Here is a 51,190-nt window from a genome sequence, read left to right as displayed (position 1 = left end):
CGGAGTGAGGGCACACCGAGCCTAGGCGAGGAGCCGAGTGGTGGGGCAAGAGCGTTTTGCTTACTTTTGCGCTGTTCAAAAGTGAGCCGCTGTAAGAGCGGAACCAATATCAGCCGTTACCAAAAAAATGGACAAACACACTCATTCGGCTCCACATGTCAGGCGTGCATGCGAACCCAAACGCTGACCAAAATCGTAGCCGCCATCAACCATGCCACCGCCGCCACCGCCAGCGAAGCCTCCAGACGCATCCGGTCAACCATCACATACAACGTCGCCAGGTACACAAAGTACGGAATGATCGACCACATCCCGAACACGATGGTGGTCTTCAAATCCTCCACCGACCGACCCTTGCCGACAATGTAATGCGCAATCAACGCGAACGTCGGAAACAGCGGCACCAACCCTGCAATGTAGTAGTTCTTGGTCTTGGCCAGCGCCGCCAGAATCAGCACCACCCCCGCACCCAATGCCGCCTTCAACAATAAATCCACAATGCGCTCCTAGTGGCTCAGCCCGTACTTCTTGACCTTATCGAACAACGTGGTCTTGGCCATCCCCAGTTCCTGGCTGGCCTGGGTCAGGTTGCCGCCGCTGCGTTGCAAGGCATCGTTGAGCAGGTTGCGCTCGAACGCCTCCACCGCTTCGGTAAAGGCCAGCCCATGGTTGCCGCTGCTGGCGCCGCTTTTCTTGAACGCCGGCAAACCGAGGGCAAACCGCTCGGCCACGTTGCGCAGTTCACGCACGTTGCCCGGCCAGTCATGGCTCATCAGGCTGGACAGGGTCTGGTTGTCGAGGTCCGGCGCGGTGCGGTCGAAACGCAGCGACGACTGCTGCAGGAAGTGTTCGAACAACTGCAGGATGTCTTCGCGGCGTTCACGCAGCGGCGGCAGTTCCAGGGTCACCACGTTGAGGCGGTAGTACAGGTCGCTGCGAAACTGGTTGGCGCGGCTCAGGTCGTCGAGGTCGGACTTGGTCGCGGCGATCACCCGGCAATCCACCGCCACGCTCTGGTTCGAGCCCAGGCGTTCCAGGGTGCGTTCCTGCAACACCCGCAGCAGCTTGATCTGCAGGTTCATCGGCATGCTTTCCACTTCGTCGAGGAACAGCGTGCCTTCGTGGGCGTGTTCGATCTTGCCGATGCGGCGCTTGCCGGCACCGGTGAACGCGTTGGCTTCGTGGCCGAATATTTCGCTTTCGAACAGGTTCTCGGGCAGGCCGCCGCAGTTCAAGGCGACGAACTGGTGGGAGTGGCGCCGGCTGAAATCGTGCAGGCAGCGCGCGACCAATTCCTTGCCGGTGCCGGTCTCGCCCTCGATCAACACGTTGGCCGAGGTGTCGGCGACGTTGGCGATCAATTCCCGCAGGTTCTGCATGGCCGGGGAGCGACCGATGATCCGGCCTTCCAGCGAATCGCGCTCGGCCAGTTGCCGGCGCAGCGACCAGACTTCCCGGGCCAAACCGCGTTGTTCCAGGGCGCGGCGGGCTACGTCCACCAGGCGCTCGGGAGAGAAGGGTTTCTCCATGAAGTCATAGGCGCCGTTGCGCATCGCGCCCACGGCCATGGAGATATCGCCGTGGCCGGTGATCAGCACCACCGGCAGGCTTTTATCCAGGGCCTTGAGCCGGGTCAGCAACTCCAGGCCGTCGATGCCCGGCAGGCGAATATCGCTGATGACGATGCCGGCGAAGTTTTCACCGACGAGGGTCAAGGCTTCTTCGGCACTGCCCACGCCCACGCTGGGAATGTCTTCCAGGGCCAGGGCTTGCTGGCAGCCGAGCAATACATGGGGGTCGTCTTCGACGATCAGGACGGTCAGGTCGGTGGTTTTTTCTGCGTTCATTTCGACTCGACTTGTTGAGGGCTCGCCAGCGGCAAACTCAGGACAAAGGCAGTACCACCGCTGGCCGGATGCTCGACGGCGAGGTTGCCGCCGGTCGCCGCCGCGAGGCTGGCCGACAGCGTGAGGCCGAGGCCCAGGCCTTGTTCGCCGGGTTTGGTGGTAAAGAACGGTTCGAACAAATGCTTGCGGGTCTCGGGATCAATCCCATGGCCGTTATCGCGTACCCGCAGGCGATATTTGCCGTCGGCGATGTCGCCTTCCAGCCACAGTTCGGGGGCCGGTTGCGCCTGCATCGCGTCCAGGGCGTTGCCCATCAGGTTGACCAGGATCTGCTCCAGGCGTGTCTGGTCGATCTGCAACTGCGCGCTGCTGAAGTGGCGGTGCACCGTCAGCGGCAGGGTCTCCAGGCGACTGCCGAGGATCTGGAACGTAGCGTCCACCGCCTTGCCCAGATTGGCTTCGCCCTGGTCATCGCCACGCCGGGCAAAGGAGCGCAGGCTGGCGGTGATGCGACCCATGCGGTCGATCAGTTCGTTGATGGTCTTGAGGTTGGCACTGGCGGTGTCCAGCGCCCCACGCTCAAGGAAGCGCACGGTGTTGCCCGACAGGGTACGCAGGGCGGCCAGTGGCTGGTTCAATTCATGGGCGATGCTGGTGGACATCTGGCCGATGGCCGCGAGTTTGCCGGCCTGCACCAGTTCGTCCTGGGCTCGGCGCAAGGTTTCCTCGGCCTGGCGCCGCTCGCGAATCTGGCTCTTGAGCCGCTCGTTGCTGGCCCGCAGGTCGGTGGTGCGTTCGGCAATCCGTCGCTCCAGCTGGTTATTGGCTTCCTGCAGGGCTTCCCGGGCGGCGAGGCGGGTGGCAATCACCTTGCGGCGCTCGTTCCAGGCAATCAGCAGGAATGCCACCAGCGCAAAGGCTACGGCCACCAGGATGCCCTGGTTGATGGCGGCCCGGCGCAGGTCGTTCAGCGGGGTGAGCAGGGTGAAATTCCAGGGGGTGTCGTTCAGTGGGCGGGTCTGGGCCAGGTAGCTGACCTCATGCTCGTCGGCCACCACTTCGCTGTTGGCCGGGAAGGTCAACTTCTCGGTGCCTTCGTTGAGGCGCTCGCGGGCCAGTGGTTCCAGCTCGTTGAGCGTCGCCCAGTAGTATTGCAGGCTGTGGGCAAGGCGGTCCTTGGTGTCATCGCTCAATGGCCGCACGGACTTGAGGCGACGGGCCGGGTCGCTGGAGAGAATGATGATGCCATTCTCGTCACTGACGAAGGCCTCCAGGCGCGCCCGCTGCCAGCGCTCTTCCAGCGCTTCCAGGCGTACCTTGACCACGGCGACGCCGATGATCTTGCCGTGCTCTTCCAGACCATGGGCCAGGTAATAGCCGGGTTCGCCGTTGGTGCTGCCGATGCCGTAGAACCGGCCGGGCTGGCCGCGCACCGCATTCTGGAAATAGGCACGGAAGGACAGGTCTTCACCCTGGTAACTGTCGGCATCGCGCCAGTTGCTGGTCGCCAGCACACGGCCGGTGGTGTCCATCACGTAGATCGCCCGGCTGCGACTGCGCCGGTTCAGGCCTTCGAGGTAGTCGTTGACGGTTTTGCGGGTTTCTTGATTCGGGTCGGCCAACAGCCTGGAGACGCTGGATTCCAGCTCCAGGAGACTGGGCAGGTAGGTGTATTTGCTGAGTTCGCTCTCGACGGTGCGGGCGTGCAATTCCAGTTGGCGTTCGCCGGTATCGCTGAGGGTGCGGATCCCATAGAACTCGCTGATCCAGAAGCCGACGTAACCCAGTCCGATCATCAGGGCGATGATCAGCGGCGGCAGGAACAATTGGCGAATCAGACGAGGCTTCACGGCAAGTGATGGCGGCGCGGCGCGAAAGAGGTTGGGGTCGCATTTCATCACAGATGCCTTGGGTCAACCAGTTGTGGTGAGTGGGGTTGCCCGACCCACCACAACAGGGCAGTGCTTAGTGCTGCAGGATTTTCTCGAGGAAGTGCTGCGCACGCTCGGAGCGGGCGCTGATGTCGCCGAAGAATTCCTCTTTCGGGCAGTCTTCGATGATCTTGCCGGCGTCCATGAAGATCACCCGGTCGGCTACCTTGCGGGCGAAACCCATTTCGTGGGTCACGCACATCATGGTCATGCCTTCCTGGGCCAACTGCACCATCACGTCGAGCACTTCGTTGACCATTTCCGGGTCGAGGGCCGAGGTCGGTTCGTCGAACAGCATGACGATCGGGTCCATCGCCAGCGCACGGGCAATCGCCACACGCTGTTGCTGGCCGCCGGAAAGCTGGCCCGGGTGCTTGTGGGCGTGAGCCGACAGACCGACGCGCTCCAGCAGTTGCAGGCCCTTCTTGGTGGCTTCTTCCTTGCTGCGGCCCAATACCTTGATCTGCGCGATGGTCAGGTTTTCGGTGATGGTCAGGTGCGGAAACAGCTCGAAGTGCTGGAACACCATGCCGACGCGCGAGCGCAGTTTCGGCAGGTTGGTCTTCGGGTCGGCAATGGAGGTGCCATCGACCACCACGTCGCCTTTCTGGAACGGTTCCAGGGCGTTGACGCACTTGATCAGGGTCGATTTGCCCGAGCCGGACGGCCCGCACACCACGATCACTTCGCCTTTTTTAACCTCGGTGCTGCAATCGGTCAGCACCTGGAAGTCGCCATACCACTTGTTGATATTCTTGATAGAGATCATACGGCAAACCTTTTTTGCAGACGCTTGACCAGCAGCGAGGCGGAAAAGCTGATGATGAAGTAGACGACACCGGCGAAGATCAGGAACTCATTGGAGCGGCCGATGATGTCGCCGTTGGAACGGGCGGAGTTGAGGAAGTCCACCAGGCCCACGGTGTAGACCAGCGAGGTGTCCTGGAACAGGATGATCGACTGTTGCAGCAGCAACGGGGTCATCTTGCGGAACGCCTGGGGCAGGATGATCAGGCGCATGGTCTGGCCGTAGGTCATGCCCATCGCTTGCGCCGCGGCCATCTGGCCCTTGGGGATCGACTGCACGCCGGCCCGCACGATTTCGCAGAAGTACGCCGCCTCGAACATCATGAAGGCCACGACGCAGGAGGTGAACGCACCGATCGGGGTGTCTTCGCCGGTGATCCAGCGCAGCACGAACGGCACCGCCAGGTAGAACCAGGTGATCACCAGCAGCAGCGGGATCGAGCGGAAGTAGTTCACGTAGGCGCCGGCCAGGCGCGACAGCAGTTTGCTGGACGACAGGCGCATCAGCGCGAGGATCGTACCCAGGATGATGCCGCCGACCACGCCCATGACCATCAACTGCAAGGTCATGACCATGCCGTTCCACAGGCCCGGGATGGCGGGGATGATGCCGCTGAAATCGAAGTCCATTATTTACCCCCCACGGAGATCAGGCCGGGCACGGCGACTTTCTTCTCGACCACGCGCATCAGCAGCATCAGGCTCATGTTCAGGGTGAAATAGATCAGCGTGGCCAGGGTGAAGGCCTCGAACAGGTTGGCCGAGAACTCGGCGGTCTGTTTGGTTTGCGCCAGCAGTTCCATCAAGCCGATCAGGGACGCCACGGAGGAGTTCTTGAAGACGTTGAGGAATTCTGAGGTAAGCGGCGGAATGATGATCCGGTAGGCCTGGGGCAGCAGCACGTTCCAGTAGATCTGCGGCAGCTTGAAGCCCATGGCGCGTGCGGCGGATTCCTGGCCCCGTGGCAGCGCCTGGATGCCGGTACGCACTTGTTCGCACACCCGGGCAGCGGTGAACAGGCCCAGGCACACGACAACGCTCAGGTAGGCCGAGGTGGTCGGGTTGAGGTCTTGTTTGTACCAGTCCTGCAGGTTCTGCGGCAGCAGGTCGGGTATCAGGAAATACCAGATGAACAGCTGAACCAGTAGCGGTACGTTGCGAAACAGTTCCACGTAGCAGGTCGCGATGCCCGATACGATGCGGTTTGGCACGGTGCGCATGACGCCCAGAATGGACCCCAGCAGCAAGGCGATGATCCATGCCACGACGGCGATGGCAATGGTCCAGCCCAAGCCGGCGATGTACCAGTCGAGATAAGTCTCGCTGCCCACGCCGGTGGACTTGAAGAACACGCCCCAGTCCCAGTTGTAATTCATTAGGGTCTCCCCTCGAGATCGATCGATGTACAAGCACCCGCTTGGGGAAGATCCTTTCCCGCCCGACGGTGAACGCCAGGCACACGCGATCGGCTCGAAAACCGCCAGGTCGAGTGTTCCAAAATTAAAGCCAGCAGGTAGCAACAGACGCCTGAGGGAGGGTTGGCTCCCTCAGGACATAAGCTTAGTCAGGTATCAGATTTTTACGTCAGGCGCTGGCTTGTCGCTTGGGTTGGCGATCAGATCCTTGACCTTGTCGCTCATCGGGAAGTTGAGGTTCAGGCCTTTTGGTGGAATCGGGCTCTCGAACCACTTGCTGTAGATCTTGTTGATCTCGCCGGACTTGTACAGGCCGACGATCGCATCATCCACGGCCTTCTTGAAGGCTGGGTCGTCTTTGCGAACCATGCAGGCGTAGGCTTCGAAGGACTGTGGAGTACCGGTGATGACCCAGTCGTCCGGCTTCTTGGCCTTGGCTTCTTCACCGGCCAGCAGCGCGTCGTCCATCATGAAGGCAACGGCGCGGCCGCTTTCCAGCATCTGGAAGGATTCGCCGTGGTCCTTGGCGGAGATGACGTTCATGCCCATCTGCTTGTCGGCGTTCATCGCCTTGATGATGCGCTCGGACGTGGTGCCGGCGGTGGTCACGACGTTCTTGCCTTTCAGGTCGGCGAAATCGCTGTAGGACGGCTTGCCTTCCTTGTCTTTCTTGACCAGCAGGCGGGTGCCGATTTCGAAGATATTGACGGTGAAGTCAACCTGCTGGGCGCGTTCGGCGTTGTTGGTGGTGGAGCCGCACTCGATATCCGCGGTGCCGTTCTGGATCAGCGGGATACGGGTTTGCGAGGTGACCAGGTTGTACTTGGTCTTCAGGTCGGGTTTGTTCAGGTCTTTTTTCAGGGCTTCAACGATAGCCAGCTGAATGTCGTGGGAGTAGCCCACGGGTTTGCCCGAACCATCCGCGATATAGGAAAACGGAATGGAGCTGTCGCGGTGAGCGAGAGTGATCGTGCCGGAGTCGTTGATTTTCTTCAGTGTGCCGGTGAGTTCGGCGGCGAAAACTGGAGTGCTGATCAGAGCAGCAGCGATAGCTGCGCCCAGGATATGGGGAACGATGCGCATCAATACTTCCTCGACATTTGTTTTTTTTATGAGACCGGTTGGGACGGCCACGTTTTTATATAAACAGTACTGCGAAAGCCTGTGACGGCTCCTGAGGCGCCTCAGGCAATCGCCTACGAGTGTAGAGCATGAGTCGTGCCAGACCAGAAATAAAAGGTTAACCATATGATTTATATAGAGATTAACTTTGTGTTACGGGTTTTTTCTCCTGTTTTGGTCCGGCAAACCGAATAGGTTGAGCTATGGCGTTCGGAAAACCGAATGGCGGCGTGGGCCTGTATCGCCCATGAAAAAGCCCCGAGAGTGTGGCTCCCGGGGCTTTTGGGTGTGGCTCTGTCAGAACGTGTAGTCGGCCGACACCACTGCCGCGCGGCCATCGCCGGGCACTGCCCAACCGTTGTTGCGGATACGGGTGAGGTACTCCTTGTCGAACAGGTTGTTGATGTTCAGCTGCAGGTTCAACTGTTTGTTGACCTTGTAACCGAGCATCGCACGCTGCACCGCATAGCCGGGGGAAGTCGGCGAGTTGGCGGCGCTGACCAGGTACTGCTTGGTTTGCGCCGTGATGCCGTAGCCCACCTGGAAGTCGTAGGGCAGGTCGTACACCGTCCAGATGCTGGCTGCATGTTTGGGGGTGAAGGTCAGCGGCTCGCCTTTCTGCACGTCGATGCCGGTGGTCGCCAGGGTGTAATCGCTGGCGCTGCGCAGCACACGAGTGTTCAGGTAGGTGTAGTTGGCGAAGACTTTCCAGTGGTCAGTAAGTTGGCCGCTCAGGCCCAGCGCCACACCGTCTGCACGTGCCTTGCCGTCGAGGGTCTGGGTGCCGCTCAGGTTGCTCGGGTCATTGTCGGCGACTTTATAGTTGGTGCGGTCATTGCGGAAGATCGCGCCCGTCAGCGACAGGGCATTGTCGAGCAGGTCCCATTTGGTGCCGATCTCATAGCTGACGGCGGTTTCCGGGGAAACATCGCAGTTGTTGGTGGCGATGCTTGAGCTTTTGGCCGGGGTGTAGCAACCCCCATTGACGCTGGCCTGGGACGGCGTCTTGCTGTTGCCGTAGGCGATATAGAAGCTGCCGTTTTCCACCGGTTTGTAGACCAGCGCCAGGCGGTAGGAGGTCAGGTCATCCGCCTGGCCGTAGCGAGTGCCGGGCGTTTCCACGCCAGTGCTGGAATAGGCATTGGTCACCGAGCTGCCGGCGTTGTGCTCGTAACGCAGGCCGCCGTTGATTTCCCACTGTGGGTTGAGCTTGAGCGTGTCGAAGGCATAGGCGGCGCGGTTGTTCAGCGCGCCGTCAATGTGGGCGGCCCGGGTGAAGTTGACGGGGCCGGACCATTCGGAGTTCGGGTCGCTGTAGCTGACCGGTGGTGGGACGATGGTGCTGCCGTTGGCGTTGGTCAGCCATTTACCGGTATCCGCCTCGTATTCCTCGCGGCTGATGGCGATGCCGGTCACCAGCGTGTGGTCGATGAACCCGGTGCTGAAGTGGCTGGTGACGTCGGTCTGGTTGGTGAACATCTTGTTCTGGGTGTTGCGCTCGTTACCCAGTGAGCCGCCGCTTGGCTGGAAGTAGCCTGGCTGCAGGCCTGCGGCGCAAGGGGCGCCGGTGATCTGGGTGCCGCTGGCCAGACAGCCGGTCAATGCACCTTCGGGGCCTGAGGCGCGCAGGTCCTGGCGCACCCGCTCGACGCGGGTGAAGTTGCGCACGGACACGGCGTCGTTGAAGTCGTGTTCGAGCTTCAGGCTGAACGAGTCCGAGGTGATTTGCTGGTCATTGATGTTGTGGTAGCCGTAGTAGTCACTCCAACCCACGCCCGGCATGGGCTTGCCGTTGTAGATGGGGATACCGTATTGCGGTGTGTTGTCGTCTTTCTGGTGCTCATAACTGACGGTGACACGTGTCGGCGTGCCCAGGCCAAACGCGATGGAGGGCGCGATGCCCCAGCGTTCGTAATCTTCATAATCGCGGCCAGGCACGTCGTTACCATGGGCCATCAGGTTCAGGCGGAACGCGGTGGTGTCGTTCAGCGTCTGGTTGGTGTCCAGGGTGGTGCGCTTGTAGTTATCGGTGCCGATGCCCGCACTGATGGTGGTTTTGTCGCGTAATTCCGGCTGTTTGCTCACCAGGTTGATGGTGCCACCGACCGCGCCGGAGCCGGAATACACCGAACTTGCGCCGCTGACGACTTCGACCTGCTCCAGGTTGAACGGGTCGGTTCGGCTGTACTGCGCGCTGTCACGCACGCCGTCTACGTAGATGTCGCCGCTGGCGGAGAAGCCGCGCAGGTTGATGCTGTCGCCATACCCGCTGCCACCTTCGCCGGCCCCGAAGGTGATCCCCGGCACGGTGCTGAGCACGTCGCGCAGGGTCAGCAGGTTCTGGTCATGAATGACTTCCTTGGGCACCACCGTGATGGTCTGCGGCGTGTCGCGCAGGGCCTCGGTGTACTTGGGGGAAGAAGGCGCCACAGGGTTGTAGACGCTCTGGCTCGGGGCCTGGCCTTCGATGCTGGTCGCGCCGAGTTGGATGACCCCTGTGTTGTCTTCTGGTGCGGGCTCCGCCGCGTAACTGAATCCTCCTTGCGCAGCCACTGCCAGGCCCACTGCCGACGCGAGCAAATGCCGCGATGAGAGGGGGGCAGAACTGATGCCGGTAGCCATGGAGTAATCTCTTGTTAGTGTTAGTGAGATGCGATCGTAATTGATAAGCGATCTCAAATGTAATACTTTGTAACCAAATAAATCATGAAACTTTTTGCGGTCCTTGATCGCTACTCGGGGCAGGAATGCAGAGCGCACAGCCAGGCAGCGAGCCCTCGGATATCGGTGATAACCCGCGTGCCTATGTGCGCTGGGTGATGCATGCGGCACAGCTGGGAGATGCCGACGCACAGGCGACCCTGGCCCAGCTGCTGCTCGACGGTCGTGGCGTGCAGAAGGATGAGGCGCTGGGGTTGAGCTGGTTTCGCATCGCTGCGCGGCAGCGTCACCCCATGGCGATCAACATGATCGGGCGCTGCCTGGAGAATGGCTGGGGCTGCGAGGTCGATTTGGAAGACAGTGCGCGGCATTACCGCAAGGCCGCCGATCTGGGGCTGGATTGGGGTTTGTATAACTACGGCCAGTTGCTGACGCGTGGCCGTGGTGTGGAGCGTGACCTTGTCGCGGCATATGAACTGTTCCGCCAGGCTGCGGCCAAGGGGCACGCCAAGTCGATGAACCTGTTGGGTCGGTTCCACCATGAAGGCGTGGTGGTGCCCAAGGATGTTCAACTGGCGCGCCAGTGGTATCAGCGCTCAGCCGAGGCCGGGGATTTCCGCGGGCAATACAACCATGCTGCGGAGCTGGCTCACGACGGCGACGAAGTGCAGGCCTGCCTATGGTTGGAGCGGGCTCTCGCGACGGCCACGCCAGGCTTTTTGCAGGCGGCTTATCCCGTGTTGCTGGGCTCTGCCTTCAGCGGGATTCGTGAAATGGGCCTGCGCTATCAGCGTCATCTGCAGGCATGAAAAAGCCCCTGGACCTTTCGGTGCAGGGGCTTTTTTACGTCGGGCTGATCAGGCCGCTTCGATCTTGCCGCGGTTGTGCTCAACCTTGGACAGGTAACGCTGCACGTTCTCCTGCTCCTGCGGCGTGGTGAACAGGCCCAGCTTGCTGCGGCGCCACAGGATGTCCTGGGGCTGAGTGGCCCATTCTTCAGCGCACAGGTAATCGACTTCGCGGGTGTACAGGCCGCCACCGAGGTGGTCACCCATGTCCGCCAGCGATTGCACGCCTTCCAGCAGGCGCCAGGTGCGGCTGCCGTAAGTGGTGGACCAGCGACGGGCAATCTCGCTCGGCACCCAGTCGTATTTGCTACGGATTGCATCGGCCAGGGCTTCTGGCGTGCTCATGTTTTCGCCGCCGGGCAGGGTGGCTGTAGCCGTCCAGCTTGGGCGCATCTGCGTGAAGTAAGGCGCCAGTTGTGCCATCGCCGATTCGGCCAGCTTGCGGTAGGTGGTCAGCTTGCCGCCGAACACCGACAGCAACGGCGCCTCGCCCGAGGTGCCGGACAGCGCCAGGGTGTAGTCGCGGGTCACGGCCGACGGGTTGTCGGACTCGTCGTTGCACAGCGGGCGCACGCCGGAATAGGTGTGCACGATGTCATCGCGGCTCAGTTGTTTCTTGAAGTGCGCGTTGACCACGTTGAGCATGTAGTCGGTTTCACCTTCGGTAATCGCCACTTTCGCCGGGTCGCCGGTGTATTCGCGGTCGGTGGTGCCGATGATGGTCAGGTGATTCAGGTACGGAATGGTGAAGACGATACGCTGGTCTTCGTTCTGCAGGATGTGCGCGTGGGCGCCTTCATACAGCTTCGGTACGATCAGGTGGCTGCCCTGGATCAGACGGATGCCGTAGGGCGAATCCAGCTTCAAGTCATCCTTGATGAACTTGGCCACCCACGGGCCGGCGGCGTTCACCAGCGCTCGGGCGCGGATCGAGAACAGGCTGCCGTCGGCACGTTCCATGTTCATTTCCCACAGGCCCTTGCTGCGGTGTGCGCTGACGCAACGGGTCTGGGTGTGGATGTGCGCACCCTTTTCCCGCGCAGCCATGGCGTTGAGTACTACAAGGCGGGCGTCGTCGACCCAGCAATCGGAGTATTCGAAGCCTTTGGTGATTTCGCTTTTCAGCGGACTGTCGGGGCCGAACTTGAGGCTCTTGGAGCCTTCGAGTTTTTCCCGCTTGCCCAGATGGTCATACAGGAACAGGCCGGCGCGAATCATCCATGCCGGACGCAGGTGCGGGCGGTGAGGCAATACAAAGCGCATCTGCTTGACGATGTGCGGGGCCTTGGCCAACAGCACCTCACGTTCAGCCAGGGCTTCGCGCACCAGGCGGAATTCGTAATGCTCCAGGTAGCGCAGGCCACCGTGGATCAGCTTGCTGCTCGCGGAGGAAGTGTGGCTGGCCAGGTCGTCCTTTTCGCAAAGGAATACCGACAAACCGCGACCGGCTGCGTCTGCTGCAATCCCGACGCCATTGATCCCGCCACCGATAACGGCGACGTCATAGACTTCGGCAAGCGGTGGGGCAGGCAAGGTAGAAGGGTTCATCGGCTGGCCTCGCAATCTTTTTCGTATTGGAATTCGAACATAAATGTTCATTTGCGAAAATGGTAGCTTATAAACGCAGGTACAGCCAGCCCGCTTCGATTGAAAATACTGATCGAAGGGCAAACAAAGGAAAATTTGTGAACATCAGGGGGCAGGACACCCCCTGTATAGGCTTACACCACTTCCAGTCGAATCTTGTGCTGATTCAACAGTTGCACCAGTGCCGGGACCGGCTGCTGATCGGTGACTAAACAATCGATCAAGCTGATCGGTCCCAGGCGAATCATGGCGTTGCGCCCGAATTTGCTGGAGTCCGCCGCCAGGATCACCTTGCGCGCATTGGCAATGATCGCCTGGGAAACCCGTACTTCCTGATAATCGAAGTCCAGAAGGCTGCCGTCTTCATCGATACCGCTAATGCCCACCAGAGCGAAATCGACCTTGAACTGGTTGATGAAATCGACGCTGGCCTGGCCTACCACACCGCCATCCCGGCGCACGTTGCCGCCGGTCAGGAGTACGTCGAAGTCGTCTTTGGCACTCAGCATCATGGCGACGTTGAGGTTATTGGTGATGATTTTCAGGTGGCTGTGGTTAAGCAGCGCACGCGCGATCGATTCGGTGGTGGTACCGATGTTGATAAACAGCGAGGCGTGATCGGGGATTTGCGCGGCGATGGCTTCGCCGATGCGCTGTTTTTCGTCGCGCATCTGGTCGGCACGCATGGCGTACGCGGTGTTTTCAACGCTGGAGTCATAGGCTGCGCCGCCATGGTAGCGGCGCAACAGATTGGCTTCCGCCAGTTGATTGATATCGCGGCGGATGGTTTGCGGGGTGACAACGAAGAGCTGCGCCATTTCCTCGATACTCACATAGCCGCGTTCGCGAACCAGTTCGAGGATTTGTTGCTGGCGGGGAGGCAGATTCATGGTGCGTCCTTTGGGCTGCCGTAAAAAGTGGCCCATGATGACGCAGGAATCTGCTCCCTGCCAGTTACAACCCTATGCGCGTCCGGCGCTTGGCTTATTCAGCGCCTTCGTGGGGTTCCCAGTCGCGGGTGCGGCTGACCGCTTTCTGCCAGCCGGCGTAGAGTTTTTCCTTCGCCGCTTCTTCCAGCTGCGGTTCGAATTGACGCTCGATTACCGCCTTGCCACGCAGTTCGTCCAGGCTGCCCCAGAAACCGCACGCCAGGCCGGCCAGGTAGGCGGCGCCCAACGCGGTGGTTTCGCGCATTTGTGGGCGTTCAACCTGGGTACCGAGGATGTCGGCCTGGAACTGCATCAGGAAGTTGTTGGCGACCGCGCCACCGTCTACCCGCAGGGATTTGAGGCGTTCGCCGGAATCCTGCTGCATGGCATCGAGTACGTCGCGGGTCTGGTAGGCAATCGACTCCAGGGCTGCACGAATGATGTGATCCACGCGTACACCACGGGTCAGGCCGAACAGCGCACCACGGGCATACGGGTCCCAGTACGGAGCGCCCAGGCCGGTGAAGGCTGGCACCAGGTACACGCCGTTGCTGTCCTTGACCTTGCCGGCGAAGTATTCGGTGTCGGTGGCATCGGCGATGATCTTCAACTCATCACGCAGCCATTGCACGGTGGAACCGCCGTTGAACACGGCGCCTTCCAGGGCGTAGGCCACTTCGCCACGCGGGCCGCAGGCGATGGTGGTGAGCATGCCGTGCTTGGATTTCACCGCCTTGTCGCCGGTGTTCATCAGCAGGAAGCAGCCGGTGCCGTAGGTGTTTTTCGCCTGGCCCGGTTCTACGCACATTTGGCCAAACAGCGCCGCCTGTTGGTCACCGGCGATACCGCCGATGGCGATACCGCTTTTGGTGCGACCATAGATTTCCGAGGAAGACTTCACTTCCGGCAGCATTTCGCGCGGCACGTCGAGAATCTCCAGCATCTTCGCATCCCACTCCAGCGTGTGGATGTTGAAGAGCATGGTGCGCGAGGCGTTGGTGTAGTCGGTGACGTGGGTCTTGCCGCCGGTAAATTTCCAGATCAGCCAGCTGTCGATGGTGCCGAACAGCAGCTCGCCGTTACGCGCACGTTCGCGGCTGCCTTCGACGTTGTCGAGGATCCACTTGAGCTTGGTGCCGGAGAAGTACGGGTCTGTGACCAGGCCGGTGGTGTCGTTGATGTATTGCTCGTGACCGTCGCGCTTGAGCTGCTGGCAGATCTCGGTGCTGCGGCGGCATTGCCAGACGATCGCGTTGTAGATCGGACGGCCGGTGATTTTGTCCCAGACCACGGTGGTTTCACGCTGGTTGGTGATACCGATGGCCGCGACTTGGTCATGGTGCAGGCCCGCTTGTGCCAGGGCCTCGACCATCACCGCGCTCTGGGTGGCGAAAATCTCCATCGGGTCATGTTCGACCCAGCCGGCTTGCGGGTAATGCTGGGTGAATTCACGCTGGGCGGTGCAGACCACGTTGGCGTCACGATCGAAGATGATCGCCCGGGAACTGGTGGTGCCCTGATCGAGGGCAATGATGTAGTTCTTATTCTGAATGTCGGTCATGTCGATTGCCTTGGACGGAGAATAGGGAAGTCAGTAAACAGCCTGGGCCGCAAAAGGGCAGTACGGTCCAGGCTATCGCATCAGGAAGTACGGGTTTTGGCGGTGGCAGCCGCTTCGGTTGCATCAGTTGTAGCAGGTGCGGCGCTGGGCAGGTGACGGGCAATCAGCCCGCGATAGGCGGCAGCACCGAGGCAGGCGCCGACAATCGGCGCAAAGATCGGAATCAGGAAGTAAGGAATGTCGCGCCCGCCAGTGAAAGCCATTTCACCCCAACCGGCGAAAAAGGTCATCAGCTTGGGGCCGAAGTCACGGGCCGGGTTCATCGCAAAGCCGGTCAGCGGGCCCATGGCACTGCCAATCACGGCGATCAGCAAACCAATCAGCAGCGGCGCCAACGGGCCGCGGGGCAGGCCGTTGTTGTCGTCGGTCAGGGCCATGATCACGCCCATCAGGATCGCGGTGATGACCATTTCCACCAGGAACGCCTGGGCCGTGCCCAGCAGCGGATGCGGGTAGGTGGAGAACACCGACGCCAGTTCCAGGCTGGCCTGGGTGCCGCGAATCATGTGGTGGGTTTGTTCGTAATCGAAAAACAGGTTGCTGTAGAGCGTGTAAACCAACGCGGCCGAACAGAAGGCCCCGGCGACCTGGGCGATGATGTAGAACGGCAGTTTGCGCTTGTCGAAATCGGCAAAGATACACAGCGCGATACTGACCGCCGGATTCAGGTGAGCCCCGGAAATACCGGCGCTCAGGTAGATCGCCATGCTGACGCCGATCCCCCAGATGATACTGATTTCCCACAACCCAAAGCTGGCACCCGCGACCTTGAGCGCAGCAACACATCCGGTACCGAAGAAGATCAGCAACGCAGTGCCCAGGAATTCGGCCATGCATTGACTTGAAAGTGAAGGCTGTTGAAGAGCAGTTGTCATGGAAAACCTCTGTTTTTGTTGTTGTCTGGCGTTTTGCCGCAGCGGGCAATCGGCGATTTTCACCGTGGCGAGGATCCCCATCCTGTTCGCGGCTTACTGCTGTGAATCTGTAGGTGCATTCCTACAGTATTCGTAAACGAAAAAATATAGACAAGAATGACGGCTGTCAAAGGTCGAAAGTGAACGATCGGTCATTTTGTAATTATTGGTGTGGTGAATGATCGTGCCGTGGGCGCGGGAAGCGGCAGGGAAGGTGCGCGTGAGCGCGTGGCAGAGGGCTTCGGACTAGAGCCTTTTGCTTGTTGTTGGCCTAGAATTGGCTGTCTGTTTTTTCACCTTTTTGCCAAGCCTGGAGCCCACATGACGCCCGCATTGGACCTGTTGAAAAAAGTTCGCGCCGAACATCGAATTCACAGTTACGAACATGACCCCAAGGCAGCGTCCTATGGTCTGGAGGCCGCGGAAAAATTGGGCCTGGACCCGGCGCAGGTGTTCAAGACCCTGCTGGCCAGCAGTGAAAAAGCCGAGCTGCTGGTGGCGGTTGTGCCGGTCGTCGGAAGTTTGGATTTAAAGGCGTTGGCGCAGGCGGCAGGGGTAAAAAAGGTCGAGATGGCAGACCCGGCAGCGGCGCAACGGGCCACCGGTTACTTGTTGGGCGGCATCAGCCCGCTGGGGCAGAAGAAACGCCTGCGCACCTTCATCGATGTGACGGCGCAGTCGTTTCCGACAATTTTTATCAGTGCGGGGAGAAGGGGGCTTGAGGTGGAGTTGGCAGCGACAGTGCTGGCCGAACACACCCAGGCCAAGTTCGCGGAAATTGGCCGGGCGTGATGCGTTGACGTCAGGAGGCGGTGCTGTAGCGTCGAACGCCTGACTCAACCTGAGGGATTTGTGCTGCGGTGCTGCCTGAGGCCTGGAACAACACCAGGTGCTCGGCTGCCACGCGAATGCCCACGTCGGCACCGACCAAGTGATCGGCGTGGCTGGGGAAGATCGACTCCAGCTGAGCGCCTGTCGGCAGCTGCAAGCGATACAGGGTCGACGCGCCGAGGAACGTCTTGCCGACAATCCGCGCCTTCAAGGCGCTGTCCGGTGCATAAACGATGTCGTCCGGGCGCAGCAACACATCCACCGCGCCGCCGGTTGGCCAGGTGTAGGCACGATTGCCGCGCAACTCCCCCAGTTCGGTGGTAACCGATTCCGGCGTGTTCAACTGCCCGCGAATGAAGTAACCCTGGCCAATGAAGCTGGCGACAAAGGGTGTCAGCGGTTCGTGATAGAGGTTGTAGGGTGTATCCCACTGCTCCAGGCGACCCTCCTTGAACACACCGACATGGTCACTCACTGCGAAGGCTTCTTCCTGGTCGTGGGTCACCAGAATCGCACTGGTGCCCCGCGCCTTGAGGATATCGCGTACTTCGTGGCTGAGTTTGCGCCGCAGTTCGCCGTCGAGGTTGGAGAAGGGTTCGTCCAGCAGCAACAATTGCGGTTCCGGCGCCAGGGCGCGAGCCAGGGCGACGCGTTGCTGCTGGCCGCCCGAGAGTTCGTGGGGGAAGCGCTTGCCGAGGTTTTTCAGGTTCACCAGTTCCAGCAATTCAGCGACCACACGCTCTTTTTGCGGGTGCTTGCGAATGCCGAAGGCGATGTTGTCGGCCACGCTGAGGTGTGGAAACAGCGCGTAGTCCTGGAACACCATGCCGATCCGACGTTTCTCCGGAGCCAGTGTGAAACCGGCGCTGGAGATGACTTCGCCTGCCAGGCTGATCTCGCCTTCATGCACCGGCTCAAACCCGGCAATCGCTCGCAGCGTGGTGGTCTTGCCGCAGCCCGAGGAGCCCAGCAGGCAACCGATGTCGCCGGCGTTGAGGTGCAGATTGAGGTTCTGCACCACCCGTTGGTCTTGATAGCCGCATGCCAGATTGCGCAGGTTCAGCAGTAATGGCTGGCTCATGCAGGACGGTACGCCGGCGCAACCAGAAACTCGAGCAGGGCTTTTTGTGCGTGCAGGCGGTTTTCCGCCTGGGCCCAGGCTACTGAACGTTGATCGTCCAGCAGGTCGAGACTGATTTCTTCGCCACGGTGGGCGGGCAGGCAGTGCATGAACAGCACGTCCGGCGCGGCCAGGTCGAGCAGGGCGCGGGTGACCTGGAACGGGGCGAAGAGCTTGAGGCGCTTGGCGGTTTCCTCTTCCTGGCCCATGGAGGTCCACACGTCGGTGCTCACCAGGTGTGCGCCGATGACCGCCTCACGCGGGTCGCGGACGATGGTCACGCGGTCGCCGGCCTCGGCCAGGAAGCGTGCATCCGGCTCGTAGCCTTCAGGGCAGGCAACGCGCAATTTGAAGTCGAACTGGATCGCCGCTTCTATATAGCTGTTGCACATGTTGTTGCCGTCGCCGATCCAGGCCACGGTCTTGCCCTGGATCGAGCCGCGCTGTTCGAGGAAGGTTTGCATGTCGGCCAGCAACTGGCAGGGGTGCAGGTCATCGGACAGGCCGTTGATCACGGGCACTCGGGAGTTGGCGGCAAATTCGGTCAGGGTGCTGTGGGCGAAGGTACGGATCATCACCGCATCCAGCATGCTCGACATCACGATCGCGCAATCGCTGATCGGCTCGCCACGGCCCAGTTGGGTATCGCGAGGTGACAGGAAGATAGCCTGGCCGCCGAGCTGAATCATGCCGGCTTCGAAAGACACGCGGGTGCGGGTGGACGACTTCTCGAAAATCATCCCGAGCACGCGGTTTTTCAAAGGCTCGAACAGTACGCCGCGGTTACGCAGGTCTTTAAGCTCAATGCCTCGACGGAGCACGCTGACCAGCTCTTCGGGCGTGCAATCCATCAGGGAGAGAAAGTGCCTTGCGCTCATCATTAACTACCTTTTTGCAACAGACCGCAGATACTCAAAGCCTGGTTTATTTTGAAAACGGGCGAGACCTGCGGCGAAAGCCGCACGGGGCGACGAAATAGGGGAAGGCGCGATCTTATAATTAAATGTCGCGTCTTACCAATAGGGCTACAGTTTTTAGGGGAGTTCAAGGACGCGGGGAGGGCGCTTTTGAAGCCTGTTTCCTGACAGCAGCGGGTCATTTGTACACTGGCGCTGCGCCACATTGCAATGCGTGAGGGCGGGCTGAGGCCGGGCTGCGTCGGTTTCAGCGGGCTGCCGAAGGCTTCTGAAACATTTCCTGATGTTTCCTCATGGCCTGGCCTGATGCCTCTGGATTCACACGACGAACGTTACTGGCGCTGCTGCCCCGGGCGGGCCATAGTTTTCGTCCGAAGCGCCTAGCCCACAATAAAAGAGACTGGCCATGACCAAGACTCTCCACCACCGTGCCTGCCATCTGTGCGAAGCCATCTGCGGCCTCACACTGGAAACTACCCAGGGCGAAGACGCAAGCCTGGCGATCACCTCGATCAAGGGCGACCCCCTGGATACGTTCAGCCGTGGCCATATCTGCCCCAAGGCCGTGGCCCTGCAAGACATCCAGAATGACCCGGACCGCCTGCACCAGCCCATGTTGCGGGTGGGCAGCGAATGGCAGCCGATCCCGTGGGAAGACGCCTTTGTACTTGTAGCCGAGCGCCTGGCCGCGATTCAGACGCGTCACGGGCAGAATGCTGTGGCGGTGTACCAGGGCAATCCGAGCGTGCACAACTATGGCCTGATGACCCATAGCAACTACTTCCTTGGCCAGCTGAAGACCCGCAATCGTTTTTCCGCCACCTCGGTGGACCAGTTACCCCACCACCTCACCAGCCACCTGATGTACGGCCACGGCCTGTTGCTGCCGATCCCGGACATCGACCATACCGATTTCATGCTGATCCTCGGCGGCAACCCGCTGGCGTCCAACGGCAGCATCATGACCGTGCCGGATGTAGAGAAGCGCCTGAAGGCCATCCAGGCTCGCGGCGGCAAAGTCGTGGTGGTTGATCCGCGCCGCAGCGAGACGGCGGCGATGGCCGACCAGCATCTGTTCGTGCGCCCGGGCGGTGATGCGGCGTTGTTGTTCGGATTGCTCAATACACTGTTTGCCGAGAACCTGACCCGTGACAGTCACCTGCCGGTGGACGGCCTGGATGACGTGCGCCACGCCGTGGCCGGATTCACCGCCGAGGCCATGAGCCGTCAATGTGCGGTGCCCGCCGAGCAGATCCGCCAGTTGGCCCGGGACTTCGCTGCGGCCGACACAGCGGTGTGTTATGGCCGCATGGGCGTTTCGACCCAGGCGTTCGGCACGCTGTGCCATTGGCTGGTGCAGTTGATCAACCTGGTGACCGGTAATCTGGATCGAGTCGGCGGGGCCTTGTGCACCACGCCGGCAGTCGACCTGGTGGCTTCCACCTCCGGCGGGCATTTCAATCGCTGGCAAAGCCGGGTTTCCGGGCGACCCGAGTACGGGGGCGAGCTGCCGGTATCGGCACTGGCTGAAGAAATGCTCACTGAGGGTGAAGGGCAAATCCGTGCGCTGGTGACGGTGGCGGGCAATCCGGTGCTCTCCACGCCCAACGGCCGGCAACTGGAGCAGGCGCTGGATGGCCTGGAGTTCATGGTCAGCATCGACCTGTATATCAACGAGACCACGCGTTATGCCGACCTGATCCTGCCGTCCACCTCGGCCCTGGAAAACGATCACTACGACACCACCTTCAATATGTTCGCGGTGCGTAACGTCACCCGTTTCAATCGCGCCATCCTGCCGAAACCCGAGGGTGCGTTGCATGACTGGGAAATCTTCGTCGGCCTGGCCCGGGCGTTTGCCGAGAAGACGGGTAATACACTCAAACCGACGATGCCGCCTGCGCAGATGATCGACTTCGGGCTGCGGGCCGGGCCTTATGGTGACAGGTTGTCCATTGCCGCGCTGGCCGATCACCCTCATGGCCTGGACCTCGGGCCGCTGAAACCCAACCTCGCAGGCCGCCTGAAAACCGCCAATGGCCATCTGCAGGCCGCACCATCGGTAATCCTCGCCGACCTGGCGCGCTTTGCCGCGCAGCCGGTGCCCGAGGTGAATGAGTTGCTGCTGATCGGCCGCCGGCATGTGCGCAGCAACAACTCCTGGATGCATAACTACCACCGGCTGGTGAAGGGCAAGCCTCGCCATCAACTGCTGATGCATCCGGATGACCTTGCCCATCGCCAGTTGACTGACGGGCAGCGGGTACGGGTCAGCTCGCGGATCGGCATGATCGAGGTGGAAGTGTTGGCCAGTCTCGACATGATGCCCGGCGTGGTCAGCCTGCCTCACGGTTGGGGCCACGGCCGCCCTGGCGTGCAGATGACCATCGCCAGCGGGCAGCCGGGGGCGAGCGCGAATGACCTGACGGATGAGCGGCAACTGGATGAGCTGTCGGGCAACGCAGCGTTGAACGGCGTGCCGGTGCAGGTGGCGGCGGCGTAAGGATTGTCTGTCGGGGAGTCCGAGCGTCACGCTGGGGTTTGCGTTACAATGCGCCACCGTGCCGACCCATGAGTCGGAAAGTTCCAGCCGAGGTGTTCCATGGATATCATCGAAACGATCAAAGAGCAGATTGCCAACAACACTATTCTGCTTTACATGAAGGGCGCCCCTAACGCTCCCCAGTGTGGCTTCTCCGCAAAGGCTTCCCAGGCAATCATGCAATGTGGCGAGAAGTTCGCCTACGTGGATATCCTGCAGAACCCGGAAATCCGCGCCAACCTGCCGAAGTACGCCAACTGGCCAACCTTCCCGCAGCTGTGGGTTGCCGGTGAGCTGGTCGGCGGTAGCGACATCATCACCGAAATGGCGGCTGATGGTTCGTTGCAGGCACTGATCAAAGACGCAGCGGCCAAAGCAGCTGCGAAGACCGAAGCCTGATTTGTTTTAGGCCGCGGCAATAAAAAGCCCCGCTTCTCGAAAGAGAGCGGGGCTTTTTAGTGGCCGGGAATTGAAGGGTTATTCACCCATCTGCGATTGCAGGTAATTCTCGATAGTCACTTTGTCGATCAGGCCGATTTGGGTTTCCAGCCAGTCGATGTGTTCTTCCTGGTCTTCAAGGATATCTTCCAGCAGTTCACGGCTGCCGAAGTCGCCCTTGGATTCGCAATGGGCAATGGCGGCCTTCAGGTCGGTGTGGCTCTTGCGCTCGAAGTTCAGGTCGCAGTTGATCATTTCCTGGGTGTGCTCGCCGATGTTCAGCTTGCCCAGGTCCTGCACGTTCGGCAGGCCTTCCAGGAACAGGATGCGCTTGATCAGCGCGTCAGCGTCCTTCATGGCCTTGATGGATTCTTTGTATTCACGCTTGCCCAGCTTTTCCAGGCCCCAATCGTCATACATGCGCGCATGCAGGAAGTACTGATTGATCGCGACCAGTTCATTGGCAAGGATTTTGTTGAGTTGCTGGATGACTGTGATGTCGCCTTTCATGATTGGGGTCCTGCCCTGTATTCGCTGTATATAAGGCGGAGTTTGAGCTGCGCATTTACTACTGTCAAACCTAAGTTATTGAATAATAAATGAAAATTAATCGGAATAAGAATGTTTGTGTTCCGCGTCTTGGCGCTAACTGTTTGAATTTCGGGCATAAAAAAACCGGACACTAAGTCCGGTTCTTTAAAACACGCTGATTAAGCGTGTGTAAATTCTGCTGAGTAGGGGATCGCAGCCTGGGCAGTTTGCAGCTGCGTCAGGGTTTCCCGTACCACTTGCTTGGCGAGGCAGGCGCATTTGCCGCATTGGCTGGCAACGCCGGTGGTTTCACGTACCTCCTTGTAGCTGCAGCAACCTTCGTAGATTGCTTCGCGGATTTGTCCGTCGGTGACGCCAGTGCAAAGGCAGACATACATAAGGGAGAACCATCGCGGTTTAAGGCTTAAGTGCGACGGATCTTAATGTTAACGAGAATGATTGTCAAAGTAGTTTCTCAAGCCTTGGTGTTTGCACGCGGCTTCACTGACGAACGGCTTTTTTCCGGTATGATGGTCGGTCTTCACGAAGCGTGATCACGTCACAGGCTTGTCGTTTAGCTGCGGCACACTGGGACGGATCCTTTTACTTCAGTCACCACCATCAGGAGATACCCAATGAGCGTACTCGTCGGCAAACAAGCCCCGGATTTCGACGTACCCGCCGTCCTCGGCAATGGCGAAATCGTAGACAGCTTCAAACTGTCTGAAGCCATCAAAGGCAAATACGGCCTGGTGTTCTTCTACCCGCTGGACTTCACCTTCGTCTGCCCATCGGAGCTGATCGCCCTGGATCACCGCATGGACGATTTCAAGGCGCGTAATGTTGAAGTGGTTGCCGTTTCCATCGACTCCCATTTCACCCACAACGCCTGGCGCAACACCGCCATCAATGATGGCGGCATCGGCAAAGTCAAATACACCATGGCTGCCGACATGAAGCACGACATCGCCAAGGCCTACGACGTTGAGTCCGAAGGCGGCGTGGCATTCCGTGGCGCGTTCCTGATCGACGACAAGGGCGTTGTACGCTCGCAGATCATCAACGACCTGCCGCTGGGCCGTAACATGGAAGAGCTGATCCGTCTGGTCGACGCCCTGCAATTCCACGAAGAGCACGGCGAAGTTTGCCCTGCCAACTGGAAAAAAGGCGACAAGGGCATGAACGCTTCGCCAGAAGGCGTTGCGGCTTACCTGACCGAGAACGCTGGCAAGCTGTAAGCCACGTTCGAAGCAAAAAAACCGGCCTGAGAAGGCCGGTTTTTTTATGTGCGGGATTTGGCTTCAGTCGCCGAAGTCTTCCCAGCCGCCCATCTGTTTCCAACGGTTGACGATGCCGCAGAACAGCTCGGCGGTCTTCTCGGTGTCGTAGCGAGCCGAGTGGGCCTCACGACCGTCGAAGTCGATACCGGCAGCCTGGCAGGCCTTCGCCAGCACGGTCTGGCCATAGGCCAAACCGGCCAGGGTCGCAGTATCGAAGCTGGAGAACGGGTGAAACGGGTTGCGTTTCATGTCCAGGCGCGCCACGGCGGCGTTGAGGAAGCCCAGGTCGAAGCTGCTGTTGTGGCCCACCAGGATCGCGCGTTTGCAGCCATTGGCCTTCAGGGCCTTGCGTACGCCACGGAAGATGTCGGTCAGCGCCGCTTCTTCACTGACGGCCATGCGCAGTGGGTGATCAAGCTTGATCCCGGTGAACTCCAGGGCCGCCGCTTCGATGTTGGCACCTTCGAACGGCTCGACGCGGAAGAAGTGGGTGTGTTCCGGGAACACGAAACCCTGTTCATCCATGCCGATGGTCGTGGCGGCGATTTCCAGCAGCGCGTCAGTGGCGCAATTGAAGCCGCCGGTTTCTACGTCGATGACAACCGGCAGGTAGCCACGGAAACGCTCGGCCATCGGGTGACGGGAACCGCCACCACCGCCGCCGTGTTCCTGGTCGTCGTCGTAATGGTCTTCACTCACGGGTGTTCCTCCAGCAGGCGCCAGCGCAGTGTTTCACCGGCGCGCAGCGGGATAACGGTCAGCTCGCCAAACGGCAGGCTGGTGGGGGCGGTCCAGTCTTCACGGACCAGGGTAATGCGGTCGGTATTCGCCGGCAGGCCATAGAAACGCGGGCCGTTGAGGCTGGCGAACCCTTCAAGCTTGTCCAGGGCGTTGCGTTGTTCGAACGCTTCGGCATACAACTCGATCGCCGCATAGGCGGTATAGCAACCGGCACAACCACACGCGGCTTCCTTGGCGTGTTGGGCGTGAGGTGCAGAGTCGGTACCGAGGAAAAATTTCTCGCTGCCACTGGTGGCGGCATCGAGCAGCGCTACCTGGTGCGTGTTGCGCTTGAGAATCGGCAGGCAATAGAAGTGCGGCCGAATCCCGCCCACCAGCATGTGGTTGCGGTTGTACAGCAGGTGATGCGCGGTGATGGTCGCGCCGACGTTGGCCGAAGCCTCGGTGACGAACTGCACGGCATCGGCGGTGGTGATGTGCTCGAACACCACCTTGAGGGTTGGGAACAGCTCGACAACTCGGCGCATGTGCTCGTCGATGAAGATCTTTTCACGATCGAACACATCGACATCGCCACGGGTGACTTCACCGTGGATCAGCAACGGCATGCCCACTTCGGCCATGGCTTCGATGGCCGGCAGGATCTTGTCGATACTGGTGACGCCGGAATCGGAGTTGGTGGTCGCGCCGGCCGGGTACAGCTTGGCGGCGTGCACGAAACCACTGGCCTTGGCCTGGCGGATTTCTTCGGGCTGGGTGCGGTCGGTCAGGTACAGCACCATCAACGGTTCGAAGCGGCTGCCGGCCGGTCGTGCAGCGAGAATGCGCTGGCGATAGGCGTCGGCTTCCGCGGCGTTACGCACCGGAGGTACCAGGTTAGGCATGATGATGGCGCGGCCAAACGTGCGCGCTACATCGGCCACGGTTTGGGGCAACGCAGCACCATCGCGAAGATGAATATGCCAGTCGTCGGGACGCAGCAGGGTCAGGCGGTCGGACATTGGGGATTCCAGGCGGGTCAATCTGGTGGGAATGCTACCGGAAAAGACTCTTGCAGGCACTCGCTATCAAGTTTTGCAGGATGCGACCGATATCCCTGGGTATGCCTTAACGATGTATGACGCCTTGATGTGTTGTAGAAACCAGTGGAGCCTCCCGTGCGCCAGCATTATCTAGCCCTGCTCAGTGTTTTCGCCAGCCTGCCCGCGATGGCCCTCACGTTCCAGACACGTCTGGAGAATATTGAGTGGAAAGTGGAGGGCGATAAATTCGAGTGCCGCTTGACCCAGCCGATCACCGATTTCGGCTCGGGCGAGTTCGTGCGCCGGGCCGGCGAGCAGGCGACGTTTCGCCTGAAAGCCTTTAACGGCTCGTTGGGTGCCGGTTCCGCAACCCTGTTGGCGGCGGCTGCGCCGTGGCAGCCGGGGCGTGGCGATATCAACCTGGGGGCGGTGCGTGTCGGCAGTGGCGATGTGCTGTTCAACAGCTCCCAGGCCCAGGCCGGGCGTTTGTTTACCGGCCTGCTCGAAGGGCGCAGCCCGACGGTGCGCCACTATAGCCGCGACGGCGGTTACTCAGAGATCCGCCTGCTGCCGGCGAAATTCAGCAAGGCCTACAACGACTACCAACTCTGCACTACCAAGCTGCTGCCGATGAATTTCGAGCAGGTCAAACAGACCGAGGTGGGTTTCCCGGGTGGCGGCATCGAACTGGACGCGGCGGCCAGGAAAAAGCTCTCGGTGATTCTCGAGTTCATGAAAGCCGACCCGACGGTTAACCACGTCGAGTTGAATGGCCACTCCGACAACAGCGGCAATCGCCTGACCAATCGCGATGTTTCACGGCGTCGTGCATTGGCGGTGATGGACTACTTCAAGGCCAATGGCATCCAGGAATCGCAGATTACCCTGCGCTTTCATGGCGAAAGCTATCCGCTGGCGCCGAACACCAACGCGGCCAACCGGGCGAAAAACCGCCGGGTGAATATTCAGCTCGAACGGGTGGCAGCCCCCGAGAAACCGGCGCCCCAGGCCAAGGCGCCAGGCAACGCTGCCGCCACCTCATAAGGTGCGACGTTTCGTCGCCCGCTCGACATAATCTGTCGCTTTATCTTCATTTGCTGTCGCGCCTCTGTAATTTCACGGTTTTGGTCGGTAGAATCGACGCCTTTCCGTACAACCCCGTGGAGTGATGGCATGGCCGACGTAAACAAGGTCGTTCTCGCGTATTCCGGCGGCCTGGACACTTCGGTGATCCTCAAGTGGCTGCAGGATACTTATAACTGTGAAGTGGTGACCTTCACCGCTGACCTGGGTCAGGGCGAAGAAGTCGAACCTGCACGTGCCAAGGCGCAAGCCATGGGCGTGAAAGAGATCTACATTGACGACCTGCGCGAAGAGTTCGTCCGCGATTTCGTTTTCCCGATGTTTCGCGCCAACACTGTCTACGAAGGCGAGTACCTGCTGGGTACTTCCATCGCACGTCCGCTGATCGCCAAGCGCCTGATCGAAATCGCCAACGAAACCGGCGCCGACGCCATTTCCCATGGCGCCACCGGCAAGGGCAACGACCAGGTGCGTTTCGAACTGGGCGCCTACGCCTTGAAGCCAGGCGTAAAAGTGATTGCTCCGTGGCGTGAATGGGACCTGCTGTCCCGTGAAAAGCTGATGGACTACGCCGAAAAGCACGCGATCCCGATCGAGCGTCACGGCAAGAAGAAGTCCCCGTACTCGATGGACGCCAACTTGCTGCACATCTCCTATGAAGGCGGCGTGCTGGAAGACACCTGGACCGAGCACGAAGAAGACATGTGGAAATGGACCGTCTCCCCGGAGAACGCTCCTGACAAGGCCCAGTACCTGGAACTGACCTACCGCAACGGCGACATCGTCGCGCTGGACGGCGTCGAAATGACCCCGGCCACCGTACTGGCGACCTTGAACCGTATCGGTGGCGAACACGGTATCGGCCGCCTCGACATCGTCGAGAACCGTTACGTGGGCATGAAGTCCCGTGGTTGCTACGAAACCCCGGGCGGCACCATCATGCTGCGCGCTCACCGCGCCATTGAGTCCATCACCCTGGACCGTGAAGTGGCTCACCTCAAAGACGAGTTGATGCCCAAGTACGCCAGCCTGATCTACACCGGCTACTGGTGGAGCCCTGAGCGTCTGATGCTGCAACAGATGATCGACGCTTCCCAGGTCCACGTGAACGGCGTTGTGCGCCTGAAGCTGTACAAGGGCAACGTGATCGTGACCGGTCGCAAGTCCGATGAGTCGTTGTTCGACGCCAACATCGCCACTTTTGAAGAAGATGGCGGCGCCTACAACCAGGCAGACGCGGCAGGCTTCATCAAGCTGAACGCGTTGCGCATGCGCATTGCGGCCAACAAAGGTCGCAAGTTGTTCTGAGTGTTGTAAGTTGCAATGAAAAATGGCCCCTCAAGGGGCCATTTTTTTTGGTTGAAAATACATCCGGAATCATCGGGCGCGCGCCTGTGTTTATTGTTCGCTTCGAAAAAGTTCAGGTACTCCAGGAGATGATCTGGAGTGTTTATATTTTTACGGGGGCAATGTTTATTAATTTCGCTCGATAAGTGATGCATTGTTGAAAGTGAGATTTTTTCTTGTAGGCAGGAACTATGTACTACAGAAAATTCACTCAGAAATGTACCGCGAATATGTCAGATGCTGACATGCCTGTAGGATTTATGGAGCGTTAGTAATTATGTCGAATGGAACTTTTAAAAACCCGATTTCCCTCCGGGTTCACAGGTCTTCTGACAGCGCACAAGGGGCATTTCCTGAAACTTGTGTACGGCGCGTTTACCCGGGCCCGCGTAATCCTGGGAATTTTCACTCAAAATATGTTTGTGCTCGGAAAGTTCTGAAAGCCCCAACAAAACTGGATAGCTCCGATCTGGCGTTTTTTTGTAGGTTAAATCCTATGTCTTTGTGGGTTAGGTCTCTGCTTGCTGTTGCTTGGGGGGGAGCGCTATGCCAAGCGAGAAACGACTAGGCTATTGTGCTTACTCTTAATAATTCGAACAGCGAAATTGGACTTGCCCATGAATAAAGTGCTGATCGTGGATGATCATCCCGTCATTCGTCTTGCTGTGCGTATGCTAATGGAACGTCATAGTTATGAGGTCGTTGCCGAGACCGATAACGGTGTCGATGCCTTGCAACTTGCGCGCGAGCATATGCCGGACATTGTCATACTGGACATTGGAATTCCCAAACTCGATGGCCTGGAAGTTATATGCCGGCTGTCATCAACCAAACAGGCACATCCCTTCAAGGTGCTGGTGCTGACGTCCCAGGCGCCCGGGCATTTCTCGATGCGGTGCATGCAGGCGGGTGCTGCCGGCTACGTGTGCAAGCAACAGGATCTCACCGAGCTGTTGAGCGCGGTCAAGGCGGTGCTGTGCGGGTACAGCTACTTCCCCAACCAGGCGTTGAACTCGGTGCGCTCCACAATGGGTAACGCCAGCGAAGCGGACATGGTCGAGCGCCTGTCCGGCCGGGAGATGATGGTGTTGCAGCAGTTGGCCCGCGGCAAGACCAACAAAGAGATCGCCGATGGCATGTTCCTGAGCAACAAGACTGTGAGCACCTACAAGACCCGCTTGCTGCTCAAGCTCAACGCCCGCTCGCTGGTGGACTTGATCGAGCTGGCCCAGCGAAACGGCCTGGTGTAGGCCGGCCTCACATTTACATCCAGTCAGAAAAAAGCCTCCGCAAGGGAGGCTTCTGTTTATCGTTGGATCGATTAGAGATCGAAGTCGTAATCGGCCAACTGTTTTTGCAAGCGCCGCTCTTCCAGAAGGTTGTCGATGGTGCGGCGTTTGCTCAAATTGGTCTTGGCCACCTCTACCGGTGCTTCTGCTGCATCATCGTCGGATTCAGCGCCAACAACGTCGTCTTCTACATCCAGTTGTTCTTTGCCAGTGCTCATAAGGTTAACTCCAGGCTAAGACTGCCGTTGGCGCTCCTTATAACGATAATCTCGGGCCTGGTAAAAAAGATTTTTTCAATCGACTCATCGATAAAAGCAATGATGGCTCAATCGTCGGAAGTCTTTTCCTTGTATTCGCACAGGTCTTCGATGCGGCAGCTGCCACAGCGCGGCTTGCGGGCCTGGCAGACATAGCGTCCGTGAAGGATCAACCAGTGATGCGAGTCCAGCAGATACGGCTTGGGCACGAACTTCATCAGCTGTTTTTCCACCTCCACCACATTTTTTCCGCGGGCAATACCGGTTCGGTTGCTGACCCGAAAGATGTGCGTGTCCACCGCCATGGTCAACTGGCGAAATGCCGTATTGAGCACCACATTGGCGGTTTTTCGGCCAACACCCGGAAGGGCTTCCAGGGCTTCGCGCGTTTGCGGTACTTCGCTGCCGTGCAGTTCCACCAGCAGCCGGCATGTCTCGATGACATTCTTCGCCTTGCTGTTGTACAGGCCGATGGTCTTGATGTATTCGGACAAGCCCTCAACCCCCAGCGCGTAGATCGCCTCCGGGGTGTTCGCCACCGGATACAACTTGGCGGTGGCCTTGTTGACGCCGACGTCTGTGGACTGGGCCGAGAGAATCACGGCGATCAGCAACTCGAACGGCGAGGAGTAGGCCAGTTCGGTTTTCGGTTCCGGGTTGTCTTCGTGAAGCCGGCGGAAAATTTCCAGGCGTTTTGCGGCGTTCATGGGGCGAGCGGTTCCTTGCGGACAGTCAGTGTGGTTACGAAAAACGGGCCCAATAACCCGAGCAGGATAAACGCGGCGTGCACCGGCAGTACACGCTTCATCACGTGGGGCCGGTGCTCAAGGGGTTCAGGTGCGGGCATCAGCCACCACCAGTGCCGCAAGCGCCTGCTCTGCCGTTTCGAAGTGCTGTTGCAGAATGATCAACTGCGACTGCTGTTCAAAGGTCGGCGGGTGGCCGAAAGCTTTCAGGGATTTGTGCAATTGGGCGCGGCTCATGGCCAGGTTGATCTTGGCCTTCTTCAAGGCGGCGTCCATGGCCGCGGCTTTTTGTGCACGAACCCGCTCAATGGCCGCCTGGACCGGGTTGACCGTGGCCGCAGCTACCGGGGCGGCGCGCTTGGAGCGTGCCTGGCGTTCGGCAAGTTTCTGTTCCTCTTCGCGTTGCAGCCGCGCGTTGCGCTGTTCAAACCGTCGCCGGGCCCGGTCGCGCTTGAGGCTGCGTGCCTCGCGTTCATGATCATTGGAGGCCAGCCCGCCGACAATCGGTACCACGGTGCTCAACGGACGCATTTCGATGCAATCAACCGGGCAGGGTGCTACACACAGGTCGCAACCCGTGCACTCGTCGACAATCACCGTGTGCATCAATTTGGCAGCACCGACGATAGCGTCCACCGGGCAGGCCTGGATGCATTTGGTACAGCCGATGCACTCCGCTTCACGGATAAACGCGATCTGTGCGGGCGCTTCCCCTCGAGATGTGTCCAACTCCAGCACCGGGAGCTTCAACAGCTGCGCCAGGCCTGTAATGGTTTCCTGGCCGCCCGGAGGGCACTTGTTGATCGCCTCGCCTTGGGCAATGCCTTCTGCGTAGGGCTTGCAGCCAGGATGCCCACATTTGCCACACTGGGTTTGCGGCAGCAGGGCGTCGATACGTTGAATCAGGCTCATGGTTTGATCATTGCGTTGGAACCCGGAAAAGCCACAGCCAACAACGGGCCGACAGCAAACAGAATCCGATTATCCGGCAAGCGAGGAGGGGGTACTAGCTGAAACCGCCCCATGGCCGAGACCATGAGGCAGTTAGCCATTGTTACTTGATGCGCTGACCCGGCTTGGCGCCGCTGTCCGGGCTCAACAGGTAGATCTCTTCACCGCCAGGGCCGGCCGCCATCACCATGCCTTCGGAGATACCGAACTTCATTTTCCGCGGCTTGAGGTTGGCGATCATCATGGTCAGGCGACCATCGAGCTTGGATGGGTCCGGATAGGCGCTCTTGATCCCCGAGAACACGTTGCGTTGTTCATCACCGATGTCCAGGGTCAGGCGCAGCAGCTTGTCGGCGCCTTCCACGGCTTCGGCCTTGAGGATCAGGGCCACCCGCAAGTCCACCGCAGCGAAGGCGTCGAAGTCGATTTCCGGCGACAACGGATCTTTCGCCAGTTCGCCATTGCCCGCAGGTGCAGCGTCGCCGGTATCGGTCTTGCTGGCCTCGAGGTCTTCTTTCGATGCGTCGGTCATGGCCTGCACTTTTACCGGGTCGATACGGGTCATCAGCGGCTTGAACTCATTCAACTGATGGTTGCCGAGCAGTGTCGCATGGTCATTCCAGATCAGCGGCGGCACATTGAGGAACGCCTCGGCGTCGGCTGCCAGCAATGGCAACACCGGCTTGAGGAAGATCACCAACTGACGGAACAGGTTGACGCCCGTGGCGCAGATCGCCTGGACTTCAGCCTGCTTGCCTTCCTGCTTGTTCAGCGACCACGGCGCCTTGTCGGCGATCCAGGCGTTGGCGCGGTCGGCCAGGCCCATGATTTCGCGCATGGCCCGGGCAAAGTCGCGAGCTTCATAGGCATCGGCGATGCTCGGCGCGGCGGCCAGGAATGCATCGGTCAACTCAGGTGCGGCATTTTCAGCCACCAGCACCCCGGCGTTGCCCTTTTGGATAAACCCGGCGCAACGGCTGGCGATGTTGACGACCTTGCCCACCAGGTCCGAGTTGACCTTCTGTACGAAGTCTTCCAGGTTCAGGTCCAGGTCGTCGACACCACGGCCCAGCTTGGAGGCGTAGTAGTAGCGCAGGTATTCCGGCGACAGGTGGTCCAGGTAGGTGCGCGCCTTGATAAAGGTGCCACGGGACTTGGACATCTTCTGGCCGTTGACCGTCAGGTAACCGTGCACGGCAATGCCGGTTGGCTTGCGATAGCCCGAACCTTCAAGCATTGCAGGCCAGAACAGCGCGTGGAAGTTGACGATGTCCTTGCCGATGAAGTGGTACAGCTCGGCCGTGGAGTCCTTGTTCCAGAACGCGTCGAAGTCCAGCTCCGGCGTGCGGTCGCACAGGTTCTTGAAGCTGGCCATGTAGCCGATCGGCGCGTCCAGCCACACGTAGAAGTACTTGCCTGGCTCGCCCGGGATCTCAAAGCCGAAGTACGGCGCATCGCGGGAGATGTCCCACTGTTGCAGGCCGGCGTCCAGCCATTCGGCGATCTTGTTCGCCACGGCGTCCTGCAGGGTGCCGCTGCGGGTCCAGGTTTGCAGCATCTGCTGGAAATCCGGGAGCTTGAAGAAGAAGTGCTGGGAATCCTTGAGTACCGGGGTGGCGCCGGAGATGGCCGACTTCGGATCCTTCAGGTCGGTGGGCGCGTAAGTGGCGCCGCATTTCTCGCAGTTGTCGCCGTACTGGTCCTCAGTGCCGCATTTCGGGCAGGTGCCCTTGATGAAGCGGTCGGCCAGGAACATTTTCTTTTCCGGGTCGAAATACTGGGTGATCGAACGCGTGGCAATGTGCCCGGCGTCCTTGAGGCGCAGGTAGATCTGGCTCGACAGCTCGCGGTTTTCGTCGGAGTGGGTCGAGTGGAAGTTATCGAAATCCACCAGGAACTCGGCAAAGTCGGCGCTGTGTTCAGCCTGGACATTGGCGATCAGTTGTTCCGGGGTGATCCCTTCCTTCTCGGCGCGCAACATGATGGCCGAACCGTGGGCGTCGTCCGCGCAGACATAAATGCATTGATTGCCGCGATGCTTCTGGAAGCGCACCCACATATCGGTCTGGATGTACTCAAGCATATGGCCAAGGTGGATAGAACCATTGGCATAGGGCAGGGCGCTGGTGACGAGGATCTTGCGTGGCTCGGACATGGGGCTCGGCTACTTGATGAAACGGAGGTCGGCCACTATAAAGCGCCGGGAAATTTATTTCACCCCGTGCGGCTGTTTCCGGATTTTCCCACAGGCCGAAAGCGTGCCGCTGGAGCGCTGGAACGGTTAGGATAGCCGCCTGTTTTAGTCAGTCTTTTTTCGGGAGTAGCCCATGAGCGCCGTCAATCGCGCAGCGGTGGAAGCCGTTCTTCGCCAGTACACCGACCCCTACCTGAACCAGGACCCGGTCAGCGCCGGGTGCGTACGCGCCATCGACGTGCAGGGTGACAAGGTTTCGGTCCAGCTTGAGCTGGGCTACGCTGCAGGCCTGTTCAAGAGCGGCTGGGCGCAGATGCTGCAAATGGCCATCGAAGGCCTGGACGGCGTCAGCTCGGCCAGGGTCGACATCCAGTGCGTGATCGCCCCGCACAAGGCCCAGGCGCAGATTCCGGGCCTGGCCAACGTCAAGAACGTGGTGGCCGTGGCTTCCGGCAAGGGCGGCGTGGGCAAATCCACCACCGCCGCCAACCTGGCCCTGGCCCTGGCCCGGGAAGGCGCGCGGGTCGGGATTCTCGACGCCGACATCTATGGCCCGAGCCAGGGCGTGATGTTTGGCATCCCGGAAGGCACCCGGCCGAAGATCAAGGACCAGAAATGGTTCGTGCCGATCGAGTCCCATGGCGTGGAAGTCATGTCCATGGCCTTCCTGACCGACGACAACACACCGATGGTCTGGCGCGGCCCGATGGTATCCGGTGCGTTGCTGCAACTGGTCACGCAGACCGACTGGGGCAACCTGGACTACCTGGTGATCGATATGCCGCCCGGCACCGGCGATATCCAGCTGACCCTGGCGCAGAAAGTGCCGGTGGCCGGCGCGGTGATCGTCACCACACCGCAGGACCTGGCGCTGCTGGATGCCCGCAAGGGTGTGGAGATGTTCCGCAAGGTCAACATCCCGGTGCTGGGCGTCGTGGAAAACATGGCGGTGCACATCTGCTCCAACTGCGGCCACGCCGAGCATCTGTTCGGTGAAGGCGGCGGCGAGAAGCTCGCGACCCAGTACGGCGTTGAACTGCTGGCGTCATTGCCGCTGTCCATGGGGATTCGTGAGCAGGCTGATGGCGGCAAGCCAACGGTCGTTGCCGAGCCTGATGGCCAGATTGCCATGGTCTACCAGGAGCTGGCGCGCCACGTAGGCGCGCGAATCGTCCTGCAGGAAGCCGAGGCCCAGGCAATGCCGACGATTACTGTCAGCGACGACTGATCCACCGGATGGGAAAAAAGCCTCGACCTTGTCGGGGCTTTTTCTTGCCTGGTGAACACCAACGAGGCGTTTTTTACTCTTTTACGTAATTGCTGGTGTAAGCATTCACTTACTTTTTCGTAAGCGTTTGGGTTTTTTCATCGGCGGGGGCGTCTTGAATTGATTACCTATATTTCTATCTTATTGAAATATAACGATTATTTATTCGCGTTTGAGCGCTTAAATCGAAAATCCGGCGGGTTGGATCCCGTTGAACTTCCCCGTGAACTCTCTAAGATCAGTCCTGTGTCCACGGATTGACACAGTCATCAAGGAACGATGATTCAGGGAACCTCGCAGGATGCGATTCATCAGGACGATGAAAAGGAACACAGGGACTAGGGAAAAAATGTGGGCGGGTCATACCGCCCCTTTTTTTTGCCTGTAGAAAAGTGAAACCCGCCCCGCAGAAATGCAAAAAGGCCCGCAAGGGGCCTTTTGGAGGGCATCGACGCTATCAGCGTTCGAGGTCGGCAATCTTGCCTTTTTTGCCATCCCACTCTGCCGCATCCGGCATCGGGTCTTTGCGCTCAGTGATATTCGGCCAGATTTCCGCCAGCTCAACGTTCAACTGAATAAATTCCTGCATCTCTGCCGGGACTTCGTCCTCGGAGAAAATAGCGACGGCCGGGCATTCTGGTTCACACAGGGCGCAGTCAATGCACTCGTCCGGGTGGATGACCAGGAAATTCGGGCCTTCGTAGAAGCAGTCCACCGGACACACTTCTACGCAGTCGGTGTACTTGCACTTGATGCAGTTGTCGGTGACGACGAAGGTCATTTCTAATTTTCTCCTCAGGCGGCGGCAGCGAAACCCTTTGTGGCAGGGCTCGCGAGGTTCGGGAGCGATAGTCTGCAGGCCAGGCTAAAAGCCCGCAGCATCCCAAACCGCGCGAGAGTCTACCAGCTTGCAAGCGTCTGCGTTATATCCGAGTCTTCAGTGCATATAACATTTCGAGCGCTTTTCGCGGCGTCACGTCATCCAGGTCAAGCTTAGCCAACTCATCCAGTACCGGATGAGGCAGGCTGGCGAACATGTCGCTCTGGTGCGGCGCGCTGGGTTTGTTGCTGGCCTTGGCCGGGCTGGCCACGGGAATCTCATGGGGCAGCGCTGTTTCTTCCAGGCGGCTCAGGTGCTCGCGAGCACGGGTAATCACCTCGGCCGGCACCCCCGCCAGTTGCGCCACGGCCAGGCCGTAACTCTGGCTTGCCGGGCCGGGCAGCACGTGGTGCAGGAACACGATGCGCTCGTTGTGCTCGGTGGCATTGAGGTGCACGTTGGCTACCAACGGCTCGTTTTCCGGCAGCACGGTCAGTTCGAAGTAGTGCGTCGCGAACAGCGTATATGCCCGCAGGTGCGCCAAACGCTCGGCCGCCGCCCACGCCAGGGACAGCCCGTCGAAGGTGCTGGTGCCGCGGCCCACTTCGTCCATCAGCACCAGGCTGCGTTCGGTGGCGTTGTGCAGGATGTTGGCGGTTTCGCTCATTTCCACCATAAAGGTCGAACGGCCGCCGGCCAGGTCATCGCTGGAACCGATCCGGGTGAAGATGCGGTCCACCAGTGACAATTCGCAGCTTGCCGCCGGCACGAAGCTGCCGATATGCGCCAGCAGCACGATCAACGCGGTCTGACGCATGTAGGTGGATTTACCGCCCATGTTCGGACCGGTGATCACCAGCATGCGGGTGTCGTCGTCCAGCGACAGGTCGTTGGCGACGAACGGCGTGGTCAACACCTGCTCAACCACCGGGTGGCGACCTTGCACGATGCGCATGCACGGCTCGCTGACAAAGCGCGGGCAGTTCAGGTCAAGGTTCAGGGCACGCTCGGCCAGGTTGCTCAGTACATCCAGCTCGGCCAGGGCGGCGGCGGTGTCCTGCAACGGCGCAAGCTTGTCGATCAGGCTTTCGAGCAAGGCTTCGTAGAGCATTTTCTCCCGGGCCAGGGCGCGGCTTTTGGCCGACAGCGCCTTGTCTTCGAATTCTTTAAGCTCCGGAGTGATAAAGCGCTCGGCACCCTTGAGGGTCTGGCGGCGCTGGTAATCGATCGGCGCCTGCTCGGCCTGCTTGCTTGGCAACTCGATAAAGTAGCCGTGCACGCGGTTGTAGCCGACTTTCAGGTTGGCCAGGCCGGTGCGGGCTTTTTCACGGGCTTCCAGGTCAATCAGGAACTGCCCGGCGTTCTCGCTCAGGGATTGCAGCTCATCCAGCTCGGTGTCGTAACCGGTCTTCAACACGCCACCGTCACGGATGATCGCGGGCGGGTTGTCGATGATGGCTTTTTCCAGCAGCGCCGCCAGCTCCGGGTAGGTGCCGGTGGTGACTGCCAGCTGCTGCAGGTGCGGTGCTTCCAGTTCGGTCATCGCCGCTTGCAGTTGCGGCAGGGCGCCGAGGGCATCGCGCAGGCGTGCCAGGTCGCGGGGCCGCGCGTTACGCAGGCCGATCCGCGCCAGGATCCGCTCGATATCGCCGATTTCCTTGAGCTGCGGTTGCAGCTTTTCAAAGCGGTAGCGGTCGAGCAGGCAGGTAATAGAGGTCTGGCGGGCTTGCAGCACGGTCAAATCCCGCAGCGGGCGGTTCAACCAGCGGGTGAGCAAGCGGCTGCCCATGGCGGTCTGGCAACGGTCGACCACCGATTGCAGGGTGTTGTCGCGCCCGCCGGCGAGGTTGGTGTCCAGTTCCAGGTTGCGACGGCTGGCGCCATCCAGCACCACGGTGTCGTCCAGGCGTTCATGACGCAGGCTGCGCAAATGCGGCAGGGCAGTGCGCTGGGTTTCCTTGGCATAGCTGAGCAGGCAACCGGCGGCGCCGATGGCCAGGGTCAGGGTTTCGCAACCGAAGCCCTTGAGGTCTTGCACGGAGAATTGCTGGCACAGGCTTTTCAGCGCCGAATCACGCTCGAAATCCCACGGCGCACGACGCTTGGTCCCACGGCGACGTTCCGCCGGCAGGTCCTTTGGCCAGTCGTCCGGGATCATCAACTCCACCGGGTTGACGCGCTCAAGCTCCGCCAGCAGATTCTCCCAGCCCTTGATCTCCAGCACCGTGAAGTTGCCACTGGTGATATCCAGGACTGCCAGGCCGAACAGGCGTTCGTCCCCCAGTACTGCCGCGATCAGGTTGTCGCGACGCTCATCCAGCAGCGCCTCATCACTCACCGTACCCGGCGTGATGATGCGCACCACCTGGCGTTCCACCGGGCCCTTGCTGGTGGCCGGGTCGCCGATCTGCTCACAGATCACCACCGACTCGCCCAGCTTCACCAGCTTGACCAGGTAACCTTCCAACGAATGATATGGAATCCCGCACATCGGAATTGACTGCCCGGCCGACTGCCCGCGCGCGGTCAGGGTGATGTCCAGCAACTTGGCCGCCTTCTTCGCGTCTTCATAGAAGATCTCGTAGAAATCGCCCATGCGGTAGAACATCAACTGATCAGGGTGCTGGTTTTTCAGGCGCCAGTACTGCTGCATCATCGGGGTGTGGCTGGAGAGGTCGGTCATACGCGGGGTTCAGCTCTTCCTGTCGATTTTTGGCAAGGGTAAATAGGCTAATGGTACATTGATTTTTTATGCATTGTGGGCGGCTATACGATGTTGAATTCTCGCTACGAGCCTTATAAACGATGTGTTTGTCCTATGGTTTACGATGGAAACCAAGACAGATCGGGTTCGGTTGATCAATAAAAAAACCCGACGCTGGGTCGGGTTCTTTATTGCAGTGCCTTAGTAGATGTCAGGCTCGTTTTGCCTCAGCTGCCATCAATACAAGGTTCTGCTGTTTGGTCGCTTCGGTCAGCACTTCGCTGTATACGCGCTTTTTTTGATCAGATTTAGCGTTACGAATAAAGTCGGCAAAGGGGCTTTTTGCACCTTTGGTCAAGCCCAGCTTAATCGAAATCATCATTACGCTCCTGATGGTTGCCCGAGTCTGGCCTCAAGATCGGCCCGCGTGTGTCGCTCAGGAATATGGTAGTCAATTTTTTCGACACCGGCTTTGTACAATCGTCCCGAGTTGTCAATGTGCTTGAGCAGCAAATCCACGTGGATATCGCCGCCGTACTCTAGCTTAAGTGCGTTGACGACGTCACGTGCGGCAAAGTACTGGTCGATGAAATGCTCTTTACGAATCCTTCTTCCTTCTGCTTCTTCGCGAGCTTTGACGAAGTCCCAAGCGAGCCTCGGATCCTGGTAGACGTACAGAATCTGTACGAACCTGCCTTTTCTTAAGGAACGATCCACATTCCGCCTGGCGACATCAATGTTTGAAAATGTTCCGTCAAGGAGGAGCGACTGCTGTTGGTCCATCGCAAAATCCAGAATCTTCTCCACCAAAATAGAAACCCCTCTCTGGAATAACCAGGAGTTACCGCCGGTATAGGCAACAAATTCGCTACGAAGCTCATCGGGGTCAATTCGAAGGATCGGGGTGTCGGCAAAAAGATTCACGAGCGCGATTGATGCCTCGGTTTTTCCTGCACCCGGTGAGCCGGCCATGTAGACCGATACAGGCGCCTCTTCCGGAGGATAGATAGCTTTGTCGGTCAGACGCCTGGCAATCATTTTCTTGTTTGAGCGAGCAAAGCGCAGCGCTTCGTCTGAGACTTCTTGCTCTGACTGCGTCATGACTTTTCTGATTGGATCTGCAAAGTGCGTCATCAACAAACCCAGCATTTTTCCGATAGGCGCAGGTTAGCATGCGAGGCAGACCACAAATGGTTAGGTAAAAATCTGCAATCAATGCATTAAATATGCAAATAAGCATTTGCCAAGCATCAAAACTGTCTGCACTATCCGCGTTATGCAAAAACGCAACGTTTCTATCGTCTTAAGAGAGCTGCTGGACCGCGACCGGATCTCCCCCACGGAGCTTCACCGGCGTACCGGCGTGCCTCAATCCACACTGTCCCGGATCCTCAGCGGCAAGATCGTTGATCCGTCGGACAAGCACATCTCGCGCATCGCCGATTACTTCCAGGTCAGCACCGATCAGCTGCGCGGGCGCGTAGGGCTGGTGCCGGTGCGGTCGGACGAGCGTGACCCGATGCATTCGGAACTCAAGGACATAAGCCTGTGGGACGACGAAACACCCGTTAATGATGACGAGGTGTCGATCCCCTTTCTGCGCGAGGTTGAATTGGCTGCTGGATCAGGAAGATTCGTCATTGAGGAAAGCGAGAAGGCCAGCCTGCGATTCGGCAAGCGCAGCCTGCGGCATAACGGTGTGCAGTTCGACCAGGCCAAGTGCGTGACGGTGCGCGGCAACAGTATGTTGCCGGTGCTGCGCGACGGCGCCACCGTAGGTGTCAATGCGGGCAAATGCGGGATTGGTGACATCGTCGATGGCGATCTTTACGCCATCAATCACAACGGCCAGCTACGGGTGAAACAGCTCTATCGCCTGCCTTCCGGGATTCGCCTGCGTAGCTTCAACCGCGATGAACATCCGGACGAGGACTACAGCTTCCAGGAAATCCAGGATGAACAGATCAGCATCCTTGGTCACGTTTTCTGGTGGGGCATGTACGCCCGCTAACCCTTCTGTGTAAGACAAAGCCCGCCAGTGAGCGGGCTTTTTTTCGTCTGCGTAAAACCACCAAACCCTTTGCCTGCGGGGCTATAAATGCACCTGTGCATTCTTGCGCAAAAATAAATGCATTTATGCATTGACTGTATATGCATACATGCATATTCTTCGTCTCAAGCCAGCCAAGAAGGCCTGGTGGAGGCGGCAAGGATGCTGCCAAGGAAGACAAGGACGTTACGCAACACCGGCAAGGACGCCATCGAAGCGATGGCAAGGATGCCAGGCAATACCGGCAAGGATGCCGACGCTCTTTAGTTTCAAACCGCTTCAAGAACAGGCAGCGATGAACCGGCCTTAACGGTTCAGAGGGTTGGCAACTGGCCCGGGTGTGCAGCGTAAAGCACCAGAAGCAGTTATCCGGCAGACAGGGATCGTGGTCGGAAAAACATTGAGGAAAGAACCGTACCGCGCCAGTAGCGCCGAAAGTTCGAGGACATCATTACTGAAAAGCCCGGGCAACCGGGCTTTTTGGAATGCCTACCTAGAGAACCCATTCAAATTGAGACAAACACCTACAACCGGCGACCTGCCGGTATCACTCATTCCAGGAGGCGTGACATGACAAACGAGCAGCAAGCGTTGGCGGAAATGCCTATCTGGCTGGTCATCGTATTGGCGGTGATTGGCGGGGTTTCCGGAGAAATGTGGCGCGCCGACAAGGAAGGCGCCCGCGGTTGGTCGCTTATGCGGCGCCTGGCCCTGCGTTCGGGGGCCTGCATGGTGTGCGGGGTATCAGCCCTGATGCTGTGCTACGCCGCCGGCATGTCGATCTGGACGGCCGGCGCCATTGGGTGCCTGACCGCCATGGCCGGCGCCGACGTGGCCATCGGCCTTTATGAACGCTGGGCGGCCAAGCGCATCGGCGTCAACGAAGGCCCTGGCCGGGACCCGCAGTAACCGTTGCAAGGACGCTACTTAAATGACACTTATCGAAAAACCCTCCCAATTGCCCCAGGCCATCAGCGAGGCACTGCGCAGGGCGTTTCCGGAACTTAAGGTCGGCACTCATCAGGACTTTCAGGGCGCCGCGAACGACACCGGCGTGTTGATCACGGTCGAAGGCAATGGGCCGGGCCTTCGCTCCCGCGAGGGGCGCAAGGCCCATGCCCTGGGGATTTCACTCAAGGCCATGGTGGCCCCGGGTGCCTTGCCCTTTGATGCCTGCGACCTGGCCAGCCAACTGATGGACCTGGTGCTGGATAACCGCTGGAACCTGCCGCAGGCGCAGTGCGACCTGCCGACCAGCATTGTCGCTGCGCCTTCAATACGCACCAGCGCGGAGACGGACTACGACACCTGGACCGTCACCTTCACCCAAACCCTCTATATCGGGCCGCCGTTGCTCAACGATCCCACAGGCAAGCCGCTTTTTGCCTGCACCTGGGACGTCTCGAACATCGACGACCCCGACCAATACAAGCCGCTGGCGGAGTAGCCCATGTTCGACGCGCTGTTACGCATGCAGCTGGGGCCGATCGTGGAGCGCCTGGCGGAAATGGAAAGCCAGCTCGAAGACCTGTATCGACGCGCCGAAAGTTTCTGCCGCATCGGCGTGTGCCAGGAGGTCGACGCCGCCAGCAATACCTGCAAGGTCAGCCACGGCGAACTGCTCACCCCGGCGATCCGCTTTTTCAACCCCAGCGCCGGAGCGCAGACGGAAACCCGCATCCCGTCAGTAGGCGAGCAATGCTTGCTGCTCAACTACGGCGCCGGGGAGGGCGGGGCGCAATCGGTGGCCTTGTTCGGCTTGAACAGCGACCGCTTTCCACCGGTCTCCAGCGCTTCGACACTGACCCGGCGCCGCCATCAGGACGGCACCCAAAGCGACTACGACGACGCCAGCCATACCTTCAACTGGGTCAATGGCCCCACCACGTTCACAGGTTCCCGCGAACAGGTCGACATCAAGGTCGGCGCCGCCAGCCTCACGATGAGCGCCCAGGGCATCACGCTGCAAGTCGGCGGCACCAGCCTGTTGCTGGACGCCGGCGGCGCGCACTTCAGCGGCCCGGTGGTGGACCACCAGGGTCGAGTCATCAGCCCCTGACAAGGACATCCCATGATCGGAATCGATAGAAACACCGGGGCGGCGGTCGATGACTGGCTGCAATTTGTGCAGCGCGCTACCCGAGCGCTGACCACGCCCTTGGGCACTCGCCAGAAGCGCCCGCTGTACGGCTCGATGATCCCGCAGTTGCTCGGGCAAAACCTCGGCGATGACCTGCTGATTCTCGCCCAGAGCCATGCCGCCCAGGCGTTCTACAACCCGCAGAACGGCATCGCCGACTTCGAGCCGCAAGTCATCGTCGCCAACCGCCAGGGCGCCGGCCTGTTGCTGCGCTTCGCCGGCACCTGGAAAAACCGCAAACAATCCTTCGAGGTGGTGACATGAGCATGCTGATACCCGGCCAGAACCAGCTGGCTGAGCCAGCGATCATTGCCGTCGATGAGTTCGAACCGTTGCTGGCGGAGTTCAAGGCGTTTGTCGTTGATTACGTCGCTACTCGTGCGCCTGAAAATGCCGCCAAGCTGAAGGTCAGCCTGGAGAACGAGAGCGAGTTGCTGACGTTGGCGCTGGAAGCTTTTTGCGTTCGCCTGCAAACCCACGAGCGCAAATACAACGCCCGCATCAAGCAGATGCTGGCGTGGTGGGCCACCGGCAGCAACCTCGATGCGCGCCTGGCGGACATGGGCCTTGAGCGCCAGGTGCTCGACCCTGGTGACCCGGCGGCTTTCCCGCCGGTACCGCCAACATTGGAGAGCGACGATGACGCCCGGTTGCGTTATTACCTCGCGCCTCACGCTCCGGCGGCGGGTTCGCGGATGCAGTATCGCCGGGAGGTTTTCACCCTCGGTGAGCGTCCATCGGTGAAAGTGCAAAGTGCTACCCCGGGTGTGGTGACGGTGACTTATACCTTCGACCCGGACGGCTACGCGGCACGGGTCAAGGATGGTAATGGCCGTCGAACCGCGCCCGGCGAAGTGATGGTCACGGTCCTGTCCCGAGACGGGGATGGCACACCTTCTGCTGATCTGCTTGACGGTGTACGTCGGCATTTCGCCCGGCCTGACGTGCGACCGGAAACGGATCTCGTCACGGTGCAGGCGGCTCAGATCCTGCGCTACAAAATCCGCGTGGTGGCCAAGATCAACGCGGGCCCGGATTCCGGGCTCACTCAAGTCGCCGCCCAGAAACTGCTGCAAGACTATGCAGAGTCCTGTCATCGCCTGGAAGGGCGGGTGGACCCGAGCTGGATCGACTACGCCATCCACTCGGCGGGAGCTGCACAACTGCAAATCCTTGAACCGCTGGAGCCGATCGTCACCACCGCGTTCCAGGCTCCGTATTGCACGGGTGTCGAGGTGGAGGTGCGCACGCTATGAACGAGCCAAAAGGCAGTTTGCTGCCCGCCAACAGTTCGCCGTTGGAGAAGGCGCTGGACCTGGGTTTCGGGCAATTGCTCGATCGGGTGACGCCCCCTTTTCCCGCCCTGATGAACCCGCTGCAGACGCCGGCTGAATTCCTTCCCTACCTGGCCGCTGATCGCGGCGTCAGTGAATGGGACGCCGCTGCCAGCGAGTCGGAGAAGCGCCTCACCGTGGCCTTGTCCTGGCAAATCCAGCGTCAGGCCGGTACGCCCAAGGCGCTGAGCTACGCCGTCGAATCCCTGGGATTCACCCCCAATATCAGTGCCTGGTATCAACAGCGGCCAACCGGCCTGCCTTACACCTTTGATGTGCAGGCAATCATCGGTCGCAGTTGGTCCAGTGGCGATCACAACCGTTTGATCCGCCGCATCAACGCGGCGAAGAGCGAGCGGGACCTGGCCACCATCACCATCGTGCACGAGACCTCCCAGGGTTTACGTGTTGCTGCAGCCGCTGATCCAGGGTTGAGCATCGGTGATGAGGGCCAGCCCGGGGCGTTGCCCGAAGTGAAGCTGCACGGGGTACTTGCTTGCAGAAGCGTGGCGCACACACCGCTCAGCGATGGCGAGTTGCAGTTGTGCGGCGTACTGCCTGAACTCGGGCTGGCGGCCCGGCTAAACAGTGCCGGGGTTGCCCGGCACTACACCATTAACGACTACGACCTCAGGGCGCAGCCATGACAGATGAAATTACACGCCTGGTGCGCTTCACCTCCAAGGGATTGGATGAAGTGCTGCAGGCAAAGAACCAGGGCTTGAAAGGCGAGATCACCCACATTGGCGCCGGTACTGGCCGCTACAACCCCGACGGCACCGAAGTGGCCCTGCGTGACGAGCGCCAGCGGGTCGCCATTGTGGACTACGAGGATCTGGGCGACCGGCAACTCCGGATGGCCGCGCTGTTTGATGGCGAGGCCGAGTATGAGATCGGCGAGTTTGGTTTTTACCTCGCCAGTGGCACGTTGTTGGCGGTGTATTCCGTGGAGGGGAAGCTGCTCACGTATAAAGCGGCGGCCGCTCGGGTACTGCAGAAGTTCACGTTGGATATTTCGCCGTTGCCGGCGGATAGCGTGACGATTGTGGTGGGGAGCGAGAATTTGAATGTATTGATGGCTGAAGAAATCGCAATCATGGCGGCGGCTTCGGTTGGCAATATGTCCCGCCACGTTGATCTGATGTTGCGGGTTATGCATCTCGAAGCGAAGTAGTTGCACTGACAAAAGTGCTGAAAAGACTAATTGACAGGGAGTTGATGATGGGAATTGAAACGACTATCACGAAAGTGGTTGATGCGTGTAACAAGCTGACAGAAACGGTGACTAACCAGATTGGCAAAATTGATGCACGGGTAGAGGCTGCGTCGAGTCAGTTCACTGCGTGGCGTAACGGTGTACAAGCGAAAGACATCAATGGCCGCGCGCTTTACAAGCAGGATATTGACCTTACCGGCTTGTCCACGGACGTGCTTTACCCAGTGTGGTGGAGCATGCCCGGTAACGATGGGGGAGAAACCGAGCTTACTATCTCTCGAATTTTTTCTCGAGATAGCGAAAAGGCGCCCTTTGGTGAGGGTATCTATCATATCGCCGGCTTGAACCTGCAATTGGAAGGTGTTGGTTTTCCATGGAATGGTGATGCCAACTTCCTGTCGATCAAACGAATATCGCAAACCTATCGCGAAACGGTTCGGGGCATCTCGTTTGGCATGATTTGCACGGCTCGTGCCGTTACAGGGCTTAAACCCATGTATGTCGGTTTGGTCGCTGGTCAGCTGACCACGTCCCCACAATTCTCCGGGATGTACCTAAGAGGTGGGTTGAGTTACACGATCACCAAAACGTTTGATTACCCTGTGAGCTTCAGCAAGGTGGATACCGAAGTGATCATGAAAGATGACGTTACGGCTGATTGGGAGGTGCGTTGGGTAGTGAAGCCTTATGCGCTGGCCCAGGCAGATGCCGTGCTTGGGAAGACCTATGAAGAGAAGCGCTTGGCTTATTCCTACGACAACGACACTCGGTATACCGCCAAGGTTTAAGGACTGATCAAATGACTTTGTTTATTGAAAAACTGGAAACCCCCGCTGGTGACGCGCTGATCAACGTACCTGCCAGCGTGCAGACACTTAAAGGTCTTGGCTTTAGTGATGTGGCCGCTCAAGCGCTGATCGAGAAAGCCGCTGCCTCTGCAGCGCTCGCTAGCACTATTGCTGCTCGCCGCTCTGCCTATGTCAGCGAAGCGGACCCGATGTACCTCGAGTGGCAATTCGACGGTACGCCTGAGAAGGAGAAGGAATGGCGAGCCAAAGTGGCCGAAATCAAGGCGCGGTTCCCGTTGCCGGAAGATAAATAATCACCCACCGCGAAAGCGGTTTTTTTTCGCCCGCCCAAAGCCCCTCTCGCAGGGGCTTTGGCATTTTCCACCCGGAGAATTCCACTCATGTTTAATCGCCAAACCTACACCGTCCTCATTCCATTCCCCACCGGCAACGGCCACTGGTCTACCGCCGGCGAGGAACTGGAACTGCTGGACGTCGAAGCATCCGCCCTGCGCACCGCTGGCCGCCTGGAACTGACCAGCGTCCTCAACTCCACCCCGAAGAAGGCTGACTGATCATGGCTGAGGTTTTGAACTTCGAACACAACGGCATCACCGTGAACGCCACCGAATCCCCCGAGGCCATGGGTGGCCTGGGCGATAACGTCATCGGCCTGGTGGGCACTGCCCCCAACGCCCATGCGTCGATTCCGAAAAACGCCCCGTTCCGCATCAACAGCTTCACCACCCAGGCGCTGCTGGACCCTACCGGCGCTGAAACCGGCACGCTGTTCCACGCCGTTTACCAGATCCTCAAAGTGGTCAAGGTGCCGGTCTACGTTGTGATCGTCGACGAGGGCACCACCCCGGCCGACACCATCAATAACGTAATCGGCGGTGAAGAGCCGGTCACCGGCCGCAAACTGGGCCTCGCCGCCCTGGCCAGCGTCCCCGAAGACCTGACCATCATCGGCGCCCCGGGCTTCACCGGCACCAAGGCCGTGGCCGGCGAATTCGCCTCCTTCGGCAAGCGCATCAAGGCCCGTGTGGTGCTGGACGGCAAGGACGCAACCGTCGCCGACCAGGTGACCTACAGCGGCGAACTGGGCGGTGCCGATCTCGGTTTCGACCGTTGCCTGCTGGTGCACAACATGCCGTCGGTGTACTCCAAGGCCGCGAAGAAAAACGTGTTCCTGGCGCCGTCGTCCCTGGCCATCGCCGCGCTGGCCAAGGTCAAGCAGTGGGAAAGCCCGGGCAACCAGGTGACTTTCGCCGAAGACGTGTCCCGCGTGGTTGAGTACAACATCCTCGACACCTCCACCGAAGGCGACCTGCTCAACCGCTACGGCGTGAGCTACTACGCCCGCACCATCCTCGGCGGTTTCTCGCTGCTGGGTAACCGCTCCATCACCGGCAAGTTCATCAGCTACGTAGGCCTGGAAGATGCGATCAGCCGCAAGCTGGTCAAGGCCGGGCAGAAAGCCATGGCCAAGAACCTCACCAAGTCGTTCATGGACCAGGAGGTCAAGCGCATCAACGACTGGCTGCAAACCCTGGTGGCCGACGAGACCATTCCAGGCGGCAGCGTGTACCTGCACCCTGAACTGAACAGTGTCGAGAAGTACAAGAACGGCACCTGGTTCATCGTCATCGACTACGGCCGCTACGCGCCGAACGAACACATGATTTATCAACTCAACGCCCGCGATGAAATCATCGAGCAGTTCCTGGAGGACGTTCTCTAATGTTTACCAACCGAATCAGACAGGCCATGGCGGCCACCCTTCAAGGCCTGCCGTTGTCGGCGACGGTCACCTCGTTCGCACCGCCGAAGATCGACTTCGACATGGAACAGATGACCGGCGGACGTTTCATCGCCGAAGAAATGGCCAAGAGCGCCAAAGTGCTCAACGCCACATTGGAGCTGCAAGGTGCGGGTCCGGAAATCATGCTTGCCCTGGGGGTGCGCCTGGGCGACGACATTTTGCTGAACGTGCGTGAAGCCGGCCAGGACCAGGACGGCAAGACTTACTTCACCTACCACACCATCGGCGGCAAGCTGAAAACCCTGACCGAGACAACCCTGAAGATGGGCGATAAACCCGCCATCACCCTGGAGTTCTCCTGCCGCACCTACAACCGCCTGGAAAACGGCATCCCGGTGATCGACATCGACGTGCGTACCCAGAAGTTCGTGCTCAACGGCGTCGACATCCTCGGCGATGCCCGCCGCGCGGTACTGATGCCTTAAGGCCCCGGGAGCGGGTTTTCCCGCTCCCATACTTCACCAAGGAATTGACTCATGGCCTGGATGCCTCCGCTGCACATCCTGCTGTCGCCGATCACCGCTGATACCGGCGCGCTGATCGAGCAGATTCAACTCAAGCCGTTGTTCTACGCCGCGCAAAAAGACGCGCTGGCCCGGGCCGGTGATGACGAGGACGATCAGTTCTTCGAACTGGCCAAACTCGCCACCGGCCTGTCGGAAAAAGAACTCGACCAACTCAAGCGTCCGGACTATGTGAGCATCGCCCAGTACGTGCACGACATGTCGACCCGGCCTGCCTCGTACTTCCTCGACGCCGACGAGCAGCCCCGCGAATCGGCGACCAGTGAGCACGTCTCGCTGCTGTTGCCGCTTGACACCGGCGGCCGCCGTCTCACCAGCCTGATCCTGGAAATGCCCGCCCTGCGTGCCACCAAGGCGATGAAAAAACTCGCCACCAACAAAGAGCGCGCCGAGTTCATCACTGCCCACTGCACCGGCCTGATGATCCCGGATCTCGCCGACCTCAGCGTGCCCGACTGGACCGAACTGCAGGGGCGCATCGACGATTTTTTAAACAAACCGGCGGACTTCTTTCGGAGCGCGACATCGAAGTAATTCTCGACATCGTGCCGCTCATTTACTCGGTAAATGAAGCGGAAATCCTGGACTGGGACGCCGGAAAAGCATTGCGCCGCTACGACATCGCGATCACTCGCCTTGGCGTCAAACAGGAGTAGAGCGGATGGCAGACAGTAAATTTGGATTGAGGTCGCTCATCGCCAGGGACGGCGAGGCGATTTACGGCTCGCTTGAAACGGCCGGGGCAGGCGCCAGCATCCAGCCGATTGCGCCGATGCTTGCCGGCCCGTCCTTGCTTGATACCGTACCCAAGGCCGTGCCGGGCCAGGAACTGGCGAATGTCGGTGCGCAACTGACGCAACTGGTCACGGGGCAGACCCGGCTCATCGACACGCTGGAGAGGTTCAACGGCTCATTGCTCGATGTGATGGGTGCCCTGAAAACCGGCAAGGGCAATAGCAAGGGCGGCGCCTCATCCGATACCGTCAAACCCTCGCAGGCGCTGGAAACGGCGATGACCGACCTGCATGAAGTGGTGGGGTTTGCCGGGCATGAGCGCACACAACTGCGCGAAGCCAACCTGGCCTTGGCGTCAGACCCGATGGTTGCCGCAAGTGGCGCAGATGCTGTCGACCTGGCAAGGGTGGAGCAGGTGGGGCCCCGGTCCGGCGTAGGCAAGGACCTTGAAACTCGCCAGGCTGATTTGCTGCAGTTCGCCCGCGATAGCGCGCTCATCGCCGCGGCCTTTCAGACCGATATCAAGACGGCCGGCGAGATGATGGGCGGCTGGCGTGGGTCGATGAAGCTGGATCGCCCGCAGGCGCTGGATCTGGCTGACGCCACCAACGTGCTGGGTTCCCACGCTTCGCTCAAGGCCGATGCGGTGGATATTGGTTCGATTGTGCGCCAGAGCACTGCGGCGAGAACGTCGGGCATGAGCCCCGAGCAGGTAGCGGCGTTTTCGGCGGCGTTGCTGACGGTTGGTAACAACCGGGCGTCTGCCGGGCTTGCGGTGGAAAAAGTCGGCGCCGCGCTGGCCAAGGGTGACGGTGCGTCCGAGGGGCAGCGTGCTGCCTGGGCAGAGCTCAAGCTTGACCCGAAGGTGCTTGCGGCAGGCATGAAGCAGGACGCACCGCAAACAGTGCTGACGGTCCTCGAGGCGCTCAAGGCGCAGCCCCAGGAAAGGCAGGCGGCACTGGCCACGCAGTTGTTCGACGGTAACCGCTCGATTCTGAGTCTGGTGCCGGTGATCGACACGCTGAAGCAGGCCTTTACGGCGGTGGCCGACAAGTCGACTTACGCGACTTCGGTCCTGGGAGACCAGGGCTCGGTCATGCGTTCGGCGACCGGGCGGGCAGACTCCACACAAGCTCATGAACAAGCCTTCCAGGCCAGTACCACCCGCCTGGAGACAGCTTCCGATACGGCGATTGCACCCCTGAAAATCGGCGCACTGACGGTGCTGACCTCAGTGGTCAATGGCTTGGGCTGGCTGGCTGAATCGCTGCCCAAAGCCACGGCCGCCCTCACATTGGCCGCGGTGGTGATGGTGCCGCTGGCGAAGAAGCTCGGCGGCACTGTCGTGGACAAAGTCTTCGACAAGGTCGCCGGGAAAGTCCTGGGCGAGGGTGACGCGCCCCGCGATGCCGGTGGCAACAAGTCCGACCCGTCCGGCAGCAAAGGGAAGTCACAAGGCAACGACACACGCCAGGGCGCGCGCACTCCAGGCAACAACTCAGGCCCTGATGCGCCCACGAAAACCAACAGGGCCAGCCGAATCGCGAAGCGCGGTTCGTTGGCGTTGGTGGTGGCAGACGCGGGTGTCAATCTCATCAAGGGCGCGAGCAATGGCACCCTGAAAGAGTCCGTTGGCGCCAGTGTGGGGTCGATAGGCGGTGGCGTCGCGGGTGGTGTGGCCGGCGAGGTTGCAGGGCTGGCCATTGGGCGAGCCGTTGGCACGCTCGCCGGGGCGGCGCTGGGTTCGATTATTCCGGGTGCCGGCACAGTGTTGGGCGGTGTGATCGGCGGCTTTGCCGGCGGTGCAATCGGTAAGGTGGTGGGCGGCGTCGTCGGCACGTTCGTCGGCAGCGACGTCGGGGCGAGCCTGGGCGAGAAAGTCATGAGCAGCGACGACCGTCTCCCGCCACCCGAACAGGTAAGCCAAAGCCTTCCCAACGCTCAAACAGACAACCGGCAAATCAACTTCGCCCCGCAGATCAACATTACCGCACCCGAGCAGACCAGTTACCAGGCGCTGGCGGCGCTCGTCGTGCAACAGATCGAGGCGCAGTTCACGCCGCTGTCGATGGACAACCTGCTGGCGACGCGACGCGACGCGGCACTCACCGATGGAGCGGTTTAATGCGACAACAAATGGTGTTGGGCAGCTTCATTTTCGGGCTGTCGCGCGGGTTTGCCTACGCGACCCTCGACCGTAACAGTAGCGGTGGCTGGGTCGCGCTGGACATCATTGCCGGCAAACCCAAGTCCAGCCAGACCGGCCAGGCCCTCGAAACATTGACCTTTGCCGGCAAGGCGGCGCGTGGCATTGGCATGGCCAGGCTCGACGAACTGCGCGACTTGCAGGCCTTGCGTACACCGCTGCCGTTGGTGGACGGGATTGGCCGTAACTGGGGGCTGTGGACGATCAAATCGGTGGACGAGAAACAAGCCAACGTGATCGACGACGGCACCGCCATGCTGATCAATTGGACGTTGATACTGGAGGAATTCGTCAATGCGTAGAGTCCGAAGTATTGCCGGTGACTCCGTCAACCTGCTGCTCTACCGCGAACTGGGTCGCAGCGACGACGCTGCCGAGGAAGCACTGTGGCATCTCAACCCGGACCTCGCGGAACACGGGGCGGTATTGCCGGCCGGCATCGGTGTAATCGTACCGGAGCTGGACGCGCGGCCCGCCGCAAAAAAACCGGTTTCGGTTTGGGATTAAGGAGGAACCATGGCACTTGGATTCACACCGGCGGTGGAAATTTACGGGACCAATGCCGCGCTGCTCAACGAGCGATTACTGGAGTGGGAACACACCGATGCCG

Annotated in this window: 52 protein-coding genes and 1 pseudogene (1 of these 53 only partly in view); 27 read left to right on the top strand and 26 right to left on the bottom strand. The window is 59.8% G+C overall.

The features are described from left to right. Positions 1 to 158: 158 nt before the first annotated feature. The 8 genes from HX817_RS27700 to HX817_RS27665 form a co-directional block, all read right to left on the bottom strand. A complete protein-coding gene (locus tag HX817_RS27700) occupies positions 159 to 488 on the bottom strand; it encodes a GlpM family protein (RefSeq protein WP_174717800.1) in 330 nt (109 codons plus the stop codon). A gap of 18 nt (positions 489 to 506) precedes the next feature. Beyond that, complete coding sequence (locus HX817_RS27695; protein WP_003208736.1) at positions 507 to 1,847, bottom strand: sigma-54 dependent transcriptional regulator; 1,341 nt, start codon at positions 1,845 to 1,847, stop codon at positions 507 to 509. Next, on the bottom strand, positions 1,844 to 3,745 hold the full coding sequence (locus HX817_RS27690; RefSeq protein WP_003208735.1) for a sensor histidine kinase: 1,902 nt from the start codon (positions 3,743 to 3,745) through the stop codon (positions 1,844 to 1,846). The genes HX817_RS27695 and HX817_RS27690 overlap by 4 nt, the downstream gene beginning before the upstream one ends. Before the next feature lie 67 nt (positions 3,746 to 3,812). Further along, positions 3,813 to 4,547 (bottom strand): amino acid ABC transporter ATP-binding protein, encoded by a 735-nt coding sequence (locus tag HX817_RS27685; protein ID WP_003208734.1) that lies wholly within the window; start codon positions 4,545 to 4,547, stop codon positions 3,813 to 3,815. Next, the gene (locus HX817_RS27680; protein WP_003208733.1) at positions 4,544 to 5,215 is read right to left on the bottom strand and encodes an amino acid ABC transporter permease; all 672 of its coding nucleotides are present in this window, start codon (positions 5,213 to 5,215) and stop codon (positions 4,544 to 4,546) included. The genes HX817_RS27685 and HX817_RS27680 overlap by 4 nt, the downstream gene beginning before the upstream one ends. Next, complete coding sequence (locus HX817_RS27675; RefSeq protein WP_003208731.1) at positions 5,215 to 5,961, bottom strand: amino acid ABC transporter permease; 747 nt, start codon at positions 5,959 to 5,961, stop codon at positions 5,215 to 5,217. The genes HX817_RS27680 and HX817_RS27675 overlap by 1 nt, the downstream gene beginning before the upstream one ends. A gap of 195 nt (positions 5,962 to 6,156) precedes the next feature. Further along, positions 6,157 to 7,083 (bottom strand): glutamate/aspartate ABC transporter substrate-binding protein, encoded by a 927-nt coding sequence (locus HX817_RS27670; protein WP_008433481.1) that lies wholly within the window; start codon positions 7,081 to 7,083, stop codon positions 6,157 to 6,159. A gap of 336 nt (positions 7,084 to 7,419) precedes the next feature. Beyond that, positions 7,420 to 9,744 carry a TonB-dependent siderophore receptor gene (locus HX817_RS27665; RefSeq protein ID WP_102369838.1) on the bottom strand — a complete coding sequence of 775 codons (2,325 nt, stop codon included), beginning with the start codon at positions 9,742 to 9,744 and terminating at the stop codon, positions 7,420 to 7,422. Between the two features lie 125 nt (positions 9,745 to 9,869). On the opposite strand from HX817_RS27665, the gene HX817_RS27660 reads away from it, so the two are divergent. After that, complete coding sequence (locus HX817_RS27660; protein ID WP_003208726.1) at positions 9,870 to 10,592, top strand: tetratricopeptide repeat protein; 723 nt, start codon at positions 9,870 to 9,872, stop codon at positions 10,590 to 10,592. A gap of 48 nt (positions 10,593 to 10,640) precedes the next feature. Here the strand turns inward: HX817_RS27660 and glpD are convergent, their stop codons facing one another. The 4 genes from glpD to HX817_RS27640 form a co-directional block, all read right to left on the bottom strand. Continuing rightward, positions 10,641 to 12,179, bottom strand: a complete 1,539-nt coding sequence (gene glpD / locus HX817_RS27655) for a glycerol-3-phosphate dehydrogenase (protein ID WP_008433488.1) — start codon at positions 12,177 to 12,179, stop codon at positions 10,641 to 10,643. Positions 12,180 to 12,352: 173 nt separating this feature from the next. After that, positions 12,353 to 13,108, bottom strand: coding sequence for a DeoR/GlpR family transcriptional regulator (locus tag HX817_RS27650; RefSeq protein ID WP_003208723.1), 756 nt, complete (start codon positions 13,106 to 13,108; stop codon positions 12,353 to 12,355). A gap of 94 nt (positions 13,109 to 13,202) precedes the next feature. Next, positions 13,203 to 14,708, bottom strand: a complete 1,506-nt coding sequence (gene glpK / locus HX817_RS27645; protein WP_003208721.1) for a glycerol kinase GlpK — start codon at positions 14,706 to 14,708, stop codon at positions 13,203 to 13,205. A gap of 80 nt (positions 14,709 to 14,788) precedes the next feature. Then, the gene (locus HX817_RS27640; protein WP_008433490.1) at positions 14,789 to 15,643 is read right to left on the bottom strand and encodes an MIP/aquaporin family protein; all 855 of its coding nucleotides are present in this window, start codon (positions 15,641 to 15,643) and stop codon (positions 14,789 to 14,791) included. 360 nt (positions 15,644 to 16,003) lie between these two features. Between HX817_RS27640 and ybaK the strand changes: the two genes are divergently transcribed. Beyond that, complete coding sequence (gene ybaK / locus HX817_RS27635; protein ID WP_003208718.1) at positions 16,004 to 16,474, top strand: Cys-tRNA(Pro) deacylase; 471 nt, start codon at positions 16,004 to 16,006, stop codon at positions 16,472 to 16,474. A gap of 10 nt (positions 16,475 to 16,484) precedes the next feature. Here ybaK and HX817_RS27630 read toward each other — a convergent pair whose 3' ends face one another. After that, positions 16,485 to 17,594 (bottom strand): ABC transporter ATP-binding protein, encoded by a 1,110-nt coding sequence (locus HX817_RS27630; RefSeq protein WP_008433494.1) that lies wholly within the window; start codon positions 17,592 to 17,594, stop codon positions 16,485 to 16,487. Next, positions 17,591 to 18,511, bottom strand: a complete 921-nt coding sequence (argF, locus tag HX817_RS27625) for an ornithine carbamoyltransferase (protein WP_134327267.1) — start codon at positions 18,509 to 18,511, stop codon at positions 17,591 to 17,593. Before argF ends, HX817_RS27630 begins: the two co-directional genes overlap by 4 nt. Before the next feature lie 445 nt (positions 18,512 to 18,956). Between argF and HX817_RS27620 the strand changes: the two genes are divergently transcribed. Both HX817_RS27620 and grxD read left to right on the top strand, forming a co-directional pair. Next, positions 18,957 to 21,053, top strand: coding sequence for a molybdopterin oxidoreductase family protein (locus HX817_RS27620; RefSeq protein ID WP_177036168.1), 2,097 nt, complete (start codon positions 18,957 to 18,959; stop codon positions 21,051 to 21,053). Positions 21,054 to 21,152: 99 nt separating this feature from the next. Next, positions 21,153 to 21,491 (top strand): Grx4 family monothiol glutaredoxin, encoded by a 339-nt coding sequence (grxD, locus tag HX817_RS27615; protein ID WP_003208710.1) that lies wholly within the window; start codon positions 21,153 to 21,155, stop codon positions 21,489 to 21,491. A 78-nt stretch (positions 21,492 to 21,569) separates the two neighbouring features. Here grxD and bfr read toward each other — a convergent pair whose 3' ends face one another. Then, entirely contained in the window at positions 21,570 to 22,040 is a 471-nt protein-coding gene (bfr, locus tag HX817_RS27610) for a bacterioferritin (protein WP_008433502.1), read from the bottom strand. A 200-nt stretch (positions 22,041 to 22,240) separates the two neighbouring features. Further along, complete coding sequence (locus HX817_RS27605; RefSeq protein WP_003208706.1) at positions 22,241 to 22,459, bottom strand: bacterioferritin-associated ferredoxin; 219 nt, start codon at positions 22,457 to 22,459, stop codon at positions 22,241 to 22,243. Positions 22,460 to 22,696: 237 nt separating this feature from the next. Between HX817_RS27605 and HX817_RS27600 the strand changes: the two genes are divergently transcribed. Further along, positions 22,697 to 23,299, top strand: a complete 603-nt coding sequence (locus HX817_RS27600) for a peroxiredoxin (RefSeq protein WP_003172097.1) — start codon at positions 22,697 to 22,699, stop codon at positions 23,297 to 23,299. Between the two features lie 63 nt (positions 23,300 to 23,362). On the opposite strand, the gene rnt is transcribed toward HX817_RS27600, so the two are convergent. Both rnt and pyrC read right to left on the bottom strand, forming a co-directional pair. Further along, positions 23,363 to 24,040 carry a ribonuclease T gene (rnt, locus tag HX817_RS27595; RefSeq protein WP_003208704.1) on the bottom strand — a complete coding sequence of 226 codons (678 nt, stop codon included), beginning with the start codon at positions 24,038 to 24,040 and terminating at the stop codon, positions 23,363 to 23,365. Next, the gene (gene pyrC / locus HX817_RS27590) at positions 24,037 to 25,083 is read right to left on the bottom strand and encodes a dihydroorotase (protein ID WP_003208703.1); all 1,047 of its coding nucleotides are present in this window, start codon (positions 25,081 to 25,083) and stop codon (positions 24,037 to 24,039) included. The genes rnt and pyrC overlap by 4 nt, the downstream gene beginning before the upstream one ends. A 156-nt stretch (positions 25,084 to 25,239) precedes the next feature. Between pyrC and HX817_RS27585 the strand changes: the two genes are divergently transcribed. The 3 genes from HX817_RS27585 (at position 25,240) to HX817_RS27575 (ending at position 28,784) form a co-directional block, all read left to right on the top strand. Next, positions 25,240 to 26,148, top strand: a complete 909-nt coding sequence (locus tag HX817_RS27585) for an OmpA family protein (RefSeq protein ID WP_087695280.1) — start codon at positions 25,240 to 25,242, stop codon at positions 26,146 to 26,148. A 129-nt stretch (positions 26,149 to 26,277) separates the two neighbouring features. Next, positions 26,278 to 27,495, top strand: coding sequence for an argininosuccinate synthase (locus HX817_RS27580; protein WP_003208700.1), 1,218 nt, complete (start codon positions 26,278 to 26,280; stop codon positions 27,493 to 27,495). A gap of 656 nt (positions 27,496 to 28,151) precedes the next feature. After that, positions 28,152 to 28,784: a response regulator transcription factor gene (locus HX817_RS27575; RefSeq protein WP_003208698.1), complete on the top strand. Its 633-nt coding sequence runs from the start codon at positions 28,152 to 28,154 to the stop codon at positions 28,782 to 28,784. A 71-nt stretch (positions 28,785 to 28,855) separates the two neighbouring features. On the opposite strand, the gene HX817_RS27570 is transcribed toward HX817_RS27575, so the two are convergent. The 4 genes and pseudogenes from HX817_RS27570 to metG all read right to left on the bottom strand — a co-directional run bounded on the left by HX817_RS27570 (position 28,856) and on the right by metG (position 32,932). Continuing rightward, on the bottom strand, positions 28,856 to 29,041 hold the full coding sequence (locus tag HX817_RS27570; protein WP_003208696.1) for a PA3496 family putative envelope integrity protein: 186 nt from the start codon (positions 29,039 to 29,041) through the stop codon (positions 28,856 to 28,858). Positions 29,042 to 29,148: 107 nt separating this feature from the next. After that, a complete protein-coding gene (gene nth / locus HX817_RS27565) occupies positions 29,149 to 29,787 on the bottom strand; it encodes an endonuclease III (RefSeq protein ID WP_010170146.1) in 639 nt (212 codons plus the stop codon). Between the two features lie 150 nt (positions 29,788 to 29,937). Next, positions 29,938 to 30,759, bottom strand: a pseudogene (gene rsxB, locus HX817_RS27560) (electron transport complex subunit RsxB); the annotation flags it as partial. Positions 30,760 to 30,880: 121 nt separating this feature from the next. Further along, positions 30,881 to 32,932, bottom strand: coding sequence for a methionine--tRNA ligase (gene metG, locus HX817_RS27555; RefSeq protein ID WP_177041862.1), 2,052 nt, complete (start codon positions 32,930 to 32,932; stop codon positions 30,881 to 30,883). Positions 32,933 to 33,104: 172 nt separating this feature from the next. Between metG and apbC the strand changes: the two genes are divergently transcribed. Next, entirely contained in the window at positions 33,105 to 34,199 is a 1,095-nt protein-coding gene (gene apbC, locus HX817_RS27550; RefSeq protein ID WP_087695282.1) for an iron-sulfur cluster carrier protein ApbC, read from the top strand. Between the two features lie 496 nt (positions 34,200 to 34,695). On the opposite strand, the gene fdxA is transcribed toward apbC, so the two are convergent. The 4 genes from fdxA to HX817_RS27530 all read right to left on the bottom strand — a co-directional run bounded on the left by fdxA (position 34,696) and on the right by HX817_RS27530 (position 38,896). Continuing rightward, positions 34,696 to 35,019, bottom strand: coding sequence for a ferredoxin FdxA (fdxA, locus tag HX817_RS27545; protein WP_003208688.1), 324 nt, complete (start codon positions 35,017 to 35,019; stop codon positions 34,696 to 34,698). Positions 35,020 to 35,161: 142 nt separating this feature from the next. Beyond that, positions 35,162 to 37,741 carry a DNA mismatch repair protein MutS gene (gene mutS / locus HX817_RS27540; protein ID WP_087695283.1) on the bottom strand — a complete coding sequence of 860 codons (2,580 nt, stop codon included), beginning with the start codon at positions 37,739 to 37,741 and terminating at the stop codon, positions 35,162 to 35,164. A 232-nt stretch (positions 37,742 to 37,973) separates the two neighbouring features. After that, entirely contained in the window at positions 37,974 to 38,144 is a 171-nt protein-coding gene (locus HX817_RS27535) for a hypothetical protein (RefSeq protein ID WP_003208685.1), read from the bottom strand. Continuing rightward, on the bottom strand, positions 38,144 to 38,896 hold the full coding sequence (locus tag HX817_RS27530; protein WP_256345545.1) for a zeta toxin family protein: 753 nt from the start codon (positions 38,894 to 38,896) through the stop codon (positions 38,144 to 38,146). The genes HX817_RS27535 and HX817_RS27530 overlap by 1 nt, the downstream gene beginning before the upstream one ends. Positions 38,897 to 39,038: 142 nt before the next feature. Here HX817_RS27530 and HX817_RS27525 point away from each other — a divergent pair, with 142 nt between their 5' ends. The 18 genes from HX817_RS27525 to HX817_RS27440 form a co-directional block, all read left to right on the top strand. Beyond that, on the top strand, positions 39,039 to 39,773 hold the full coding sequence (locus HX817_RS27525; protein ID WP_177041853.1) for an XRE family transcriptional regulator: 735 nt from the start codon (positions 39,039 to 39,041) through the stop codon (positions 39,771 to 39,773). Between the two features lie 609 nt (positions 39,774 to 40,382). Then, positions 40,383 to 40,721, top strand: a complete 339-nt coding sequence (locus HX817_RS27520; protein WP_003208680.1) for a phage holin family protein — start codon at positions 40,383 to 40,385, stop codon at positions 40,719 to 40,721. Positions 40,722 to 40,743: 22 nt separating this feature from the next. Next, complete coding sequence (locus HX817_RS27515; protein ID WP_177041851.1) at positions 40,744 to 41,259, top strand: hypothetical protein; 516 nt, start codon at positions 40,744 to 40,746, stop codon at positions 41,257 to 41,259. Between the two features lie 3 nt (positions 41,260 to 41,262). After that, on the top strand, positions 41,263 to 41,871 hold the full coding sequence (locus tag HX817_RS27510; protein ID WP_177041848.1) for a phage baseplate assembly protein V: 609 nt from the start codon (positions 41,263 to 41,265) through the stop codon (positions 41,869 to 41,871). A 12-nt stretch (positions 41,872 to 41,883) separates the two neighbouring features. After that, positions 41,884 to 42,216 carry a phage baseplate protein gene (locus HX817_RS27505; RefSeq protein ID WP_003208675.1) on the top strand — a complete coding sequence of 111 codons (333 nt, stop codon included), beginning with the start codon at positions 41,884 to 41,886 and terminating at the stop codon, positions 42,214 to 42,216. Further along, positions 42,213 to 43,208 (top strand): baseplate J/gp47 family protein, encoded by a 996-nt coding sequence (locus HX817_RS27500; protein WP_177022714.1) that lies wholly within the window; start codon positions 42,213 to 42,215, stop codon positions 43,206 to 43,208. Before HX817_RS27505 ends, HX817_RS27500 begins: the two co-directional genes overlap by 4 nt. After that, the gene (locus tag HX817_RS27495) at positions 43,205 to 43,933 is read left to right on the top strand and encodes a phage tail protein I (RefSeq protein ID WP_177041846.1); all 729 of its coding nucleotides are present in this window, start codon (positions 43,205 to 43,207) and stop codon (positions 43,931 to 43,933) included. The genes HX817_RS27500 and HX817_RS27495 overlap by 4 nt, the downstream gene beginning before the upstream one ends. Next, positions 43,930 to 44,460: a hypothetical protein gene (locus HX817_RS27490; protein ID WP_177019258.1), complete on the top strand. Its 531-nt coding sequence runs from the start codon at positions 43,930 to 43,932 to the stop codon at positions 44,458 to 44,460. The genes HX817_RS27495 and HX817_RS27490 overlap by 4 nt, the downstream gene beginning before the upstream one ends. Positions 44,461 to 44,507: 47 nt before the next feature. Beyond that, the gene (locus tag HX817_RS27485) at positions 44,508 to 45,290 is read left to right on the top strand and encodes a phage tail protein (protein WP_177041844.1); all 783 of its coding nucleotides are present in this window, start codon (positions 44,508 to 44,510) and stop codon (positions 45,288 to 45,290) included. An 11-nt stretch (positions 45,291 to 45,301) separates the two neighbouring features. Beyond that, positions 45,302 to 45,604 (top strand): hypothetical protein, encoded by a 303-nt coding sequence (locus HX817_RS27480; RefSeq protein WP_177041843.1) that lies wholly within the window; start codon positions 45,302 to 45,304, stop codon positions 45,602 to 45,604. Between the two features lie 87 nt (positions 45,605 to 45,691). After that, positions 45,692 to 45,865 (top strand): hypothetical protein, encoded by a 174-nt coding sequence (locus HX817_RS27475; protein ID WP_003208665.1) that lies wholly within the window; start codon positions 45,692 to 45,694, stop codon positions 45,863 to 45,865. A 2-nt stretch (positions 45,866 to 45,867) separates the two neighbouring features. Then, positions 45,868 to 47,034, top strand: coding sequence for a tail protein (locus HX817_RS27470; protein WP_003208663.1), 1,167 nt, complete (start codon positions 45,868 to 45,870; stop codon positions 47,032 to 47,034). Beyond that, a complete protein-coding gene (locus HX817_RS27465; protein WP_003208662.1) occupies positions 47,034 to 47,540 on the top strand; it encodes a phage major tail tube protein in 507 nt (168 codons plus the stop codon). The genes HX817_RS27470 and HX817_RS27465 overlap by 1 nt, the downstream gene beginning before the upstream one ends. A 51-nt stretch (positions 47,541 to 47,591) precedes the next feature. Continuing rightward, positions 47,592 to 48,173, top strand: coding sequence for a phage tail assembly protein (locus tag HX817_RS27460; RefSeq protein ID WP_003208660.1), 582 nt, complete (start codon positions 47,592 to 47,594; stop codon positions 48,171 to 48,173). 127 nt (positions 48,174 to 48,300) lie between these two features. Continuing rightward, entirely contained in the window at positions 48,301 to 50,499 is a 2,199-nt protein-coding gene (locus tag HX817_RS27455) for a phage tail tape measure protein (RefSeq protein WP_177041841.1), read from the top strand. Beyond that, the gene (locus tag HX817_RS27450) at positions 50,499 to 50,882 is read left to right on the top strand and encodes a phage tail protein (RefSeq protein ID WP_003208656.1); all 384 of its coding nucleotides are present in this window, start codon (positions 50,499 to 50,501) and stop codon (positions 50,880 to 50,882) included. The genes HX817_RS27455 and HX817_RS27450 overlap by 1 nt, the downstream gene beginning before the upstream one ends. After that, a complete protein-coding gene (locus tag HX817_RS27445) occupies positions 50,875 to 51,087 on the top strand; it encodes a tail protein X (RefSeq protein ID WP_003208655.1) in 213 nt (70 codons plus the stop codon). Before HX817_RS27450 ends, HX817_RS27445 begins: the two co-directional genes overlap by 8 nt. 9 nt (positions 51,088 to 51,096) lie before the next feature. After that, positions 51,097 to 51,190 carry the 5' portion of a phage late control D family protein gene (locus HX817_RS27440; protein ID WP_177041838.1) on the top strand. Its footprint extends 914 nt past the window's final position, so the window shows 94 of its 1,008 coding nt (coding positions 1-94); the start codon lies at positions 51,097 to 51,099; the stop codon falls past the right edge of the window.

Source organism: Pseudomonas sp. C6002, from assembly GCF_013385805.1.
In the GTDB taxonomy this organism is placed as follows: domain Bacteria; phylum Pseudomonadota; class Gammaproteobacteria; order Pseudomonadales; family Pseudomonadaceae; genus Aquipseudomonas.
The sequence above is the reverse complement of the archived record's forward strand: the minus strand, read 5'-3'. Positions and strand labels throughout refer to the sequence as shown.

What these genes read in the sequence shown, in the direction of transcription:
- HX817_RS27695 (WP_003208736.1), bottom strand. Translation starts at nt 1,847, where the DNA reads ATGAACGCAGAAAAAACCACCGACCTGACCGTCCTGATCGTCGAAGAC.
- HX817_RS27690 (WP_003208735.1), bottom strand. Translation starts at nt 3,745, where the DNA reads ATGAAATGCGACCCCAACCTCTTTCGCGCCGCGCCGCCATCACTTGCC.
- HX817_RS27685 (WP_003208734.1), bottom strand. Translation starts at nt 4,547, where the DNA reads ATGATCTCTATCAAGAATATCAACAAGTGGTATGGCGACTTCCAGGTG.
- HX817_RS27680 (WP_003208733.1), bottom strand. Translation starts at nt 5,215, where the DNA reads ATGGACTTCGATTTCAGCGGCATCATCCCCGCCATCCCGGGCCTGTGG.
- HX817_RS27675 (WP_003208731.1), bottom strand. Translation starts at nt 5,961, where the DNA reads ATGAATTACAACTGGGACTGGGGCGTGTTCTTCAAGTCCACCGGCGTG.
- HX817_RS27670 (WP_008433481.1), bottom strand. Translation starts at nt 7,083, where the DNA reads ATGCGCATCGTTCCCCATATCCTGGGCGCAGCTATCGCTGCTGCTCTG.
- HX817_RS27665 (WP_102369838.1), bottom strand. Translation starts at nt 9,744, where the DNA reads ATGGCTACCGGCATCAGTTCTGCCCCCCTCTCATCGCGGCATTTGCTC.
- HX817_RS27660 (WP_003208726.1), top strand. Translation starts at nt 9,870, where the DNA reads ATGCAGAGCGCACAGCCAGGCAGCGAGCCCTCGGATATCGGTGATAAC.
- glpD (WP_008433488.1), bottom strand. Translation starts at nt 12,179, where the DNA reads ATGAACCCTTCTACCTTGCCTGCCCCACCGCTTGCCGAAGTCTATGAC.
- HX817_RS27650 (WP_003208723.1), bottom strand. Translation starts at nt 13,108, where the DNA reads ATGAATCTGCCTCCCCGCCAGCAACAAATCCTCGAACTGGTTCGCGAA.
- glpK (WP_003208721.1), bottom strand. Translation starts at nt 14,708, where the DNA reads ATGACCGACATTCAGAATAAGAACTACATCATTGCCCTCGATCAGGGC.
- HX817_RS27640 (WP_008433490.1), bottom strand. Translation starts at nt 15,643, where the DNA reads ATGACAACTGCTCTTCAACAGCCTTCACTTTCAAGTCAATGCATGGCC.
- ybaK (WP_003208718.1), top strand. Translation starts at nt 16,004, where the DNA reads ATGACGCCCGCATTGGACCTGTTGAAAAAAGTTCGCGCCGAACATCGA.
- HX817_RS27630 (WP_008433494.1), bottom strand. Translation starts at nt 17,594, where the DNA reads ATGAGCCAGCCATTACTGCTGAACCTGCGCAATCTGGCATGCGGCTAT.
- argF (WP_134327267.1), bottom strand. Translation starts at nt 18,511, where the DNA reads ATGAGCGCAAGGCACTTTCTCTCCCTGATGGATTGCACGCCCGAAGAG.
- HX817_RS27620 (WP_177036168.1), top strand. Translation starts at nt 18,957, where the DNA reads ATGACCAAGACTCTCCACCACCGTGCCTGCCATCTGTGCGAAGCCATC.
- grxD (WP_003208710.1), top strand. Translation starts at nt 21,153, where the DNA reads ATGGATATCATCGAAACGATCAAAGAGCAGATTGCCAACAACACTATT.
- bfr (WP_008433502.1), bottom strand. Translation starts at nt 22,040, where the DNA reads ATGAAAGGCGACATCACAGTCATCCAGCAACTCAACAAAATCCTTGCC.
- HX817_RS27605 (WP_003208706.1), bottom strand. Translation starts at nt 22,459, where the DNA reads ATGTATGTCTGCCTTTGCACTGGCGTCACCGACGGACAAATCCGCGAA.
- HX817_RS27600 (WP_003172097.1), top strand. Translation starts at nt 22,697, where the DNA reads ATGAGCGTACTCGTCGGCAAACAAGCCCCGGATTTCGACGTACCCGCC.
- pyrC (WP_003208703.1), bottom strand. Translation starts at nt 25,083, where the DNA reads ATGTCCGACCGCCTGACCCTGCTGCGTCCCGACGACTGGCATATTCAT.
- HX817_RS27580 (WP_003208700.1), top strand. Translation starts at nt 26,278, where the DNA reads ATGGCCGACGTAAACAAGGTCGTTCTCGCGTATTCCGGCGGCCTGGAC.
- HX817_RS27575 (WP_003208698.1), top strand. Translation starts at nt 28,152, where the DNA reads ATGAATAAAGTGCTGATCGTGGATGATCATCCCGTCATTCGTCTTGCT.
- HX817_RS27570 (WP_003208696.1), bottom strand. Translation starts at nt 29,041, where the DNA reads ATGAGCACTGGCAAAGAACAACTGGATGTAGAAGACGACGTTGTTGGC.
- nth (WP_010170146.1), bottom strand. Translation starts at nt 29,787, where the DNA reads ATGAACGCCGCAAAACGCCTGGAAATTTTCCGCCGGCTTCACGAAGAC.
- metG (WP_177041862.1), bottom strand. Translation starts at nt 32,932, where the DNA reads ATGTCCGAGCCACGCAAGATCCTCGTCACCAGCGCCCTGCCCTATGCC.
- apbC (WP_087695282.1), top strand. Translation starts at nt 33,105, where the DNA reads ATGAGCGCCGTCAATCGCGCAGCGGTGGAAGCCGTTCTTCGCCAGTAC.
- fdxA (WP_003208688.1), bottom strand. Translation starts at nt 35,019, where the DNA reads ATGACCTTCGTCGTCACCGACAACTGCATCAAGTGCAAGTACACCGAC.
- mutS (WP_087695283.1), bottom strand. Translation starts at nt 37,741, where the DNA reads ATGACCGACCTCTCCAGCCACACCCCGATGATGCAGCAGTACTGGCGC.
- HX817_RS27535 (WP_003208685.1), bottom strand. Translation starts at nt 38,144, where the DNA reads ATGATGATTTCGATTAAGCTGGGCTTGACCAAAGGTGCAAAAAGCCCC.
- HX817_RS27530 (WP_256345545.1), bottom strand. Translation starts at nt 38,896, where the DNA reads ATGACGCACTTTGCAGATCCAATCAGAAAAGTCATGACGCAGTCAGAG.
- HX817_RS27525 (WP_177041853.1), top strand. Translation starts at nt 39,039, where the DNA reads ATGCAAAAACGCAACGTTTCTATCGTCTTAAGAGAGCTGCTGGACCGC.
- HX817_RS27520 (WP_003208680.1), top strand. Translation starts at nt 40,383, where the DNA reads ATGACAAACGAGCAGCAAGCGTTGGCGGAAATGCCTATCTGGCTGGTC.
- HX817_RS27515 (WP_177041851.1), top strand. Translation starts at nt 40,744, where the DNA reads ATGACACTTATCGAAAAACCCTCCCAATTGCCCCAGGCCATCAGCGAG.
- HX817_RS27510 (WP_177041848.1), top strand. Translation starts at nt 41,263, where the DNA reads ATGTTCGACGCGCTGTTACGCATGCAGCTGGGGCCGATCGTGGAGCGC.
- HX817_RS27505 (WP_003208675.1), top strand. Translation starts at nt 41,884, where the DNA reads ATGATCGGAATCGATAGAAACACCGGGGCGGCGGTCGATGACTGGCTG.
- HX817_RS27500 (WP_177022714.1), top strand. Translation starts at nt 42,213, where the DNA reads ATGAGCATGCTGATACCCGGCCAGAACCAGCTGGCTGAGCCAGCGATC.
- HX817_RS27495 (WP_177041846.1), top strand. Translation starts at nt 43,205, where the DNA reads ATGAACGAGCCAAAAGGCAGTTTGCTGCCCGCCAACAGTTCGCCGTTG.
- HX817_RS27490 (WP_177019258.1), top strand. Translation starts at nt 43,930, where the DNA reads ATGACAGATGAAATTACACGCCTGGTGCGCTTCACCTCCAAGGGATTG.
- HX817_RS27485 (WP_177041844.1), top strand. Translation starts at nt 44,508, where the DNA reads ATGGGAATTGAAACGACTATCACGAAAGTGGTTGATGCGTGTAACAAG.
- HX817_RS27480 (WP_177041843.1), top strand. Translation starts at nt 45,302, where the DNA reads ATGACTTTGTTTATTGAAAAACTGGAAACCCCCGCTGGTGACGCGCTG.
- HX817_RS27475 (WP_003208665.1), top strand. Translation starts at nt 45,692, where the DNA reads ATGTTTAATCGCCAAACCTACACCGTCCTCATTCCATTCCCCACCGGC.
- HX817_RS27470 (WP_003208663.1), top strand. Translation starts at nt 45,868, where the DNA reads ATGGCTGAGGTTTTGAACTTCGAACACAACGGCATCACCGTGAACGCC.
- HX817_RS27465 (WP_003208662.1), top strand. Translation starts at nt 47,034, where the DNA reads ATGTTTACCAACCGAATCAGACAGGCCATGGCGGCCACCCTTCAAGGC.
- HX817_RS27460 (WP_003208660.1), top strand. Translation starts at nt 47,592, where the DNA reads ATGGCCTGGATGCCTCCGCTGCACATCCTGCTGTCGCCGATCACCGCT.
- HX817_RS27455 (WP_177041841.1), top strand. Translation starts at nt 48,301, where the DNA reads ATGGCAGACAGTAAATTTGGATTGAGGTCGCTCATCGCCAGGGACGGC.
- HX817_RS27450 (WP_003208656.1), top strand. Translation starts at nt 50,499, where the DNA reads ATGCGACAACAAATGGTGTTGGGCAGCTTCATTTTCGGGCTGTCGCGC.
- HX817_RS27445 (WP_003208655.1), top strand. Translation starts at nt 50,875, where the DNA reads ATGCGTAGAGTCCGAAGTATTGCCGGTGACTCCGTCAACCTGCTGCTC.